Annotated in this window: 45 protein-coding genes and 1 pseudogene (1 of these 46 running past the window's edge); 25 read left to right on the top strand and 21 right to left on the bottom strand. The window is 72.4% G+C overall.

The window, feature by feature from the left end; genetic code table 11:
* Positions 1 to 922, bottom strand: partial view of an NAD-dependent epimerase/dehydratase family protein gene (locus ADL03_RS29480; protein ID WP_053736838.1) — the 5' portion only. The gene continues 71 nt to the left of window position 1, outside the view; only the first 922 of its 993 coding nucleotides appear in the window; the start codon lies at positions 920 to 922; the stop codon falls past the left edge of the window.
* On the bottom strand, positions 919 to 1,314 hold the full coding sequence (locus tag ADL03_RS29475) for a ChaB family protein (protein WP_053736837.1): 396 nt from the start codon (positions 1,312 to 1,314) through the stop codon (positions 919 to 921). Before ADL03_RS29475 ends, ADL03_RS29480 begins: the two co-directional genes overlap by 4 nt.
* 48 nt (positions 1,315 to 1,362) lie before the next feature.
* On the opposite strand from ADL03_RS29475, the gene ADL03_RS29470 reads away from it, so the two are divergent.
* Complete coding sequence (locus ADL03_RS29470; RefSeq protein ID WP_053736836.1) at positions 1,363 to 2,709, top strand: aldehyde dehydrogenase; 1,347 nt, start codon at positions 1,363 to 1,365, stop codon at positions 2,707 to 2,709.
* Here ADL03_RS29470 and ADL03_RS29465 read toward each other — a convergent pair.
* From ADL03_RS29465 to ADL03_RS29440, 6 genes are read right to left on the bottom strand one after another with little or no spacing between them, the layout of a single operon-like run.
* Positions 2,693 to 3,922: a UDP-glucose/GDP-mannose dehydrogenase family protein gene (locus ADL03_RS29465; protein ID WP_053736835.1), complete on the bottom strand. Its 1,230-nt coding sequence runs from the start codon at positions 3,920 to 3,922 to the stop codon at positions 2,693 to 2,695. The genes ADL03_RS29470 and ADL03_RS29465 overlap by 17 nt on opposite strands.
* Positions 3,874 to 5,220 carry a glycosyltransferase family 9 protein gene (locus tag ADL03_RS49860; RefSeq protein ID WP_231642398.1) on the bottom strand — a complete coding sequence of 449 codons (1,347 nt, stop codon included), beginning with the start codon at positions 5,218 to 5,220 and terminating at the stop codon, positions 3,874 to 3,876. Before ADL03_RS49860 ends, ADL03_RS29465 begins: the two co-directional genes overlap by 49 nt.
* A complete protein-coding gene (locus ADL03_RS29455) occupies positions 5,217 to 6,116 on the bottom strand; it encodes a glycosyltransferase family 2 protein (protein ID WP_053736833.1) in 900 nt (299 codons plus the stop codon). Before ADL03_RS29455 ends, ADL03_RS49860 begins: the two co-directional genes overlap by 4 nt.
* A complete protein-coding gene (locus ADL03_RS29450) occupies positions 6,113 to 7,708 on the bottom strand; it encodes a carbamoyltransferase C-terminal domain-containing protein (RefSeq protein ID WP_053736832.1) in 1,596 nt (531 codons plus the stop codon). The genes ADL03_RS29455 and ADL03_RS29450 overlap by 4 nt, the downstream gene beginning before the upstream one ends.
* 9 nt (positions 7,709 to 7,717) lie before the next feature.
* Positions 7,718 to 8,635 carry an NAD-dependent epimerase/dehydratase family protein gene (locus tag ADL03_RS29445; RefSeq protein WP_053736831.1) on the bottom strand — a complete coding sequence of 306 codons (918 nt, stop codon included), beginning with the start codon at positions 8,633 to 8,635 and terminating at the stop codon, positions 7,718 to 7,720.
* Positions 8,625 to 9,761: a zinc-dependent alcohol dehydrogenase gene (locus ADL03_RS29440; RefSeq protein WP_053736830.1), complete on the bottom strand. Its 1,137-nt coding sequence runs from the start codon at positions 9,759 to 9,761 to the stop codon at positions 8,625 to 8,627. Before ADL03_RS29440 ends, ADL03_RS29445 begins: the two co-directional genes overlap by 11 nt.
* A 152-nt stretch (positions 9,762 to 9,913) precedes the next feature.
* On the opposite strand from ADL03_RS29440, the gene ADL03_RS29435 reads away from it, so the two are divergent.
* Both ADL03_RS29435 and ADL03_RS29430 read left to right on the top strand, forming a co-directional pair.
* Positions 9,914 to 12,169, top strand: a complete 2,256-nt coding sequence (locus ADL03_RS29435; RefSeq protein ID WP_053736829.1) for a molybdopterin oxidoreductase family protein — start codon at positions 9,914 to 9,916, stop codon at positions 12,167 to 12,169.
* 2 nt (positions 12,170 to 12,171) lie between these two features.
* Entirely contained in the window at positions 12,172 to 12,633 is a 462-nt protein-coding gene (locus tag ADL03_RS29430) for a hypothetical protein (RefSeq protein ID WP_053736855.1), read from the top strand.
* A 1-nt stretch (position 12,634) separates the two neighbouring features.
* On the opposite strand, the gene ADL03_RS29425 is transcribed toward ADL03_RS29430, so the two are convergent.
* Together ADL03_RS29425 and ADL03_RS29420 are read right to left on the bottom strand one after the other, a co-directional pair.
* A complete protein-coding gene (locus ADL03_RS29425) occupies positions 12,635 to 15,250 on the bottom strand; it encodes an ATP-binding protein (RefSeq protein WP_053736828.1) in 2,616 nt (871 codons plus the stop codon).
* A gap of 19 nt (positions 15,251 to 15,269) precedes the next feature.
* Positions 15,270 to 15,761 (bottom strand): glycoside hydrolase domain-containing protein, encoded by a 492-nt coding sequence (locus tag ADL03_RS29420; RefSeq protein ID WP_082373578.1) that lies wholly within the window; start codon positions 15,759 to 15,761, stop codon positions 15,270 to 15,272.
* On the opposite strand from ADL03_RS29420, the pseudogene ADL03_RS45900 reads away from it, so the two are divergent.
* Together ADL03_RS45900 and ADL03_RS29415 are read left to right on the top strand one after the other, a co-directional pair.
* Positions 15,738 to 16,191: pseudogene (locus ADL03_RS45900) on the top strand (transposase); the annotation flags it as partial. The gene ADL03_RS29420 and the pseudogene ADL03_RS45900 overlap by 24 nt on opposite strands.
* Positions 16,192 to 16,204: 13 nt before the next feature.
* On the top strand, positions 16,205 to 16,744 hold the full coding sequence (locus ADL03_RS29415; protein WP_197288742.1) for a hypothetical protein: 540 nt from the start codon (positions 16,205 to 16,207) through the stop codon (positions 16,742 to 16,744).
* A 258-nt stretch (positions 16,745 to 17,002) separates the two neighbouring features.
* Here the strand turns inward: ADL03_RS29415 and ADL03_RS29410 are convergent, their stop codons facing one another.
* The 3 genes from ADL03_RS29410 to fusA form a co-directional block, all read right to left on the bottom strand.
* A complete protein-coding gene (locus ADL03_RS29410; RefSeq protein ID WP_053736826.1) occupies positions 17,003 to 17,599 on the bottom strand; it encodes a hypothetical protein in 597 nt (198 codons plus the stop codon).
* 90 nt (positions 17,600 to 17,689) lie between these two features.
* Positions 17,690 to 18,466: an endonuclease/exonuclease/phosphatase family protein gene (locus tag ADL03_RS29405; RefSeq protein WP_197288741.1), complete on the bottom strand. Its 777-nt coding sequence runs from the start codon at positions 18,464 to 18,466 to the stop codon at positions 17,690 to 17,692.
* Between the two features lie 52 nt (positions 18,467 to 18,518).
* Positions 18,519 to 20,477, bottom strand: coding sequence for an elongation factor G (gene fusA, locus ADL03_RS29400; RefSeq protein ID WP_053736824.1), 1,959 nt, complete (start codon positions 20,475 to 20,477; stop codon positions 18,519 to 18,521).
* Between the two features lie 328 nt (positions 20,478 to 20,805).
* On the opposite strand from fusA, the gene xylA reads away from it, so the two are divergent.
* The 3 genes from xylA to ADL03_RS29385 all read left to right on the top strand — a co-directional run bounded on the left by xylA (position 20,806) and on the right by ADL03_RS29385 (position 25,286).
* Positions 20,806 to 21,945 carry a xylose isomerase gene (gene xylA, locus ADL03_RS29395; protein ID WP_053736823.1) on the top strand — a complete coding sequence of 380 codons (1,140 nt, stop codon included), beginning with the start codon at positions 20,806 to 20,808 and terminating at the stop codon, positions 21,943 to 21,945.
* Position 21,946: 1 nt separating this feature from the next.
* Complete coding sequence (gene xylB, locus ADL03_RS29390) at positions 21,947 to 23,332, top strand: xylulokinase (RefSeq protein ID WP_053736822.1); 1,386 nt, start codon at positions 21,947 to 21,949, stop codon at positions 23,330 to 23,332.
* Between the two features lie 817 nt (positions 23,333 to 24,149).
* The gene (locus tag ADL03_RS29385; protein WP_053736821.1) at positions 24,150 to 25,286 is read left to right on the top strand and encodes an ROK family protein; all 1,137 of its coding nucleotides are present in this window, start codon (positions 24,150 to 24,152) and stop codon (positions 25,284 to 25,286) included.
* On the opposite strand, the gene ADL03_RS29380 is transcribed toward ADL03_RS29385, so the two are convergent.
* Positions 25,243 to 25,554, bottom strand: a complete 312-nt coding sequence (locus tag ADL03_RS29380; protein ID WP_053736853.1) for a DUF6223 family protein — start codon at positions 25,552 to 25,554, stop codon at positions 25,243 to 25,245. The genes ADL03_RS29385 and ADL03_RS29380 overlap by 44 nt on opposite strands.
* 155 nt (positions 25,555 to 25,709) lie before the next feature.
* Between ADL03_RS29380 and ADL03_RS29375 the strand changes: the two genes are divergently transcribed.
* Entirely contained in the window at positions 25,710 to 26,798 is a 1,089-nt protein-coding gene (locus ADL03_RS29375) for a sensor histidine kinase (RefSeq protein WP_053736820.1), read from the top strand.
* Entirely contained in the window at positions 26,795 to 27,448 is a 654-nt protein-coding gene (locus ADL03_RS29370; RefSeq protein WP_053736819.1) for a response regulator transcription factor, read from the top strand. The genes ADL03_RS29375 and ADL03_RS29370 overlap by 4 nt, the downstream gene beginning before the upstream one ends.
* 121 nt (positions 27,449 to 27,569) lie before the next feature.
* Here ADL03_RS29370 and ADL03_RS29365 read toward each other — a convergent pair whose 3' ends face one another.
* Both ADL03_RS29365 and ligA read right to left on the bottom strand, forming a co-directional pair.
* A complete protein-coding gene (locus tag ADL03_RS29365; protein ID WP_053736818.1) occupies positions 27,570 to 28,361 on the bottom strand; it encodes a GNAT family N-acetyltransferase in 792 nt (263 codons plus the stop codon).
* Positions 28,362 to 28,781: 420 nt separating this feature from the next.
* Positions 28,782 to 30,773 carry an NAD-dependent DNA ligase LigA gene (ligA, locus tag ADL03_RS29360; RefSeq protein ID WP_053736817.1) on the bottom strand — a complete coding sequence of 664 codons (1,992 nt, stop codon included), beginning with the start codon at positions 30,771 to 30,773 and terminating at the stop codon, positions 28,782 to 28,784.
* Positions 30,774 to 31,141: 368 nt separating this feature from the next.
* Here ligA and ADL03_RS29355 point away from each other — a divergent pair, with 368 nt between their 5' ends.
* On the top strand, positions 31,142 to 34,354 hold the full coding sequence (locus ADL03_RS29355; protein ID WP_053736816.1) for a tetratricopeptide repeat protein: 3,213 nt from the start codon (positions 31,142 to 31,144) through the stop codon (positions 34,352 to 34,354).
* Positions 34,355 to 34,358: 4 nt separating this feature from the next.
* Here the strand turns inward: ADL03_RS29355 and ADL03_RS29350 are convergent, their stop codons facing one another.
* Positions 34,359 to 34,589 carry a hypothetical protein gene (locus tag ADL03_RS29350; protein ID WP_053736815.1) on the bottom strand — a complete coding sequence of 77 codons (231 nt, stop codon included), beginning with the start codon at positions 34,587 to 34,589 and terminating at the stop codon, positions 34,359 to 34,361.
* Between the two features lie 227 nt (positions 34,590 to 34,816).
* Here ADL03_RS29350 and ADL03_RS29345 point away from each other — a divergent pair, with 227 nt between their 5' ends.
* Positions 34,817 to 38,353: a hypothetical protein gene (locus tag ADL03_RS29345; protein WP_053736814.1), complete on the top strand. Its 3,537-nt coding sequence runs from the start codon at positions 34,817 to 34,819 to the stop codon at positions 38,351 to 38,353.
* Between the two features lie 105 nt (positions 38,354 to 38,458).
* Here the strand turns inward: ADL03_RS29345 and ADL03_RS29340 are convergent, their stop codons facing one another.
* On the bottom strand, positions 38,459 to 39,232 hold the full coding sequence (locus tag ADL03_RS29340) for a class I SAM-dependent methyltransferase (RefSeq protein ID WP_197288740.1): 774 nt from the start codon (positions 39,230 to 39,232) through the stop codon (positions 38,459 to 38,461).
* Between the two features lie 196 nt (positions 39,233 to 39,428).
* Here ADL03_RS29340 and ADL03_RS29335 point away from each other — a divergent pair, with 196 nt between their 5' ends.
* Positions 39,429 to 40,280 carry an NAD(+)/NADH kinase gene (locus tag ADL03_RS29335; protein ID WP_053736813.1) on the top strand — a complete coding sequence of 284 codons (852 nt, stop codon included), beginning with the start codon at positions 39,429 to 39,431 and terminating at the stop codon, positions 40,278 to 40,280.
* A 175-nt stretch (positions 40,281 to 40,455) separates the two neighbouring features.
* On the opposite strand, the gene ADL03_RS29330 is transcribed toward ADL03_RS29335, so the two are convergent.
* Positions 40,456 to 40,998: an ABATE domain-containing protein gene (locus ADL03_RS29330; RefSeq protein WP_053736812.1), complete on the bottom strand. Its 543-nt coding sequence runs from the start codon at positions 40,996 to 40,998 to the stop codon at positions 40,456 to 40,458.
* Between the two features lie 71 nt (positions 40,999 to 41,069).
* On the opposite strand from ADL03_RS29330, the gene ADL03_RS29325 reads away from it, so the two are divergent.
* The 5 genes from ADL03_RS29325 (at position 41,070) to ADL03_RS29305 (ending at position 48,562) form a co-directional block, all read left to right on the top strand.
* Positions 41,070 to 41,531 carry a DUF664 domain-containing protein gene (locus ADL03_RS29325; RefSeq protein ID WP_053736811.1) on the top strand — a complete coding sequence of 154 codons (462 nt, stop codon included), beginning with the start codon at positions 41,070 to 41,072 and terminating at the stop codon, positions 41,529 to 41,531.
* On the top strand, positions 41,528 to 42,628 hold the full coding sequence (locus ADL03_RS29320) for a MalY/PatB family protein (RefSeq protein ID WP_053736810.1): 1,101 nt from the start codon (positions 41,528 to 41,530) through the stop codon (positions 42,626 to 42,628). Before ADL03_RS29325 ends, ADL03_RS29320 begins: the two co-directional genes overlap by 4 nt.
* Before the next feature lie 64 nt (positions 42,629 to 42,692).
* Positions 42,693 to 46,148, top strand: coding sequence for a hypothetical protein (locus ADL03_RS29315; protein ID WP_053736809.1), 3,456 nt, complete (start codon positions 42,693 to 42,695; stop codon positions 46,146 to 46,148).
* 227 nt (positions 46,149 to 46,375) lie between these two features.
* On the top strand, positions 46,376 to 47,089 hold the full coding sequence (locus ADL03_RS29310; protein ID WP_053736808.1) for an MgtC/SapB family protein: 714 nt from the start codon (positions 46,376 to 46,378) through the stop codon (positions 47,087 to 47,089).
* Between the two features lie 270 nt (positions 47,090 to 47,359).
* Positions 47,360 to 48,562 carry a hypothetical protein gene (locus ADL03_RS29305; protein ID WP_157529443.1) on the top strand — a complete coding sequence of 401 codons (1,203 nt, stop codon included), beginning with the start codon at positions 47,360 to 47,362 and terminating at the stop codon, positions 48,560 to 48,562.
* Between the two features lie 164 nt (positions 48,563 to 48,726).
* On the opposite strand, the gene ADL03_RS29300 is transcribed toward ADL03_RS29305, so the two are convergent.
* Complete coding sequence (locus ADL03_RS29300) at positions 48,727 to 49,302, bottom strand: TetR/AcrR family transcriptional regulator (RefSeq protein ID WP_053736806.1); 576 nt, start codon at positions 49,300 to 49,302, stop codon at positions 48,727 to 48,729.
* An 83-nt stretch (positions 49,303 to 49,385) separates the two neighbouring features.
* Here ADL03_RS29300 and ADL03_RS29295 point away from each other — a divergent pair, with 83 nt between their 5' ends.
* The 6 genes from ADL03_RS29295 (at position 49,386) to ADL03_RS29270 (ending at position 55,156) form a co-directional block, all read left to right on the top strand.
* Entirely contained in the window at positions 49,386 to 50,933 is a 1,548-nt protein-coding gene (locus ADL03_RS29295; protein ID WP_231642396.1) for an MDR family MFS transporter, read from the top strand.
* Between the two features lie 3 nt (positions 50,934 to 50,936).
* Positions 50,937 to 51,419 carry a universal stress protein gene (locus tag ADL03_RS29290; RefSeq protein WP_053736805.1) on the top strand — a complete coding sequence of 161 codons (483 nt, stop codon included), beginning with the start codon at positions 50,937 to 50,939 and terminating at the stop codon, positions 51,417 to 51,419.
* 36 nt (positions 51,420 to 51,455) lie between these two features.
* Positions 51,456 to 51,929, top strand: coding sequence for a GNAT family N-acetyltransferase (locus ADL03_RS50550; RefSeq protein ID WP_053736804.1), 474 nt, complete (start codon positions 51,456 to 51,458; stop codon positions 51,927 to 51,929).
* Between the two features lie 459 nt (positions 51,930 to 52,388).
* Positions 52,389 to 53,399: a GTP-binding protein gene (locus ADL03_RS29280; protein ID WP_053736803.1), complete on the top strand. Its 1,011-nt coding sequence runs from the start codon at positions 52,389 to 52,391 to the stop codon at positions 53,397 to 53,399.
* The gene (locus ADL03_RS29275) at positions 53,399 to 54,520 is read left to right on the top strand and encodes a GTP-binding protein (RefSeq protein WP_053736802.1); all 1,122 of its coding nucleotides are present in this window, start codon (positions 53,399 to 53,401) and stop codon (positions 54,518 to 54,520) included. The genes ADL03_RS29280 and ADL03_RS29275 overlap by 1 nt, the downstream gene beginning before the upstream one ends.
* 147 nt (positions 54,521 to 54,667) lie before the next feature.
* The gene (locus ADL03_RS29270; RefSeq protein ID WP_053736801.1) at positions 54,668 to 55,156 is read left to right on the top strand and encodes an NUDIX hydrolase; all 489 of its coding nucleotides are present in this window, start codon (positions 54,668 to 54,670) and stop codon (positions 55,154 to 55,156) included.
* Positions 55,157 to 55,225: 69 nt separating this feature from the next.
* On the opposite strand, the gene ADL03_RS29265 is transcribed toward ADL03_RS29270, so the two are convergent.
* A complete protein-coding gene (locus tag ADL03_RS29265; RefSeq protein ID WP_053736800.1) occupies positions 55,226 to 56,224 on the bottom strand; it encodes a helix-turn-helix domain-containing protein in 999 nt (332 codons plus the stop codon).
* Between the two features lie 130 nt (positions 56,225 to 56,354).
* Between ADL03_RS29265 and ADL03_RS29260 the strand changes: the two genes are divergently transcribed.
* On the top strand, positions 56,355 to 57,302 hold the full coding sequence (locus tag ADL03_RS29260) for an alpha/beta hydrolase (RefSeq protein WP_053736799.1): 948 nt from the start codon (positions 56,355 to 56,357) through the stop codon (positions 57,300 to 57,302).
* The last annotated feature ends 369 nt before the right edge of the window (positions 57,303 to 57,671 follow it).

The raw sequence follows: 57,671 nt of genomic DNA, 5'->3' as shown, positions 1-57,671 counted from the left end.
GCGAGTCGACCGCCGGCTCCCAGCCGAGCTCGTCACGCGCCCGCGACGCGTCGAGCAGCGGCGATGCCAGCGCCAGGTCCACCCAGCCGGGCGGGGTGGGTTGCAGGCGCAGCAGCCACGACACGTTCGCAAGGAGGCGCATCAGCCGTGCCGGCACGGGGACGTGCCGTCCGCCGAGGACGTCCGCGAGAACACGGGGAGTGACGACCGGCTCCGCCACGAGGTTCACCCCGCCGTGCGGTCGCTGCCGCAGAATGCGTGCCAGCCCGTCGGCCACGTCGTCGGCGTGGACGAACTGCAGCACCATGCCGGGCGGCAGCGGCAGCACCGGGATCCGGTGCCGGAACAGCCACCGCGGCACCAGGCTGCCGAGGAAGTAGTCGCGGATCTCGGACCCGGCGTCGGACTGCAGGATCAGGCCGGGCCGCGGCCGGGAGATCAGCAGCTGGGACTCGAACTGGCCCAGCAGGTGTTCCACCGCGGCCTTGTGCCTGCTGTAGAACGACGTGCGCACTCCCCTGACCGGCCACGACTCGTCGACGCGGCGGTCCTTCGGGCCCGGCGAGTACGCGCCGACCGACGACATGTGCACCAGGTGCCCGACGCCCGCCTCGACGGCGGCGGTGAACACGCGCGACGAGCCGGCGACGTTCGTGCGGTACAGCTCCCGTTCGTCGTGGGACGGCTGGATCAGCCACGCCAGGTGCACGACCGCGTCTGCGTTCTCGAACGCGGACGTGAGCACCTCCTCCGCGCCCGGCCGGCCGATGTCGACGGGGGTCCACCGCACGCCGCGGTAGGGCTCGGCGTTGCCGGGACGGCGGCGCGAGATGCCGTGCACCTCGATGTCGGGCTCCCGGGCGAGCCTGCGCAGCAGGGCGGTGCCGACGTTGCCGGTCGCGCCGGTGACGACGACCTTCACGAGCGGGCTCGTGCCGTCGCGCGGTTGTTCGCCTTGCCGATCGCCTCGACCAGCTCGTCCTTGGTCATCCGCGACCTGCCCTCGATCTCCAGCCGCTTCGCCACGTCGTAGAGGTGCTGTTTGCTCGCGTTCGCGTCCACGCCACCGGCTGTGTCGCCCTGGGCAGGGGTGCTGCGTTCGGCCTGCGCGTCGGACGGTCCCTTCTCGTCCTTGGCCTCCCAGTGGTCGCCGACCTTCTCGAAGCTGTGCTTGAGGGCGGAGAACGCGGTGCGGTGCGCGCGTTCGCCCTCGCCGTAGGTCTCCACCGCCGAGTCGTGCGCCTTGATCCACGTGCGCTGGGCCTTCTTCGACGAGCGGGCCACCGTGCTGGGCAGTTCCTCGCGTCCGGGCATGACTCTCCTCCCAGGTTTCTCCCTGCTCAGCTGGGCTACCCGGCTGACATGACCGCCATGCACGCCATCGACGTCCACAGCCCCCTCGACGACCAGCCCGTCGGCTGGCTGCCCGCAGCCGGCGAGGACGACGTGACCGCCGCGCTGGCCGCCGCGCGCACGGCTCAGGTGTCCTGGGCGGCCCTGCCGGCGGCCGAACGCGGTGCGGTGGTCGCCAGGGCGGCCGCCGAGCTGAAGGCGCGGGCGGACGACCTGGCGACGGTGATCGAGACCGAGACCGGGCGGCCGTTCGCCTCCGCGCGCGAGGGCGTGCTCGCGGGCGCGGGCACGCTGGCGCAGTACGCCGAGCTCGGCCCGCTGCACCGCGGCCGGTCGCTGCACGGCACCGCGGTCGACTTCATGATCCCCGAGCCGCGCGGCGTGGTGGTGGCGCTGACGCCGTGGAACGACCCGGTCGCCGTGGCGTGCGGCCTGCTCGGCGCGGCGCTGGTCACCGGCAACACCGTGGTGCACAAGCCCAGCGAACGCTGCCCGCACACCGGGCTGCTGCTCGACACGGTCCTGCGCCCGCTCTTCCCGTCCGGCGTGCTGCAGACGCTGGTCGGTGACGGCACGGTCGGCGCCGCGCTGGTGCGCGGTGACGTGGACGTCGTCGCGCACGTCGGCAGCACCGCGACCGGGCGGGCCATCGCGGCGTCGTCCAGCGCGAAGCTGTTGCTGGAGAACGGCGGCAACGACCCGTTGCTGATCGACGACGACGTCGACCCGAAGTGGGCGGCGGCGCAGGCGGCGCTCGGGGCGTTCGCGAACGCCGGGCAGATCTGCGTGTCGGTCGAGCGGATCTACGTGCACAAGTCGATCGCCGTGCCGTTCCTGGAGGAGCTGGTCCGCCTGGCGCGCGAGTGGAACGAGCAGCCGCAGCCGCTGGTCGACGTCCGGCACCGGGAGTTCGTGCACGCCCAGGTCGCCGACGCGGTCACGGCGGGGGCACGGGCGCTGGTCGGTGGCGAGATCCCGTCCGGCCGCGGCGCGTTCTACCCCGCGACCGTGCTGACCGACTGCACGGCCGCGATGCGGATCATGTGCGAGGAGACGTTCGGCCCGGTGGCGCCGGTGCAGCTCGTGCCGACCTTCGACGAGGGCCTGGCCCAGGCGTGCTCGGGCGACTACGGGCTCGCGGCCACCGTGCTGACCGGTTCGATGGAGCACGCGGCCCGCGCGTGGCGGGCATTGCCGGTCGGCACGGTGAAGGTCAACAACGTGTTCGGCGGCGCACCCGGTGGCGCCGCACAGCCGCGCGGCGCCTCGGGCAGCGGGTTCGGCTACGGACCCGAGCTGCTGGACGAGATGACCACCGTGAAGGTGGTGCACCTCGGGGTCAGCGGCCGGTCGTGACCAGCAGGAACCCGGCCTCGGTCACCTTGTCGCGCGGCAGCACGTTGCGGGTGTCGAGGATGCGCGGGATGGCCGTGTGCTGCGCGAGCTCCGGCCAGTCCAGCTCGGCGAACTCCGGCCACTCCGTCAGCACCACCAGCATGTCCACGTCCCGTGCCGCGGCGGCCGCGCTGTCCACGACGGTGATCCCGTCGAGGTCGGCGCTGACGCACGGGTCGTAGGCCGTGAGCAGAGCGCCCTCCCCCGCGAGCAGCGCGGCGACGGCGAGCGCCGGTGAGTCGCGCAGGTCGTTCGTGCCGGCCTTGAACGTGAGCCCCAGCAGCCCGATCCTGGTGCCGCGCAAGGACCCGGTCTCGGCCCTGATCCGGTCCACGACCCGGTGCGGCTGGTGGCGGTTCGTGGTGATCGCCGCCTCCAGCGTGGGAAAGCCGACCCCGGCCTCGCGCGCGGTGGCCAGCAGCGCCAGCGTGTCCTTGGGCAGGCACGACCCGCCCCAGCCCGGTCCCGGCTCCAGGCAGGACCCGCCGATCCGGTCGTCGAGCCGCATGCCCTCGGTGACGCCGTCGATGTCGGCGTCGAGCCGCTCGCACAGCTCCGCCAGGGTGTTGACGTAGGAGAGCTTCAACGCCAGGAAGCAGTTGCTCGCGTACTTCACCAGCTCGGCACTCGTGTTGTCGGTGATCACCACCGGCGCGTTCGTCGCCGCGTAGAGCGCCGCCACCTCCCGCGCGTGCCGCTCGTCCCGTGCGCCGACGACGATCCGTTGCGGCCGCAGGAAGTCCTCGACCGCGTGCCCCTCGCGCAGGAACTCCGGGTTGGACACGATGCCGGGGTACCGCGCGGCCGTCCCGACCGGCACGGTGGATTTCAGCACGAGCCGGCACCCGTCCGGCGCCTCACCGATGACCGCCTCCACCGCCGTGAGGTCGGCGGCACCGTCGGTACCGGTCGGCGTCGGCACGCAGACGAACGCGAAGTCCACATCGGACAGCGCCTCGCGGTTGCCGACGACGAACCGCAACCGTTCGCCGTTCTGCTCGACCAGCTCGCGCAGCCCCGGCTCGTGCAGCCAGACCTCGCCCGCGTTGAGCGCCGCGACCTTGGTCTGGTCGACGTCCGCGCACACGACCTCGTGGCCGAGGTGCGCGAAGCACGCCGCCGTGGTCAGACCGACGTAACCCGCGCCGACGACGCCGATTCGCTTGGCTCGCACAACACACCTCCAGCAGCGTCCAGGACCTCGTCCACGGTGATCCGCAGCAGGCCTGGGTCGGGTTCCGCGGCGAACGTGTCGCCGGTCCGGCCGTGCCACAGCACCCGGTGCGGCCCGTGCCGCGGCCCCCACAGGCGGGGTGACATCGGGCCGAACAGCAGCACCGACGGCGTGCCGTAGGCGGTGGCCACGTGCGCGACGCCGGTGTCGCCGCAGATGAGCAGGCGTGCGGTGGCGACGAGGTCCAGGAGCTGGGCCAGGCTGCCGGAGAACGGGTGGGGGGAGATCCCGCGGGCGAGGTCGAGCTCGCCGGGCCCGGCGGTGACGACGACGGACCGGCCGGACGCCGCGCGCCGGGTGTGGTCGGACGGACCGGCGTCGGATGGGCCCTTGCCGGGCAGACCGGCGGCTGGGCCACCGTTGGGCGCGGCGGCGGCAGGCGGGCCGTCGTGGGGCGAGGCAAAGCCAGCCGGGCCGCTGTGAGGTGAGGCAGCGCCAGCCGAGGCAGCGGTAGGCGCGGATGCGGCAGCCAGGCGCGCACCGCGCGGATCGGCTGTGGGCCGACCGCCGTCGGACGAGGCAGCCCCAGACGAGGCAGCGCCGGGCAGGCACGCGTCGCGCAGACCGGCCGCAGGCCGACCGCCCTCAGGCGAAGCAGCGCCAGCCAAGCCCGCATCGCGCAGATCGCCGCCGGACAAGCCGCTGTCAGCCGCGGCAACGCCAACCAGACCAGCGCCAGCCGACGCGCCGGCGACCATGCCCGCGTCACCCAGGCCCCCATCCGGTGCACCCGCGTCCGGCAAGGCCCCGATCAGCGCACGAGCCACCGCCGCGTACCGCTCCGCCGGCCACCGCCGCGCCCCCGTGCTCGCACCCGGATGGATCACCACCCGGTTCGTGCGCGGTCCCACGGCGGGCAGCCGCAGGTCGTCCGGGTCGCACGGGATGCCGTTGCGCTCCAGCAGCTCACACCACCGGACCACCTCGTGCTGGTCCTCCTGCCACACCTCGTGCGTGATCAACCGGCGCGGGTTCGTCGCCCGCAGCAGTTCGACGCTCTGCGGTCCGCGGCCGTGCAGGTTCACCGCGAGGTCGGGCCGTTCGAACGCGATCGGCGCCAGCTCGGCGGTCGGCAGCAGCCGGTCGACGGCGTCGATCCGGTCGACCGCGTCGGCCAGCCAGGCCGGTGCGGCGAGGGTGATCTCGGCGTCCGGGAAGGCCGCCCGCAGGCCGCGCAACGCCGGCACGGCGGTCAGCAGGTCGCCCAGGCCGAGCGCCCGCAGCACGAGCACCCTCATCGGCTCGCCCGCCGGAGCCGCAGCTCGCCGCGCAGCCGGTGCCAGCAGGCCGCCGGTGGGATGACCGCGCTGGTGACCACCATCTGCGTGATCTCGCGGGCGTCACGCGGGCCCGGTGCGATCCGTTGTGCCGCGAAGCGCGCGGTCAGTCCGGCCCACACCGCCGCCGACGCCAGTGCGGCACGGCGGTGGCCGGTCAGTCCGCAGAGGACCGCGGCCAGTGCGGCGCCGGTGGTCAGCGCGTGCTCGTGCAGCCGGCCGCGGCGGCCGCCGATGCGCGTGCGCCACCCCGGGCCGAGCAGGTGGCGCATCAGGGCGTCGTCGGCGTTGCCGCGTTGCTGCTGGACGCTGGTGAAGAAGGTCGCGGGCTTGACCGGGTGCGTCGTGACCCGTGCGCCGCGCACGATCCGATATCCGAGGTCCTGCACCCGCAACGCCAGCTCGGCGTCCTCGCGGTAGGCGCGGGGGAACCGTTCGTCGAAGCCGCCGGTGCGGTGCAGGACCGACCGGCGGTACGCCATGTCCGCGGTGATCCACAGGGCGTCGGCCAGACCGGCGGTGCCGCGTTCGGCGTCGGTCGGCGGGCGGTCGGCCGGCAGTGGCACGACGATCTTCGCCTGGGTGGCGGCGACGTCGTCCTCCAGGCCCTCCAGGTCCTTGGCCAGCTGGACCTTCCAGTCCGGTGGCAGCACGACGTCGTCGTCGACGAAGGCCACCCAGTCGCCACGGGCCGCGCGCCACCCGGCGTTGCGCGCGGCGGCCGGTCCCCTGCGGGTGTCGCTGTCGTCGACGACGATGACCTCGACCGGCTCCGGGCCCGGGCCGTTGTTCAGCACGTCGAGCAGGTCGTTGAGGGCGTCCCGGCCGACGGTGGGGATCACGACCGAGTAGCTCATCGGCGCACCACGAACGGTCCGATGGCGAGCAGGTCGACCGGCGACGAGCCGAAGCACTCCAGAGCGTCGCGCGGGCTGTCGACCATCGGGCGGCCCGCCGTGTTGAGGCTGGTGTTGACGACCACCGGAACGCCGGTGAGCGCCTCGAAGCCGCGCAGCATCCGTTCCAGCAGCGGGTCGCCGGACACGGTCTGGGCGCGCGCGGTGCCGTCGACGTGCACCACGGCCGGGATGCGATCGGTCCACTCCGGACGGACGTCGTGCACGAACAGCATGTAGGGGCTCGGGATCGGGCCGCGGGAGAACACCGTGGCCGCGCGGTCCAGCAGCACCATCGGTGCCACCGGGCGGAACTGCTCGCGGCCCTTGACGTCGTTGAGGCGGGTCAGGTTCTCGGCGAAGCACGGGTTGGCGAGCAGCGACCGCTGCCCCAGCGCCCGCGGGCCGTACTCGCTGCGGCCCTGGAACCAGGCCACGATCTTGTTGTCCGCCAACGCCTGCGCGACCTCGGCGGCGACATCGGCCGGCCGTTCGTAAGGCACGGCGGCGGTCTTCAGCACGGACTCGATCTCGGCGTCGGAGAAGCCGCGGCCCAGCGCCGCGGACGGCATGGGCGCGACCGTGTCGGTGCTGGCGTGCAGGGCGGCACCCAGCGCGGTGCCGGAGTCACCGGCGGCGGGCTGGACCCACACCTCGTCGAACGGTCCCTCGGCGAAGATCCGGGTGTTGGCCACGCAGTTCAGCGCGACGCCACCGGCCATGGCCAGCCGCCGTTCGCCGGTGTGCTCGTGCAGCCACGTGACGAGCTCCAGCAGCACCTCTTCGAGCCGGACCTGCACCGACGCGGCCAGCTCCGCGTGCTCCGAGGTCAGCTCGCCGTCGGCGGCCCGCTGCTTGGCCAGCGTGTTCCAGTCGAACGGCGTGATCTCGAAGCCGCCGTCGCGGACCACCACGTGCTCGCGCATCAGGTCGAGGTGCACCGGCTTGGCGTGCGAGGCCAGCGCCATCACCTTGTACTCGTCGCTGGAGCGCAGGAAGCCCAGGTGCTCGGTCAGGTCTTCGTAGAACAGCCCGAGCGAGTGCGGCAGCCGCTGCGCCGCCAGCGTGGTCAGCTCCTGGTCGACGTAGCGGCCCGCGAGGTGCGAGCCGCACTCGCCGCGCCCGTCGGCGACCAGCACGGCGCAGTTGCCCGCGAACGGCGCGGCGAGGCCGGTGGACGCCGCGTGGGCGACGTGGTGCGGCACGAACTGGACGATGTCCGGGTCCAGGCCGGGCAGGACGGACGCCAGGAACTGCGGCGCACGGCGTGCGTACTGCGTGCGCAGGTCCTCCCACGGCGCGTACTGGGCGTCGACCAGGTCCGGGTCGTAGGAGTAGGCGACGACGTCCAGGTCCGCCGCCGTCAGCCCGGCCTGCTCCAGGCACCAGCGGGCGGAGAGCTCGGGCTGTTCCCACGCCGAGAACGGCACCGGGCGCTTGCCGTGCTTGCGGCGGGAGAAGCGTTCTTCTTCCGCCGCCGCGACGGTCTCACCATCGATCACGAGAGCTGCGGCCGGGTCGTGGAACACGGCGTTGATACCGAGAACTCGCATGATGAGCGGCTACCCTGCGAACTCGCGGGCAAACGAGCGCAGTCCCTCTTCCAGCGGCACGTGGGGCTGCCAGCCGAGCACCCGTTGCGCCAGCGCGATGTCTGGGCGGCGGCGCCGCGGGTCGTCGGTCATCGCCTCGACGTGGCAGATCTCCGACGAGCTGCCGGTGACCTCGATCGTCTTGCGGGCGACGTCCAGCACGGTCACCTCGGCCGGGTTGCCGAGGTTGATCGGGCCGGACTGGTCGGTGCGGGCCATCGCGAGCAGCCCGCGCACGAGGTCCGAGACGTAGCACAGCGACCGGGTCTGCCGGCCGTCCCCGTGCACGGTCAGCGGTTCGCCCGCCAGCGCCTGCCGCAGGAACGTCGGGATCATGCGGCCGTCGTGTGCGCGCATCCGCGGCCCGTAGGTGTTGAAGATCCGCACGATGCCCGCGTTCACGCCGTGTTCCTGCCGGAACGCCATTGTCATCGCCTCGCCGAACCGCTTGGCCTCGTCGTAGACGCTGCGCGGGCCGATCGGGTTCACGTGCCCCCAGTACGACTCGCGCTGCGGGTGCTCCAGCGGGTCGCCGTAGACCTCGCTCGTGGACGCCACGACGACGCGGGCGTCCTTGCGGCGCGCCAGGTCCAGCGCGTGATAGGTGCCGAAACCCCCGGCGCGCAACGTGTCCACCGGCATGCGCAGGTAGTCGGCCGGCGAGGCGGGGCACGCCAGGTGCAGCACCAGGTCGACGGGGCCGAGCAGGTCGAGCGGCCGGGAGACGTCGGCCGTGACCACGCCGACGCCGTCCGGCACGTTGGCGCGCGAGCCGGTGCGGAAGTCGTCCACGCACACGACCTGGGCGCCCTCCTCCAGCAGCGCCTCGCACACGTGCGAGCCGAGGAAGCCCGCACCGCCGGTGACGACCACCCGTTCAGGCGACATCGAGAACCGTCTTCAGCCAGCCGTCCTCGCGCAGGTCGAACGACTTGTACGCCTCGATCGCGGAGCTGGGCTTCTCGTGCTGGGTGATGAACGCCGTGGGGTCGACGACGCCGGAGACGACGAGGTCGAGCAGCCGCGGCAGGTAGCGGCGGTGGTTGCAGTTGCCCATCCGCAGGGTGAGGTTCTTGTTCATCGCCTCGCCGATCGGGAACTGCTCGAACCCCGGTGGGTAGACGCCGATGATGCCGATCGAGCCGGCCTTCGCGACCATCTCGACCGCCCACTTCAGGGCCTGCTCCGGCGCGTCACCCGGCTTCCACTGCTCGCCGGACGGCTTGTCGTCGGGCTTCTCGGCGTCGACACCGACCGCCTCGATCACGCGGTCCGGCCCGATGCCGCCGGTCAGCTCCTTCACGACCTCGGTGGGGTCCTCGGAGTTGAAGTTCACCGTCTCGGCGTTCTGCTCGCGGGCCTTGGCGAGCCGCGACTCGATGCCGTCGACGACGATCACCCGGCCGGCGCCCAGCCGTTTCGCCGACGCGATCGCGAACTGGCCGACCACGCCCGCTCCCAGCACGAGCACGGTGTCACCGGAGCCGACCTCGGCCAGCCGGGCACCGAACCACGCCGTCGGGAAGATGTCGGAGAGCAGGATCGCCTGGTCGTCGCTCACCGCGTCGGGCACCCGCACCAGCGCCGTCATGGCGTGCGGGATCCGCGCGTACTCGGCCTGCAGGCCGTCGACGGGACCGGTCGACTTCGGACCGCCGAAGAAGCAGGTACCCGCCTCCGGTCCGTTCGGGTTGGCGGTGTCGCACTGGGCGAAGTACCCGGCACGGCAGTAGGAACAGGTGCCGCACCCGATCGTGGAGGTGACCACGACCCGGTCACCGGGCGTGAAGCCGCGGACCTGCGCGCCGACCTCCTCGACCACGCCGACCGCCTCGTGGCCGAGGACGGTGCCCTCGACCATGTCCGGCATCGTGCCCCTGACCATGTGCAGGTCGGTGCCGCAGATCGCGCTGCGGGTGATGCGGATGACCGCGTCGGTCGGCTCCTGGATGCGCGGATCAGTCACCTCGTCCAGCCGGATGTCGCCCACGCCGTGCCACACAACAGCCTTCATCAGCCCTCCTCCTTTCCTGGCTGGTTCCCTGGTCGCAGCGGGACAAACACCCGAGGGTGTGGGTTTGCCGCACACCGGGTCCGGGTACTTCACGCCCGGTTTGTCAGCGATGTCCGCTGTTTCGGCCGGTCAGGGCCGGGTACCGCTGTGTCGTGAACCGGATCGCCGACGTTTGGGGACCACGCACTCCGCACGGACGTGGGTCCGACTGGCCGGCCAGGGTCGACCTGGAGCTCGCGGACGGTGTCACCGAGTCCGATGTGGACCGCTGGGTCCCGTCGGCGTGCGTGCTGTGCAGCAACGGTTGCGGCTGCGACATCGCGGTCAAGGACGGCCGGATGGTCGGGGTGCGCGGCCGGGCCGACGACCCGGTGAACCGTGGCCGGCTCGGCCCCAAGGGGCTGTACGGCTCGTGGCAGGCCCACCGCACCGACCGCCTCACGCGACCACGGATCCGCCGCGGCGGTGAGCTGGTCGAGACCGACTGGGACACCGCGATGGGCGAGGTCGTGCGCCGCTCGCGGGAGCTGCTGGCCGAGTCCGGGCCGCTGTCGCACGGTTTCTACACCAGCGGGCAGCTGTTCCTGGAGGAGTACTACACGCTCGGCGTGATCGGGAAGGCCGGGATCGGCACGCCGCACATGGACGGCAACACCCGGCTGTGCACGGCGACGGCCGCGGCGGCGCTCAAGGAGACCTTCGGCTCGGACGGCCAGCCCGCCTGCCACGCCGACGTGGACCTGACCGACGCGCTGTTCCTGTTCGGGCACAACATGGCCGCCACGCAGACGGTGCTGTGGGCACGGGTGCTGGACCGGCTGGACGGCCCCGACCGGCCGCGGCTGGTCGTCGTGGACCCGCGCCGCACGCCGGTGGCGGAACGGGCGGACGTGCACCTGGCGCCGTTGCCCGGTACCAACCAGGCGCTGTTGAACGGCCTGGTGCGCGCGGTGATCGAGCACGACTGGGTCGACCACGACTACGTGGCCGCGCACACGCTCGGGTTCGAGGAGCTCAAGGCGACCGTCGAGCCCTACACCCCGGAGCACGTGGCGCGGATCTGCGGGATCTCCCCAGCCGACCTGCTCAGGGCCGCCGAGATCTTCGGCACGACCGGCCGCGTGCTGTCGACCGTGCTGCAGGGCTTCTACCAGTCGCACCAGGCCACCGCAGCGTCGTGCCAGGTCAACAACCTGCACCTGCTGCGCGGCCTGATCGGGCGGCCGGGCAGCGGCGTGCTGCAGATGAACGGCCAGCCGACCGCGCAGAACACCCGCGAGTGCGGCGCGAACGGCGACCTGCCCGGCTTCCGCAACTGGGACAACCCCGAGCACGTCGAGCAGCTCGCCCGGCTGTGGAACGTCGACCCGCTGGTCATCCCGCACTGGGCGCCGCCGACGCACGCGATGCAGATCTGGCGCTATGCCGAGCAGGGCTCCATCAGGTTCCTGTGGATCTCCGCGACGAACCCGGCGGTGTCGTTGCCGGAACTGGCGCGGATCAGGGACATCCTGCGCAGGGACGACCTGTTCGTGGTGGTGCAGGACGGTTTCCCGACCGAGACGACCGAGCTGGCCGACGTGGTGCTGCCCGCCGCGCTGTGGGGCGAGAAGCAGGGCACGTTCACCAACGCCACCCGTGTCGTGCACCTGTCGGAGCAGGCCGTGCAGCCACCCGGCGAGGCGCGCAGCGACCTGGACATCTTCCTGGACTACGCGCGACGCATGGACTTCCGCGACCGCGACGGGGCGCCGTTGATCAAGTGGAAGGACGCGGAGGGCGCGTTCGACGCGTGGCGCGAGTGCAGCCGCGGCCGCCCGTGCGACTACACCGAGCTGTCCTACGCGAAGCTGCGCGAGGGCGGAATCCCGTGGGGTGGCAAGGAACGGCTCTACGCCGACAGCCACTTCCCCACCGCGGCCGACCACTGCGAGGACTTCGGCCACGACCTGCTGACCGGCGCGTCCGTGACGCCCGTCGAGTACCGGGCGCGGCGGCCCGACGGCCGCGCGTTCCTCAAGGCGGTCGAGTACACCCCCGCGCCGGAGCAGCTCAGCGACGACTACCCGTTGCTGTGCACGACCGGGCGTTCGGTCTACCACTTCCACACCCGCACCAAGACGGGCCGGGCACCGAAGCTGCAGCAGGCCGCGCCCGACCCTTGGGTCGAAGTCTCTTCCGCCGACGCCGACGCCCTCGGCTTGGCCGAGGGGGACCTCGTGTGCGTGGAGTCCGAGCGTGGTGCGATCGAGGTTCCGGTCCGGATCGGACGGTGCCGTCCCGGCGTCGTGTTCGTGCCGTTCCACTACGGGTTCCAGGCCGCGAACGAGCTGACCCGCACCACCTGGGACCCGGTGTCCAAGCAGCCGGTGTTCAAGATCAGCGCCGTGCGGATCAGGAAGGTGTGACCATGCACCTGGCGACCTACCTCGGCCTGCTCCACTCCTCGCTGCGCACGCTGGCCGGCGCGTTCCGCGAGGTCGCTGCCGGGCACGGCGAGGAACCCGACGTGCGGCAGATGTGCGAGGTGCTGGCCGGTCGTGCCGACGGCCAGGCCGAGCACCTGGCGCCGGTCGTCGAACGCTACGGCGAGCACCGCGAGGACGAACCGGAACGCCTGCACGCGGCGGAGTTCACGGACACCCGCACGGGTGGTGTCGGCCTGTTGCGCGACCTGCAGGACCTCTACGCGCTGGCGTCGTTCACCGACATCACCTGGACCGTCGTGAACCAGGCGGCGCAGGCGTTGCGCGACCGCGAGCTGCTCGACGTGGTCAGCTCGTGCGAGCCGGAGACCCAGCGGCAGCTGGCGTGGCTGACGACGCGGATCAAGCAGGCCGCACCGCAGGCGCTCGTCGCGGCGAAGGAGTAGCTCACCAGAAGTCCGGCAGGGAGGCGCGCACCAGTTCCCGGCGGGTGGTCCGCCAGCGGGCCGCGGCGGCGTCGTCGCCGAGCTTGGTCTCCAGCACGATCACCGCGTCGACCGCGGCGAGCGGGTCGCTGCCGTTCAGCAGCAGCTCGCGCACGCCGTCGGCGAGCGGTCCCGGCCCGGTCACCAGCTCCACGGCCAGGTCGCAGCCGTCCGGGCTCAGGTCGACCAGCCACGCGAGGTGGTCGAGCGCCAAGGCGGGCTGCCCTGCGCGGACCGCCAGCGCCGCGAGCTCACGGCGGGCCCGCGGGTCGCACGGGTCGACCTCCAGGGCGTTCCGCGGCGACGACACCCGCACCTCGACGCCGGCGGCCAGTTCGGCGAGTCGTTCCGGCACGTCGTCCGGCTCGCCGCCGGTCCAGGCGATCGCCCGGTGCACCAGGTCGTCGGGCAACGGGCCGCCCACCGCGCCGGGTTCTCGCAGCAGCGACTGGTACAGCACGAAACCGGCGTCGCCCAGTGCTGCGGGCAGGTACGCCACCAGGTGCGGCATCCGCATCGCCACGATCACGTCGGAGAACAGACCCTGCAGGGTCTTGCCGCCGTCGACCTGCAACGCGCGGCCCTCCACCGCTGCGGCACGGGCCGCGTCCTCGTCACCGGACACCGCGAACACGGCGGCGGCCGCCCTGAGCACCAGGCCACGGCACGCCGCGCAGTGCGAGTGGGCCCGCTGCCACACCGCCAGGCCCTCCACGAGCAACCGGGCCGCCCCGGCGGTCTGCCCGGCGAGCACCAGCACCTCGGCGCACCGGACCAGTGCCTCGACCTGGTCGCCCGACGGCCGCACCCGCGGGTGCGGCACCGGCGGTCCGAAGAGGTCGGGCTCGGGCTTCTGGACCGCGGCGGCGAGCCGCCGCCGAGCCGCGTGCACCGCCGTCAGCCCGTGCTCCAACGCTCCCGCGAGGTCGCCGCGGTGCACCGCGATCGCGGACCGCACGAGCAGCACGGCGTGGTCCAGCGGGTCGTCGGTGATCTCGTCCAGCTCGCGCGCGGCCTGTTCGACCCGCCCGATCATCAGCAGGTGGTGGGCCAGCGACGGCCGCAGCCGGTCCGGCGTGATCTCCCCCGGTTCGGCCGCCAGCCCGGCGACGAGCGCGCTCAGGAGCTCCACGGCCTCGAAGTTGGCCCCGAGCACCAGCCGCACGGGCGCGTCGAGCTGTTCCTCGTACAGCTCGGCCGCCGCCTGCCACTCGCCGAGTCGCACCAGCGCGCGGCACAACGCCATCGCCTCTGCCCGGTCCGACACGTCCGCCGTGGCGTACCACCCGGCGTACCCGGCACCCCACGCGTCGATCCCGGTGAACCGGCCGCGCAACGTGGAGCTGAGCGAGCGCACCAGCCCGGTGGTCGCGCCGGGCGTGAGCTGGGCGGTCGCGGCGGATCCGGTCAGCGGGTGGCAGCCGAGCTCGTCACCGGTCGTCACGGCGAGCCCGGAGGCGACGACCTCCCGCACCGCCCGGTGGAACTCGTCGTCGGTCAGCCCGGCCGGGCCGGCCGCCCGCAGGGTCGGCAGGTCGGCCGAACCGCCCAGCACGGCCGTGGCGGCGAGCAGCAGGCACGCGGGCGCCGACAGCGCCGTGGCCGCGCGCACGAACAGCCGGTCGCGGATCTGCCGCGGCCCGGCACCCTCCGCGGCCAGATAACCCTCCTGGGCCAGCCACTGCGGCAGCGTCTGCCGGGGTCGCAACGACCGGTGGACCTGGCGGGCGAGCAGCTGCAACGCGAGCGGGTGACCACCGAGCACCGACGCCGCCATGGCCGCGTCGGCGGGCGTGAGCGGGCTGCCGACCCGGTCGAGCAACGCGCTGCCGTCACCGGGCGGCAGCGGGCCGACGACGTGGCTCGTCACACCGGCCCGCAGGGCGCCGCCGCTCGCGAAGTACTCGGCGGGCACGACCCGCGAGGTCGCCACGACCCTGCCCGCGGGCAGGTCGGTCAGCTGCTGGAAGAACCGCAGCGCGTCGTCGGAGGCGAAGCCGAGCTCGGTGTCGTGCCACAGCCCGTCGCCACCGCCACCGCCACCGCCACCGCCATCGCCGGCGTCGTCGACCGCGCCGAGCGGGCGCTGGTAGCAGCGCAGGCAGCGTTCGATCCCGTCGAGGAAGAGCAGGACCTCCTCCTCCGCCACGGCGTCGAGGACGGCGTCGACACCGGCGGTGTCCGGCAGGTCCAGGAACCGGGCCAGCTCCGGCAGCATCGCGGCGAAGCTGCCGACGCCGCGGCCGTCGTAGAACGAGTACCAGAACTGCCGTGCGCCGGTGCCGCGGTGGCGTTTCCACGCGTCCCAGGCCAGTGCGCTCTTGCCGATGCCGGGGACACCGATCAGCAGCAGCACTCCCCCGCCGGGCCCGGTGAGGAACTCGTCGACGGCGTGGCGCAGCTCCGCCCGCCCGACCACCTCGCCGGTCTCCAGCAGGAGGTACGGCCGGGCCGCCGCGGCGTGCGGGCCGGGTCGTGCGGGAGCGCCGATGGTGATGTCGCCGTGGACGGACCCGCCCACCTGCACGACGTTGCCGGCATCACCGGTGAACGAGTTCAGCTCTCTCGGTTCCCGCACAAGTCGCATTGGTACCAGGTCAGCGTGCCGTCACGACCAGTTTTCCGCCATGCCGCACGAACGACTCCGGCAGCCACGGCCGGTCGACCGCGCGGCCGTTCCAGCGCACCGCGTCGATGTGGACACCGGACGGCCGCGGCGCCACGACCGTGATGCCGCGCGAGGCGATGCGCGCCCGCGGGAACATCGGGCTGGACAGGTGCAGCTCGGCGCTGCTGGGCGTGCGCGGGTACAGGCCGAGCGCGGCGAAGACGTACCAGGCCGACATCGTGCCGAGGTCGTCGTTGCCGGGCAGGCCGGCCGGGCCGGTGCGGTAGACCAGCGAGGCCATGGCGCGCACGGTCTCCTGCGTCTTCTCCGGCCGGCCGAACTCGTTGTAGAGCCACGGGGTGTGGATGCCCGGCTCGTTGGTCGGGTCGTAGCGCAGCGGGTCACCGCCGGTGGCCCACGAGCCGTCGGCGCGGTGGAAGAACGCGTCGAGGCGTGCGGTCGCGGCGTCGGCACCGCCCATCGCGGCCGCGAGACCGGCGGCGTCGTGCACCACCTGATCACCGACGCGGGCGGCGTCCCACTGGCCGTCACATCCACCGGTGAGCACCGCCACGACGTCACCCAGCTGATCCCACTCATCGACGCCATCCCACCGATCCGCGGGATGGTCGGCGAACCACGTCGCCGACCGCGACTACGACCACGACAAGCACCGCCGCCTGGTCCGAGCCCGCGGCATCACACCCGTCATCGCCCGCCGCGGCGTCGACCACGGCTCCGGCCTGGGCACAGTCCGCTGGCCAGTCGAACGCACCTTCGCCTGGCTCACAGGCTTCCGACGACTCCGCGTGCGCACCGAACGACGAGCCGACGTCCATCAGGCCATGCTCGGTCTTGCCTGCTCGATCATCTGCCTGCGCAAACTCGTTCTGATCTTGGCCTGGTCCTGACAGGCTCTGCTCCGTGCTCAACATTCGGATGAACGAGGTGGCGATCGAAGCACTGGGGCAGGCAGGGCTGGTGTGCGCCGTGCCAGCGGCAGAGTTGGCACCAGAACTGCGTGAGTTGGTTGCCGAAGGCATCGTTCGTCACGGCTCGGCTCTGGCCTTCGCCCGGCATGCCGCCCGTGTTCCGGCGCCCCGCTCGGGCGGACCGGATCTGACCGCATGGGAGTGCGCCACGAGCAGCTTCCACCTGGATGACGTAGTGCCCGTCGAGGTTGGATCACTGGAGGACGAGCCTGTGATCAGTGAGGCGGACCAGGTGGTGATGTTGCGCCACGGGTTGGGCTTTGCCTTGGAGGTCGTGCGGCTCGTCCGCGCGCTGCCCGAGCCTGTCGCGGTGCGGTGCATTGTGGGAGCGAACAGCACGAACGGCACGTTCAGGTTCCATCGTGCTCGGCGGGGTGAGTCGTGGATGAGCCCCGACGTGGACGACTTCTTGGGTGACAAGCTGATCGTCGTCGACAGCGGGCCTGCGAGCATTGGCGGGACACCGTGGTGACGGCGGTGCGGGCAGCACGGTGTCGTTGCGGTAGGCCCGGCCGATCTGTTTCACCGCAGACACAGAACAGGAAACACTCAAACCCGGGACTGATCCCGTGTTCCGCGGCAGCCTGGAGGCCCGCGACGGGTCGACCGAGCCGGTGTCGTCCCGCACCGCCGCGCTCGTGGGTGCCGCCAGCGCGACGGTGATGGCCACGACCAGGACTGCTGGGAACGCTCTCACGTCGCGGGAACGTACCCGGTTCCGATCACGCTGTCAGTAGACGCACGGTGGCCGGTAGCCGTCGACCCGCAGGCCCTTGACCACCAGGTCGTTCGGCGTCTTCCCGACGAACACCAGCCCGCGGGCGTCGTCCAGCGCCTCGGACAGCGGGTAGGAGGGCGCACCGAGCTCGGGCAGGGTCGTCCACCGGTCGGGGTGGAAGCTGAAGAAGCGCGACACGACCTTGCCGTGCGTGGACGGGATCCTGGTGAGCCACTTGGCGCCACCGCTCCAGTCCGACGCGGGCCGCAGCTGGACGTAGAGGTCGTCGGTGGCGCTGTAGGTCATCAGGAACCCTCGGGAGCGCAACAGGTCCGCCTGGGCCTCGAACCGGTTGCCCAGCCAGAGCACCATGACGTGCCACTCGGGGTTCACAAACTTGATCTTCGCCGCGTACCGGTGGCGCCCCTCGGGGACGAGGATGCTGCCGGTCGCGGGCACGGTCGTGCCCTCGCCGCTGGCCAGCCACTGCTGGTAGCGGTCGATGGACGGGGTGGCGCACTCGTGGCTCGCCGGAGCGGCCGCCGCCGCTGCTCCGGAGCCGAGCGAGACCGCCACCAGCGCGGACGCGATCACTGTTTTCAGGCGCATACGGGCACCGTAGTGGTTCAGACCACTTGTCGGTCGAGCTGAGCCGTGTTCGACCCTGGAAGGCGGAGTGCCGCACCGCCTCGCCGGAGGTCAGCCGATCCGCAGCAGCGCCTGCACCGGCAGGTGGTCGGACGGGTACTGGCCGTTCTCGGCGTAGGTGTTGATCGCGGCGGCCTCGGTCGTGGCGCCGCGGGTCATGATCCAGTCGATCCGCGGACCGTCCGGAACCGGCGGCTGGTAGCCGTGCCACGTGCCGTGGGCGGGCGTGATGCGGTGACCGTTCCAGGTGTCGTCGAGACCGAGGGTCTTGTAGGTCGGCGAGCCGGCGGCGTCGTTGAAGTCGCCGGTGAGGACGACCGGCAGCGTCTGGGCGTTGATCCGGTCGCGGATCAGCTCGGCGCTGCGCAGGCGTGCGTTCTCCGACTCGTGGTCGAGGTGCGTGTTCACGACGACGAACTGCGCGCCGGTGCGGACGTCGGCGAACCGGACCCACGTGACGATCCGGACGACGGTGTTGCCCCACGACCGCGAGCCGATCACGTTCGGCGTGTCCGACAGCCAGTGGTGGTCGAACGCCAGCGGGTCGAGCCGGGTGGTGTCGAAGAAGATCGCGACGAACTCGTCGTGGCTGCCGCCCGCCCGGCCGACGCCGATCCAGTCGTACCGGTCGGGCAGGTCGTGCGCGACGTCCTTGACCTGCCCGTACAGGCCCTCCTGGGTGCCGAGGACCGTGGGCTGCTCCTCGCCCAGCAGCCGTGCCACGACAGGCCGTCTGGCGGCCCACGAGTTCGGTTCGGCGTTCGAGGCGTAACGCAGGTTGAACGACATGACGTGCAGCCGGTCGTGCGGAGCCGGTCCGATCAACATTCGATCGAGCATAGGCCCGCCCGCGCCGGTGCGCGGGCGGGCCCGTTCCCGCTCAGGCCGGGGCATAGCCGGTGGGGCGGCTGGTGAACGTGCCGCGGCCCTGCGTCCGGCTGCGCAACCTCGTCACGTAGCCGAACATCTCCGCCAGCGGCACGCTCGCCGTCACCACCGCCATGCCGGCCCTGGTCGTGGAGCCCAGGACGTGGCCGCGCCGGGACGCCAGGTCCCCGAACACGCCGCCGACGAACTCCTCCGGAGTGGTGACCGTGACCTCGGCGACCGGTTCGAGCTTGGTCATGACGCCCTGGCGCAGCGCGTCGCGGAGCCCGAGGCGGCCCGCCGTGCGGAAGGCCAGCTCGCTGGAGTCCTTGACGTGCGTGGACCCGTCGGTGAGCGTCACGCGCACGCCCACCACCGGGAACCCGAGCGGTCCCTCGGCCAGCGCGTCCCGGCAGCCCTGCTCGACCGCCCTGACGAACTCCTGCGGCACCCGGCCGCCGGTCACCGCCGAGCGGAACTCGAAGGTGTCGGCGGGTTCGGTGTCGAGGACGACGTGCGCGAACTGCCCGGCACCCCCGTCCTGCTTCACGTGCCGGTAGACGAACCCGGCCACACCCCGTTCGACCGTCTCGCGGTAGGCGACCTTCGGCCGTCCCGTCACGACCTCGACGCGGTGGGTCCGGCGCACCTTCTCCACCGCCACCTCCAGGTGCAGCTCACCGAGGCCGGCGAGCAGCAGCTGATCGGTCTCCCGGTCGGTCGTGACCTTCAGCGACGGGTCCTCCTCGGTGAGGTGGGCCAGCGCCCGGGTCAGCCGTTCGGTGTCGGCGGCGGACCTGGCCTCCACCGCCACCGAGACGACCGGGTCCTGCGTGACCGGCTCTTCGAGCACCAACGGGGCGTCGGGCGCGCACAGGGTCGCCCCGGTACGCGTGTACTTCAGCCCCACCAGGGCCACGATGTCACCGGCGGTCGCGGTGTCGATCGGCGTGTGCAGGTCGGCGTGGACCCGCAGGATCCGTGCGACGCGTTCGGTCCGTCCGTTCACGAGCACCGTGTCTCCCTTGTGGAGGGTGCCCGAGTAGACGCGCACGGAGGTCAGCCGGCCCGTCGCGGTCGAGTTCACCTTGAACGCCAGCGCGGCGAACGGTTCCTCCGGATCCGCTCGTCGTCGTTGCCCGTCCACGCCCTCGATCGGCCGTACGTCCACAGGGGACGGCAGGTAGGCCACGACCGCGTCCAGCAACGGTTCGATGCCGCGGTTCCTGTACGCGCTACCGCACAGCACGACCGTCGCCTTGTTCGCGTGGGTCAGATCGCGCAGGGCGTTTCTGAGCGTCTCGTCGGTGAGCTCGTTCTTCGTGCAGAACTCCTCCAGTGCACCGGGGTGCAGCTCGGCGACGGTTTCCTCCAGCTGCCGCCGGTGGGCGTGGGCTTCTTGCGGCACAGGGATTTCCTCGCACCGGTCGGTCCAGACGTACGCGCGCATCCCGACCAGGTCGACGACCCCGCGGAAGCCGTCCTCCCGGCCGATCGGCAGCTGGACGACCAGCGGTGTGGTGCCCAGGCGCGTCCTGATCGACTCGACGGCCGCGTCCAGGTCCGCGCCCGCCCGGTCGAGCTTGTTGACGAACGCGATCCGCGGCACGCCGTACCGGTCGGCCTGCCACCACACCGACTCGCTCTGCGGCTCCACCCCGGCGACCCCGTCGAACGCCACGACCGCCCCGTCGAGCACGCGCAGCGCCCGTTCGACCTCGTCGGCGAAGTCGACGTGCCCCGGTGTGTCGATCAGGTTGATCCGGTGGTCGTCCCACGTGCAGCTCACGGCCGCGGCGAAGATCGTGATGCCGCGGTCGCGCTCCTGCGGGTCGAAGTCGGTGACGGTCGTGCCGTCGTGCACCTCGCCACGCCGGTAGGTGGTGCCGGTGACGAACAGGACGCGTTCGGTCAGCGTCGTCTTGCCGGCGTCGACGTGGGCCAGGATGCCGATGTTGCGGATGGCGCGCATGGCGCGGTGCCTTTCGGGTGGTCTCGGTCGTGCGGTCGGCGCGATGCGGCCGACGAGACCCCGGGCGGCACGAAGAGTCACGTGCCGTGGAGGAGGGTCGTCGCGGACTACCGGTGCCCGGCGCGCAGCGGGCAGCCGGGGCGCGAAGACACAAGGATCACGTCATAGCGGGGAGCGGTGCGGATGCGCACGGCCGTACTCCCCTCGCTCGGTGATGGTGATCGTGAGTGTAAGAGCCGTGTCACGGGCGTGAAACCGAATATTGCGATCACGGCGTCGGCGTCGTACGGTCAGCACTAAGTTCAAGCTTTGAACGAAAGGGTGCATCATGAGCACGCCCACCCCGGCGGACAAGTTCTCCTTCGGCCTGTGGACCATCGGCTGGCCGGGCCGTGACCCGTTCGGCGAGGCCACCCGACCGGCACTGGACGTGGTCGAGGCGGTGCACAAGCTGGCCGAGCTCGGCGCGTGGGGCATGTCGTTCCACGACGACGACCTGTTCGACTCCAGCAACCGCGACCAGCAGGTCGGCCGGCTGCAGACCGCCCTGAAGGACACCGGGCTGACCATCCCGATGGTCACCACGAACCTCTTCACCCACCCGGTCTTCAAGGACGGCGGCTTCACCAGCAACGACCGCGGCGTGCGCCGGTACGCCCTGCACAAGGTGCTGCGCAACGTCGAGCTGGCCGCGGAGCTCGGCGCGCAGACGTACGTGCTGTGGGGCGGCCGTGAGGGCTCCGAGTACGACACCGCGAAGGACGTGCGGGCCGCGCTCGACCGCTACCGCGAGGCGCTGAACCTGCTGACGCAGTTCGTCACCGACCGCGGCTACGACATCAAGTTCGCGATCGAGCCGAAGCCGAACGAGCCCCGCGGCGACATCCTGCTGCCGACGGTCGGGCACGCGCTGGCGTTCATCACGTCGCTGGACAAGCCGGAGCTGGTCGGGCTCAACCCCGAGGTCGGGCACGAGCAGATGGCGGGCCTGAACTTCGTGCACGGCATCGCGCAGGCGCTGTGGCACGGCAAGCTGTTCCACATCGACCTCAACGGTCAGCGCAGCATCAAGTACGACCAGGACCTCGTGTTCGGCCACGGCGACCTGATGAACGCGTTCGCGCTGGTGGACCTGCTGGAGACGGCCGGCTACGAGGGCCCGCGGCACTTCGACTACAAGCCGTCGCGCACCGAGGACTTCACCGGCGTGTGGGACTCGGTCAAGGCGAACATGCGGACCTACCTGCTGCTCAAGGAGCGTGCGGCGGCGTTCCGCAGCGACCCGGAGGTGCAGGAGGCGCTGGCCAAGGCCGGTGTCCCCGAGCTGAGCCAGCCGACGCTGAACGACGGCGAGGGCTACGACGAGCTGCTGGCCGAGTCGTTCGACCCGGACAAGGCCGCCGAGCGCGGGTTCGGCTTCGTGCAGCTCAACCAGCTGGCGCTGGAGCACCTCATGGGAGCGCGCTGACATGACGCTCGTGGCGGGGGTCGACTCGTCGACGCAGTCGTGCAAGGTCGTGGTCAGGGACGTGGAGACCGGGCGCCTCGTGCGCGAGGGCCGGGCCGCGCACCCCGACGGCACGTCGGTGCACCCGTCGCACTGGTGGCGGGCGTACGAGGAGGCCGTGGCGCAGGCCGGCGGTCTCGACGACGTGGCCGCGCTGAGCGTCGCGGGGCAGCAGCACGGGATGGTGTGCCTCGACGAGGACGGCGAGGTCGTGCGGGACGCCTTGCTGTGGAACGACACCAGGTCCGCCGCCGCGGCAGCGGACCTGACCGCCGAGCTGGGTGCGCAGCAGTGGGCGGCGCGGATCGGGCTGGTCCCGGTCGCGTCGTTCACGATCACGAAACTGCGCTGGCTCGCCCAGCACGAACCGGCCAACGCCAAGCGCACCGCCGCCGTCTGCCTGCCGCACGACTGGCTGACGTGGCGGCTGCGCGGCACCGGCGACCTCGCCGACCTGGTCACCGACCGCTCGGACGCCTCGGGCACCGGCTACTTCGACTCGACGGCGAACGAGTACGTGACGGACCTCCTCGAACGCGGCTTCGGCCGCGCTGACGTGCACCTCCCCCGCGTCCTCGCCCCCGCCGAGTCGGTCGCGGCCGGCCACCTGCGCGTCGGCGCGGGCGCCGGTGACAACGCCGCGGCGATGCTCGGCGTGTCCGCGGGCAACGACGTCGTGGTCTCGCTGGGCACCTCCGGCGTGGTGACGGCGACGAGCGACGTGCGCGCGGAGGACCCGTCCGGAATCGTGGCGGGCTTCGCCGACGCCACCGGCCGCTACCTGCCCCTGGCGTGCACGCTGAACGCCGCCCGCGTGCTGGACGCGACCGCCCGGATGCTGGGCGTCGACCTGGCCCGCCTCTCCGAGCTCGCACTGTCCGCCCCGGCGGGCGCGGAGGGCCTGGTGCTGGTGCCGTACCTGGAGGGCGAACGCACGCCGAACCTCCCGGACGCGACCGGCGCGTTGCACGGCCTGACCCTCGCGAACGCCACCCCGGCGAACATCGCGCGGGCAGCCGTCGAGGGCATGCTGTGCGGCCTGGCCGTCGGACTCGACGCCCTGGCCGCCCAGGGCGCGGACGTGACCGGCGTACGACTCGTGGGCGGCGCGGCCGCGTCACCGGCAGTGCGGGAGATCGCGCCGACGGTGTTCGGCGTGCCCGTCACCGTGCCCGAACCGGGCGAGTACGTGGCCGACGGTGCGGCCCGGCAGGCGGCGTGGGTCCTGACGGGTGGCGAGCAGCCGCCCGAGTGGTCGCACGGCGAGGCCCATGTGTACGAGACGGCGGCGGTTGGCGGGGTTCGGGAGCGGTATGCCGATGCCGCGCAGAAGTACGTGAGCCGGTGACGCCCGCCATAGGTGGGTGGTTTGCGGTGCGCGCACGGACTTCCGTGCGCGCACGGACCACCGCATGCTTGGGAGCCTCTGTGAGCGCGGGTACGGCAACGCCCGCGAGGAGCGCGATGCGCGCAAGCACCGACTCCCACGCTAGAACTGCGGCACGCGCATACACCGCAACCCGCGCAAACGACCCAACGCGCGCAAGCACCGCCGCGCGCGCAAGCGGCCCTACGCGCGCAAGCAGTACAACGCCCGCACGCACCGCCGTGTGCGCAAACGGCCCAACGCGCGCAAGCATCGCCGTGCGCGCAAGCAGCCCTACGCGCGCACGCACCGGCACACGCGTAAGCACCGACATGCGCGCACGGGCTGACATGCGTGCAAACACCGAAGTCGGCGCGAGGCTCGCCGTGCGGGCACGCACCACCACACGCCTGGGAATCGCCTCGCGCGCAAGCCGCGCGGGCGCCGACTCGCGCGCAAGCTTCGCCACGCGCGCACGGGTTAGCGTGCGCGCAAGCACTGGGGTCGGCGCACAGACCGCCGTGCGCGCAAGCACTGGGGTCAGCGCGCAGACCGCCGTGCGCGCACGCACCGCCACTCGCCCAAGAACCTCTGTATGCGCGGGCACCGCAACGCCCACAAGCAGCCCAACGCGCGCAAGCACCGCCGCGCGCGCGAGCAGCGCAGTCCGTGTAAGCACCGCCGTGCACGCAATCGGCCCAACGCGCGCAAGCACCGCACCGCCCCCAAACACCGCCGTGCGCGCAAGCACCGGGATGCGCCCAAGCACCGTCGTGCGCGCGCAGCGATACTGGTGCCGATGACCACCGTCGACCACCTGCGGCAGGTACGCCTCGGCAACCTGCGGACCGTCCTGCTCGCACTCGTCGACAAACCGGGTTCGCGGGCCGATCTCGCGGCCCGCACCGGGCTCACCAAGGCGACGTTGTCGAACCTCACGGAACCGTTGCTGGCCAACGGTGTCCTGGTCGAGGAGCCCGCGACGCTGACCGGCGTGGGCCGGCCGTCCAAGCCGTTGCGCTTCCACCCGGCGGGTCCGGTGGCGATCGGTGTGGAGGTCAACGTCGAGCACCTCGCGGTCGAGGTGCTCGGGCTCGACGGCGACACCGTGCACCGGCACCGCGTCCACGCCGACAACCGCAGGGCCACCGCGAACGAGGTGCTCGGTCGAGTCGTGGGGCTGGTCGAGCAGTTCACCGGGGACCGGGCGGTGCTCGGTGTCGGGCTCGCGGTGCCCGGTGTCGTGCACGACGGCACCGTCGTGAGGGCGCCGAACCTGCCCAACCTCGTCGGCGAGGACCTGGCCGCCCAGCTCAGCAGTCGGCTGGGTCGCGAGGTCGAGCTCGACAACGAGGCGAACCTCGCCGCCCTCGCCCACCTGTGGCCGAAGCACCTGGCGGGTGAGGACTTCGTGCACGTCACCGCCGACGTCGGCATTGGCGCCGGTGTGGTGCTGGCGGGCGAGGTGTACCGCGGTGTCAGCGGGTTCGCGGGCGAGCTCGGGCACGTCGTGATCGAACGCGACGGGGTCGAGTGCACCTGCGGCAGCCGTGGGTGCGTGGAGCGGTACGCCGGGCTCGACGTCATGTTGCGCGACGCCGGGCGCACGCACCTCGACGACCTCGCGGAAGCCCTCCGGACCGATGAACGCGCACGGACTGCGGTCCGCGAGGCCGGGCGGGCGCTCGGTGTGGGGCTGGCGACGCTGATGAACCTCTTCGACGTGCCGACCGTCGTGCTCGGCGGCAGCTATGCCGTGCTGCACGAGCACCTCAGCGTCGCGATCCGGTCCGAAATGGACATCCGCGTGCTCGCCGGCGGCGAGCGGCACACCCGGCTGATCGCCTCCCCGCTCGGCGAGTTCGCGGTGGTGCGCGGCGCGGCGGGGCTGGTCACCCGGCGGACGGTCCAGCAGCCCGAACGCCTCTACGCCTGAGCAGGCCGACGACCACCGCGGCCAGGCCCACCACCAGCGACACGTAGCCGCCGACGATGCCGTAGCCGGTGCCCGGACCGCCCTTCGCGAACGCCACCACGAGCGCACCGACCACCGCGCCCGCCAGGCCCGCGCCCACCGCGATCAGCGTGAACCGGCGGCCGACGAGTGCGAGCACCACACCGGCCAGACCGAGTGCGCTGCCGACGAGCGACCACGTGCGGCCCGCCGTCATGCCGTAGGTGTCGGCGATTTGTGCCAGGACCATGTCTGCCTCCCCTTGGTTCGGAAGCCAGAGCATGGACGCGGCGGCCACCGCGCGTCGTCCTCCGCGCACAGACACCCGACTACCACGTCCGCAGTAGCCGAGAAGTCCTCCCGGTGCGGGATCTACCAGCGCGAACACCCGGCTAGGGTGCACCCATGACCAGGCGGTGGACGGACTGGGCGATCGCGGCCGGGGTGGCGGCGAGCCTCGTGGTCGCGGGCGTCGGCCGGCCGGTCGCGACCCTCGAACCGCTCGGCTACGCGTTGCTGGCCGCGAGCGGGCTCGCCCTCGTGGCACGCCGCAGCCACCCGCGCGCCGTCCTGGCCGCCACCGGCCTGACCGCGCTCGGCTACCAGGCAGCCGGGTTCGACGTGCCGGTGATCGCGTTCCTGTTCGCCGTCTACGCCACGATGCGCGCGGGCCACCACGTCGTCACGATCGCCGGGTCGGTGCTGATGGTGGCCGCACTCCCCCTGGCCGTGCTGCTGTCGCCGCGGGACCTGTCGACCGCCGAGGCGTTCGCGCAGGGCCGTGACGTGCTGCAGATCGCCTGGCTGGTCGCGGCCGCCGCGGCGGGGGAAGCGTTGCGGCAGGCGGAGAAACGCGCCGACGAGGCCGAACGCACCCGCGAGGAGACCGCGCTGCGCCGGGCCGGCGAGGAACGCCTCCACATCGCCCGCGAGCTGCACGACTCGCTCACCCACCAGATCTCGGTGATCAAGCTGCAGGCCGAGGTCGCCGTCCACCTCGCCCGGAAACGCGGCGAGGACGTGCCCGACGCCCTGGTCGCCATCCGCGACGCCAGCCGCGAGGCCACGCGCGAGCTCCGCGCCACGCTGGAGGCCCTGCGCGACGACACCGACTACCACGGCCTGGACGACGTCCCCGACCTCGTGCACCGCGCCAAGACCGCCGGGCTCGACGCCCGCCTGACCGTCGAGGGCCGCTGCGACGACCTCCCGGCCGCCGTCGACCGGACCGCGTACCGGATCGTGCAGGAGTCGCTGACGAACGTCGCCCGCCACGCCCAGGCCGCGACCGCCACCGTCCACATCGACCACCGCCCCGACGCGCTCGTCATCCGCGTCGACGACGATGGCACCGCCACCCCGAGCGGCATCCCTGGCGTTGGCCTGCAAGGAATGCGCGAACGCGTCACCGCGCTGGGCGGCCGCCTGGACGCCGCACCGCGCACCGGCGGCGGCTTCCGCGTCCACGCCGAGCTCCCGGTGGTGCAACCGTGATCCGCGTGCTGCTGGCCGACGACCAGCCACTCATCCGCAGCGGCTTCCGCGCGTTGTTGCAGGCGGAGGACGACATCACGGTCGTGGCGGAGGCCGCCGACGGCGCCGCGTGCGTCGAGCAGGCGCGCACCCACCTGCCGGACATCGCGCTGGTGGACGTCCAGATGCCCGAGGTCGACGGCATCGAAGCCACCCGCCGCATCGCGGCCGACCCCGCGCTCACCGGCGTGCACGTCGTCATCCTCACCAACTACGGCCTCGACGAGTACGTGTTCGAGGCACTGCGGGCCGGTGCGGCCGGGTTCCTGGTGAAGGACGTACAACCCGAGGACTTCCTGCACTCGGTCAGGGTGGCCGCACGCGGCGACGCCCTGCTCGCGCCGTCGATCACGCGCAGGCTGATCGACCGGTACGTCAACCAGCCGCAGCTCAACCCGCACGGCCTGCGCGACCTCACCACCCGCGAGCAGGAAGCCGTGCTGCTGGTCGCGCAGGGCCTGTCGAACGACGAGATAGCCGCGCGGATGGTGATCAGCCCGCTGACCGCCAAGACCCACGTCAACCGCGCGATGACGAAGCTGCACGCCCGCGACCGCGCGCAGCTCGTGGTGATCGCCTACGAGTCCGGTCTGGTCACACCGCGCCGGTGACGCGGGCGGAACCGTCCCAGGTGGAGCGGTCGCGTGCGACTTTTGCGGCCAAGCGCCTCGGCCGCGGACTCGGCCCGTTGACCGCACGGACTGCCGGACTGCGGCGGCCTGCTCCTGCCCGTCAGCTCTTCAGGGCGTAGAACCGCAACGGCGAGTTCGCCTCGAAACCGATGCGGGGGTAGACCGGTGCTCCGGCGGCCGTGGCGTGCAACGTGGCACGGGTGATCCCCGTCGCGCGCCACGCCTCGTACAACGCCTTGCGGGTCACCGTCTCGCCGTAGCCCCTGCGCTCCCACCCCGGTTCGGTGGCCACCAGCACCACGAACAGCCGCCCGGCCGTCTCCACCGCGCCCGCGCACGTCACCGGCACACCGTCGCGGAGGCCCAGGTACGCGTGCACGCCGCTCTTCCACAGCGCCGACCCGCCGATGCCGTCACGGCCGGCCTCGATCTCGAACCCGTACGCGCGTGAGTTGATGTCCGCATACGCCAGCAGCTGGTCGTCGGTCGTCACCCGCTCGAACGTCAGCTCCGGATGCGAGGGCTCCGGGATCGGCAGCAGGTCGCCCGCCATCCCGGTACCGGAAAACGCGTACTCCAGGCCGGCGCGGCTGGCCAGCTCGTCGAGGTCGGCACCCTCGGCGAGGTCCTCGAACACCCACAGGAACCCGGCCTTCTCCTTGGCGCGCATGACGTCCGCGGCCTCGGCGAAGCGCCGCGCGAGCAGGTCGGCGTCGACTCCGGGTTCGGTCAGCGTGACGCAGTTCCAGAACGGGAACCGGCAGTCCGCCCACCGGACCGCGACGCCGGGCAGGTCGCGCACGTCGGCGTTCGCGTCCCGATCCAGCACCATGGCACGCCACCCCGCGGTGAGCTGCTCCACCGACTCCAGCGCCTGCGCCAAATCCGCCACGTACCACTCCTCGGCAAGAGATGAGACCAAGATCTACATCCGGAGCCTAGAACCTGTCGTGCTCTGCGTGGCGGCAAATGAGCCGTTGCCGCCTACGGGACGGCGGGACGACGGGCAGCGGTGGCGGCTCAGTGCGTCGTGCCCGCGTCGACGTCGGGTGCCGAGCAGCACGAACCGTTGCGGCACACGACACCGCCGACGCCGGGCCAGGCCGTAGCGGGTCAGGACCCGGTGCACGGCCGAGGGCACCAGGCACAGGCGGCCCGGTTGGGTCACCGGTGCGTCAGCGTGAGTAATCGAGCGCCTCCTGGTCGCTGGCGTCGATGTTGCAATCCACACCGAACCCGGAGGCCTCCCTCATTTCATTCCAGAATCAGCCGACTGCGTGTGGGACGTTCGCGACCTCTCAGGGCACCGCCGCTAGGCGATGCCCGCCGCGATCAGCTTCGCCCAGATCTCGCCCTGGTCCACGACCTCCACGCCGAGCTTCTCCGCCTTCGTCAGCTTGCTCGCGCCGACGTCCGCGCCCGTGATGAGCAGGTCGGTGTTCGCCGAGACCGAGGAGGCGGCGGTGGCGCCGGCCTTCTCGCACATGCGCTGGAAGGTGGGGCGGGCGACCTTCTCGCCGGAGCGGGGGTCGGAGAGGGAGCCGGTGATGACGACGGACTTGCCTTCGAGCGGGGCGCCGGCGGCGACCACGGGTGGGAGGTCCTCGTCGCGGACGTCGAGGTTCACGCCGCGGGCGCGGAGGCGTTCGATCTCGGGGCGCAGGCGGGTGAGGTGGTGGGTGAGAGACTCGGCGACCTTGGCGCCGATGTCGTCCACCGCGACCAGGTCGTCGACGCCCGCGTCGGCGACCTCCTCCAGGGAGGCGAAGCCCGCGCGGCACAGGCGGGCGGCGGTGCCCTCCGACGCCATCGGGATGGCCAGGCCGATGAGGGCGCGGCGCAGGCCGACGGTGCGGCTGCGGTCGATCGACTCGATCATGCGGGTGGCGGAGACCTCGCCCACCCGGTCGAACTCCAGGAGGCGTTCCTTGGTGAGGGTGTAGAAGTCGGACGGGTTGACCAGGTCGCCGGTCTCGGCGAGGCGTTCGATCCACACCTGGCCGATGGCGTCGATGTCGGCGGCGGCGCGGGAGGACCAGTGGATGAGGCGGCGGACGGTCTGCGCGGGGCAGGCGGAGTTCGTGCAGAACAGCTCACGGCTGTTGCCCTGCTCGGTCAGCGGCTGTGAGCACGACGGGCACTCGGTCGGGGGCACGATCTCGCGTTCGTCGCCGGTGCGCTTCGAGGCGTCGAGCACGCCCGCCACGAACGGGATCACGTCGCCCGCGCGGCGGATCAGGACCGTGTCACCGATCTTGATGTTGCGGGCGCGGATGACCTCCTGGTTGGCCAGGGTCGCGCGGGTGACGGTCGTGCCGCCGACGAACACCGGCTCCAGCCAGGCGACGGGGGCGATCTTGCCGGTTTTGCCGACGTCCCAGACGACGTCGGCGAGCACCGTCGTCTTCTCCTCGGCCGCGAACTTGTAGGCGATCGCGCCGCGCGGTGAGCTGGACCGGGTACCGGCGGCGGCGAACGCGTCGCGGTCGGACAGGCGCAGCACCGCGCCGTCGAGGTCGTAGTCGAGCTCGTTGCGCTGCCGTTCGATCGACTCGATGACCTCCTGCGCCTCGGCGGCCGTCTTGCAGTGCCGCATCTCGGCGACGCTGAAGCCGAGCTTGCGCAGACCGGCGTCCAGATCGGAGTCGGCGCTCTCCGGCTCGGTCGTCAGGTCGAACGCGAAGAACTGCATGCGCCGGCCCTCGACGGCCTTGGGGTCCTTGGCTCGCAACGTGCCCGCGGCCGCGTTGCGCGGGTTGATCAACGGCTTGTCGGGGTTCTTCTTGTTGTAAGCGTCGAAAGTGGACCGGAGCATGACGCACTCACCGCGCACCTCGACCCGGCCCGGCGCGTCCACCCGGTCCGGCACGCCGTCGGTCAGCGCCCGCGTCAGGTACGTGACGTCGTCGCCCGTCGTGCCGTCGCCCCGCGTGACCGCGCGCGCCAGCCGCCCGTTCTCGTACACCAGCGCCAGCGACAGCCCGTCCAGCTTCGGCATCACCACCACCGGCTGACCGGGGAACCGGCCGAAGAACGCCTCGACCTGCTCGGGCTTGTTCGCCTTCTCCAGCGACAGCATGGGCCGCGAGTGGCGCACCGGCGCGTGCAGCACCGCGGGCGCGCCGACCGAGTCGAGCGGGTTGTCCTCCGGCGTCAGCTCGGGGTGTTCGGCCAGCAGCCCGCGGAACTCGTCCTCCAGCGCGTCGTACTCGGCGTCGGCCACCAGCGGCTCGCCCTGGTAGTACGCGTCGCGCAGCTCGAAGAGGCGGGCGGCGAGCTCCTGAATCCGGTCCCCAGCGTTCATGGGTGGGACGTTACTAAACGGCACCGACAAAAACGCCCCGCTCCTGGTGGAGGCCGGGTCGAGTCGTCGTCGAGCCGCCGTGGAACCACCCGGACGGCTGGTTCCACGGCGGTCGCGCTCCCACGGCGGCCGCCGGTGACCTCCACTGTGGACACCGGGTCGCACGCACCCGCCCGGCCGACCACACGCTTGTTCGAAATTGTCGAGACCAATCGTTTTCCGCCGACCGGCCGGAAAAGTGGACAAATGCTGGCCAGACCGTCAGGGACCTGCCCACACCGCTACGCTCTCCGCTTTCCCCAGCGTGCTCAGGAGCGGAACGGATGCGGGGCCACGAAAACCGGGAACGAGACGGTCTCGAATCTCACGTGCGCAATGACTTCACCGGGCTGACGACCGGGCCGGTGCTCCAGGTCGGGCACATTGGTGGAAACGTCAACTTCCATTCCCGGGCCCGCCGCCACGACCTGCGCCCGTTCAGCAGCCCCGCACCGCCCGATCCCGCTGAGCTGCGCAGACAACCCAGCCAACTGCTGCTCGCGGGCAACCAGGTCGTGCCGTTCACCGGCCGGGAGAACGAACTGGCCCGGCTCGAGGAGTGGCGCCGCGGCGAGGGCCGGATCAGCGCGATGCTGGTGCACGGACCGGGCGGGCAGGGCAAGACCAGGCTCGCCACCGAATTCGCCACGGAATCGATGTGGGCGGGCTACTCCGTCCTGGTCGCGCACCACGGCGGCGATTCTTCCTGCGCCTTTGACGCGCAGTTCACCGTCACCGAGCCGAACGCGGGAATTCTCGTCATAGTGGACTACGCGGAAAGGTGGCCGCGCAGCGACCTGCTGGCGTTGTTCGAGGACCCGCTGATCCACCAGGCCGGGCGCACGAGGGTGCTGCTGCTGGCCCGCTCGGGTGCGCGGTGGTGGGACCTGCTGCGGTACCCGCTGCTCAAGCGCGGCGTGGCGGCCGAGTCGGAGCGGCTGACCGACCTCGCCGCGGACGTGTCCGCGCGGCAGGCGGTGTTCGAGTCGGCACGGGACAGCTTCAGCACCGTGCTGGGCACCGACGCGCGTGACGCGGTACCGGCGGGGTCGCTGTCGGACCCCGCCTACCGGTCGGTGCTGACGATCCTGATGGCCGCGCTCGCCGCCGTGGACGCGTGCGACCGCAACCGGGTGCCGCCCGGCCACCCCGGCGCGCTGGCCTGCTACCTGCTGGACCGGGAGACCGACCACTGGGCCGGGATGCGCAGCGGCGGCACCGTCGGGTCGAGCACGGACGTGCTGGCGCGGGTGGTGTTCCTCGCGACGCTGACCGGCCCGATGTCCTACCGCGACGGCTGCGAGGTGCTCCTGGCGACCGGGATCGCGCGGTCGGTGGAGGAGGCCGACCGGCTGCTCGACGACCACCAGGCGTGCTACCCGCCCTCCGACGACGGCACCGTCCTGACCCCGCTCGCCCCTGACCGGCTGGGCGAGGACCTCGTCGCACGGTGCCTGAAGACCGACCCGCGCTGCCACGGCCTGGTGCGCGCGCTGCTGTCGACGCCCGCCCTGAGCCGGGTGATCACCGTGCTCGCCGAGACGGGCAAGCGGTGGCCGCACGTCGGCGAGCACCTCGACGCACTCGTGCGCGAGGACCCGTGCCGCGTGATCGCCGCAGGTGGCGGGGCGTTGATGGCGGTCGTCGACTCGGCGGGCACCGACCTGCTGGCCGCGATCGAGCCACGCCTGCCGGAACGGCACGTCGACCTCGACTTCCCGGCGGCACGGCTGACGCAGCGGCTGACCGAGCACCGCCTGGAGCAGACCCACCACCCGGCCGAACGGGCGCGGCTGCTCACCGTGCTGGCGCGCCGGCTGGCCAACGCGGGCGCGTTCGACGAGGCGCTGAAGGCGAGCGAGCCGGCAGTGCGGATCTACGAGGGGCTGGTGCACCGGCAGCCGGACAAGTACTCGCTCGTGCTGGCCGAGGCGCTGCACCACCTGGGCACCCACCTGTCCGGGGCCGGGCTGGGCCGGCGCGCGCTGGACGCGACCGGGCGCGCGGTGCGGTTGCGGCAGCGGCTCGCACCGCTGTCGGCGGAGCTCGCGTCGTCGTTGAACAACCTGGCGATGGACCTGTCCGCGCTCGGGCTGCGCGGCCGGGCGCTGGACGCGACCCGCTCGTGCGTGGCGATCCTGCACCGGCTCCCGCAGCCGCACGAACCGGCGCTCGCCGTCGCGTTGAACAACCTCGGCATGCACCTCGCGGGCGTCGGCCGCAGGCACGAGGCGCTGGACGCGGCCAGGCACTCGGTCGACCTGCACCGCAGGCTCGCCGCGGTGAACCCGGCCGTGTTCGACCCGGACCTGGCGGGCGCGCTGCACAACTTCGGCCTGCACAGCTCGCACGTCGGCGACTGGGTGGAAGCGCTGGAGGCCACCGAACAGGCCGTGGCCATCCGCAGGCGGCTCGCGATCACGAACCCGGCGTTGTTCGAACCCGGTCTCGCGCTGTCGCTGCGCGAGCTGGCCGCGATCTGCCTGGAGCTGGGCCGTCAGGCGGAAGGGCTGGAGTGGATCACGCAGGCCGTGGACCTGCACCGCAACCTCGCGACCGTGAACCCGGCGGTCTACGACGCCGAGCTGGCCACCTCGCTGCACAACCACGGCGTGCACCTGGCCCGCGCCGGTGACCACGTCCGCGCGCTGGGTGCCACCCGCAAGGCGGTCGTGATCAGGTCCAGCGTCCTGGAGACCCACCTGCACGCCTACGAGCTGCGCCTCAACACCGTGCTGACCCAGCTCGGCGTCGCACTGCCCGGCGCACCGCGGCCGTCGTCGGGCGGCGAGCTGCAACGGCGCGTGGACGCGATCTTCTCCTTCCCGCGGCCCGGCATCATGCAGTCCACGGACAACCTCGCCGCGCGCTCTGCCACCGCGCACCGCCTCACCACCGCCGTGTGCTCGGTCCACCCGCGCTGGTCGGACCACCTCACCCCGTCGGCCGCCGCGCTGGTGACCATGGAGGCCCTGCTGGCGCGGTCGCTGGGCAACCTCAGCTCCCGCCACGCCGACCTCGGCAAGCAGGCGGAGGCCCTCACCGCCGCCGAACAGGCCGCCGACACCTACCAGCGGCTCACCGCCCTCGACCACACCCACCGCACCGACTTCGCCACGAGCCTCGCCCTGCTGGGCACCCGCCTGGCCGAGTTCGGCCGCCGCGACCAGGCCCTCGCCGCCACCCGCTACGCCGTGACCAGCACGGGCACCGCGCGCACCCTCCCGGTCGCCGCCGCGCTGCACGCCTTCGCCTGGGTCCGCATGCTGTCCCGCCTGGAACTGGACGACGCCGTCCGCGCCGCCGAGGCGGCCGTCGGCATCTACCGCGAGGTCAACCGCACCTCGCCGGTGGCGGTGGCGGCCGAGCTGCGGCTCGCGCTGAAGACCTGTTCGGCGCTGTTGAGCCAGGTCGGGCGCGGTGAGGAGTCGCTGGCGATCGCACGGGAGCTGCGGGCTCCCGCCGTGGAGGTGACGCTGCGGACGCCACGGCTGACGGAGCTGGGGACGCTCAGCCGGCGGGCGTTGACCCAGAACTCCTGACCGGTCAGTCGCGCGGGCCGCGCAACGTCAGCACCACGCGCAGCACGTGCTCCACGGCGGCCGGGAACACCGCTCCGCGCAGCTCGTCGCGGTGGGCGAGGGTCTGACCGGCGAACTCCAGCATGCGGTCGGGACCCACCCGGCGGACCACGAGGGCGGCGACCTCCTCCAGGTCGAGGCCGGGGTGGTCGAGACGGGTCAGGGCGAACTCGATCATCAGTTCCTCGTCGGTCACCGCACGCCTCCTCCCGTCGAGGTCCACCCTAGTGGAGGACGGGCCGGTGCAACGTGACGAGCACGTGTCGAAAACCGGCGTCGGACCGAATGACCGTCCATTCCGGACCCTTTCGGCGCACGAGGACCGATCTGTCCGGAGTGGACTGTGAGACGATCACCCGGTTCCACGCCTGACCGCGTCCCGTCGGGGCTACCTTGCTCCTACGCGAGGGCAGGGGGAATCGGATGCCACGCAGGGAACGTCCGCTCGACGCGGGCGACAGCGCGGTGCTCGCGTTCGCGCGCGAGCTGAGAGCGTTGCGGGAACGCGCCGGCCGCCCGACCTACCGCGAGCTCAGCGCGCTGACGCACTACTCGGAGGCGGCGCTGTCGCAGGCGGCGGCCGGGCGCAGGTTGCCGACGTTGCAGGTCACGCTCGCGTACGTGCGGGCGTGCGGCGGGAACGAGGAGGACTGGCGCCGCCGCTGGCAGGAGATCTCCGCGGCGGAGGACCCCGGCCGCGCGGACGGCCAGAGCGCGCCCTACGCGGGGCTCGCGGCGTTCCGGCAGGAGGACGCCGACCGCTTCTTCGGCCGTGAACGCCTCGTCGACCAGCTGACCGAACGGGTGAAGGAGCAGCGCGTCGTCGTGGTCGTCGGCGCGTCGGGCGCGGGCAAGTCGTCGTTGCTGCGGGCCGGGCTGATGCCACGGCTGGACAACGCCGTGCTCTTCACGCCGGGTGCGCGTCCGCTGAACGAGTACCGCGGGCACGCCACCGGGGACGCCGTGCTCGTCGTCGACCAGTTCGAGGAGGTCTTCACGCTCTGCGACGACCGCGAGACGCGGCGCCGGTTCGTGGAGGAGATCACCGCGCACCGGGTCGTGCTGGGTGTGCGTGCGGACTTCTACGGCCACTGCACGGACTTCCCCGTGCTCGTCGAGGCGATGGGCGCCGGTCAGGTCACCGTGGGGCCGATGTCCACCGACGAGCTGCGTGCCGCGATCATCCAGCCCGCGCGGCGCAGCGGGTACGCCGTCGAGACCGCGCTGGTCGCCGAGCTGGTGGCCAACGGCGTCGACCAGGCGGGCGCGCTGCCGCTGCTGTCCCACGCGCTGCTGGAGACGTGGCACCGCCGCAAGGGCAACACGCTGACGCTGCAGGGTTTCCGCGCCGCCGGTGGGTTCGAGGGCGCGCTGAGCAGGACGGCCGAGTCGGTGTTCGGCGGACTGACCGAGCCGCTGCGGGAACGTGCGCGGTCGCTGTTCATCCGGCTGGTCGCGGTCGGTGACGGCACCGAGGACATCAAACGGCGGATCGCCCGCGCCGAGCTCGACGACGAACCGGACACGCGGCTGGTGCTGGAGGCGTTCACCGCACAACGGCTGATCACGCTCGACCGCGACCGGGTGGAGATCACCCACGAGGCGCTGATCCGCTGCTGGCCCCGGTTGCGCGAGTGGCTCGCGGCCGACCGCGACGGCCTGCGGGCCCACCGCGACCTCGCCGAGTCGGCCGGTGTGTGGGAGGCGCTCGACCGCGATCCCGGCGCGCTGCTGCGGGGTGCGCGGCTCGCGTCGTTCCGCTCGTGGCTCGACCGGCCGCCGCACCCGCTGACCAGCCGTGAACGCGCGTTCCTCACCGCGAGCCTCACCGCCGAGTCCGCCGAGCTCGCGAGCGCCAGGCGGGGCCGGCGAAGGCTCGGCCTGCTCACCGCGCTGCTGTCCGTGCTGCTCGTGGCCACGACCGCCGTCACGATCGCGGCGGTGAGCGCGGGCTCCGAGGCCACCCGGCAGCGCAACAGCGCGCTCTCGCAGAAGGTCGCCCAGGACGTGCAACGGCTGCGCGGCACCGACCCCGCGCTCGCCGCCCAGCTCGGGCTCGCCGCGTTCCGCCTCTGGCCCACCACCGAGGCCCGCAGCGCGCTGCTGAGCTCGTTCACACCGTCCTACGCCACCCGGCTCACCGGCCACACCGACGCCGTCAACGCCGTCGCGCACAGCCCCTCCCGGCAGCTCCTGGCCAGCGCGAGCCACGACCGCACGGTCAGGCTCGCCGACGTCGCGGACCCGCACCACCCGCGGGAGGTGCGCACGCTGACCGCCCACACCGACAACGTGGCGGACCTCGCGTTCACTTCCAACGGAAACCTGCTCGCCACGGCCTCGTGGGACCGCACGGCGCGTTTGTGGGACACGACCACCGGCACGGTCCTCGCCACGCTGACCGGCCACACCGACACCGTCAACGCGGTCGCGTTCAGCCAGGACGACCGCCTGCTCGCGACCGCCGCTTCCGACCGCACCGTGCGGTTGTGGGACCTCACCGACCCGCGCCGGCCGCGTGAGGTCGCCGTGCTGCCCCACAGCGCACCGGTCGTCGCACTGGCGATGAGCGGCACGCACCTGGTGGCCGGGGCGTGGGACGGGTCGGTGCTGCTGTGGGACCTGGCCACCCGGATTCCGCGCGCGCTGACCGGGCACGCCGGTGCGGTGCACGCGGCGGCGTTCAGCCCCGACGGCACCCAGGTCGCGACGGCGGGCCAGGACCGCGTCATCCGGCTGTGGCCCGCCGGCGGCGGCGAACCCCGCACGTTCACCGGGCACACGGACGCCGTGCGCGGGCTGGCGTTCGACCGGTCCGGCCGGCTCGCGAGCACCGGCGTGGACCGGACGGCCCGCGTCTGGGACCTGGCCCGTCCCGGCGACCCGCTCGTGCTGACCGGCCACACCGCCGCCGTCGTGGGCGCGGTGTTCGCGGACGGCACCCTGGCGACGGCGAGCGACGACCACACCGTCCGGCTGTGGGACCTGCCGATGTCGTTGAGCCACACCGACTCCGTGTACTCGGTCGCCGCCTCGGGCACGCTTGTCGCGTCCGGCGGCTACGACCGCACGGTGCGGCTGCTGGAGAACGGTCGGCCGGTCGCGGTGCTCACCGGACCGGCCGACGCGGTGAACTCCGTGGCGTTCTCCCCCGACCGCCGCACCCTCTACGCCGCGAGCGCCGACCACCGCGTGCACCGCTGGGACATCACCGAACCGGTACGCCCGGTGCCGTTGCCGCCGCTGGCCGGGCACTCCGAGGCCGTGAACGCCATGGCCGTCAGCCCGGACGGCAGCGTGCTCGCCACCGGCAGCACCGACCGGGCCATCGTCCTGTGGGACACCGCGACCGGCACGTCGCTGGGCACGCTGTCCGGTCACGCGGAATCGGTGCAGGCACTGGCCTTCAGCCCGGACGGCCGCACGCTCGCCAGCGGGGCCGGTGACTTCGGCGTGCGGATCTGGGACGTCGCCAGGCGCCAGGTCGTGACCCACCTGCCCGGTCAGTCGCACGTGGTGAAGTCCGTCGCGTTCAGCCCCGACGGCACCCTGCTCGCCACCGGCACGACCGACTTCGCCGTCCGGGTCTGGGACGTCGCGACCGGCACCCGCACGGCCGAGCTGACCGGGCACACCGACACCGTGCACGCCGTCGCGTTCTCCCCGGACGGCACGACGCTGGCCAGTGCGAGCGCCGACCACGACGTGCGGCTGTGGCGGCTGTCCGACCACACCCCGTTCGCGGTGCTGAGCGGACACGCCGAACGGGTGTACGGGCTGGCGTACGCCGACGCGCACACGCTGCTCAGCGCGAGCGGTGACCACACCGTGCGGGCCTGGGAGGCCGACGAACAGCACGCCGCGCAACGGGTGTGCGCCACCGCGTCGCCGCCGTTGACCCGGCAGGACTGGGAACGGCACTTTCCGGACGTCGAGCACATCCCGCCCTGCGGGACCTGACCGGCCGCCCACGCGCTGATGTCCGGCTTCCGCGCCGCATCACCGGTTCCTCGACGTACCCTGGTTGCAACCGCGCGGTCCGGCCACGGACTGAGAGCCCGTTGTCTACACCTTGCTCGCCACCACCATGTAGTTCTCGGCCTCGAGGTTGAACGTGCTCATTTCCGTCTGGAGTCCGACCCGGTGCAACTCGGCTTCGAGTTCTCCGTATCGGTAGGGCCAGCTCGACAGCAGTTCCGAGCGCGCAAGAACCGACCCAGCCGCATCCACTTGCGCAATCGCAATCTCGATGTGGTGCTCGTCCTCCCAGTTCGGCGCGATGTCCCAGCGGTAGACCACGACGGCATCGCGACCGTTCCGGCGGACGAGCCGGTCACTGATGTCCAGCCGGGAACCTCGGGCCCTCACGAGTTCCCAAGTGCGGGACGTGAGTACCAGGCGCCCGCCACGGCGCAGAAGCCGTGACATCGACTCCAGAGCAGCAACTCTGCCTCGCGAGCCCTCGGCGTGGTGCAGCGAGTTGCCGACGCAGAACACCATGTCGAAGGTGTCGTCATCGAAATGGCCGGGCAACTCTTGCCAGTCCGCCCGCGCTGTCCGGACGGATGCCCCGAACTCCTCGGACAACTCCGCAGTCCGACGAACCATCGCTTCGCTGGCGTCGGTTGCGACAACGCGCATGCCAAGACCGGCGAGGCCAACCGCCAACTGTCCCGTCCCACACGAACAATCGAGGACGTGAGCGTTCGACGGCACAAGACCGAGGACGTCATCGAACGACGCAGCGAACTCGGCCGGAGCCAGCTTTGCATCTGAGATGAGCCACTCGTACACCTCGGCAAGCGCGTCATAGCCGATCACAACCACTACCTCCGTCACGCGGCAGACTCGCGGTGGCCATCAGTACATCAGCGGAGCAAGTCGGTCACCAATGGTTTTCGCGAGGGCAACGCGTCCGCGCCGGGCGGCAGCGCTGCGCCCGGCACGTCCACCGGTTGTGGCGGGCCCGTTGCACGGTCGCCGCCGAACTTGGGCAGACTGGCGACCGTGACCCAACACGTGAGGACGCGCTGACGTGCACGCCGCAGGACTGGTGCTGCACCCGCAACGGGACTCCGCCGCCGCTGTCGAGGCCGTGCTCGGCTGGGCGGCCAAGCGCGGTGTCGAGATCCTCGGCATCGACGACGAGATCCAGCGCCTGCGGTGCGCCGCCACCCCGGTGTCGGCGCAGGAGCTGGGCCGGCGGGCCGACCTGGTGGTGAGCCTCGGCGGCGACGGCACGATGCTGCGCGCGATGCGGCTCTCGGACGGCGAGAAGGCGCCGGTGCTCGGCGTGAACCTGGGCAAGCTCGGGTTCCTCGCCGAGGTCGACGTGCCGGACCTGCCCGCGGCGCTCTCCGCCATCGACGCCCACGAGTTCACCGTCGAGCCGCGGCTGGCGGTCGACGCGACGTTCGGTGAGCACGAGGTGACGGCGTTCAACGACATCGCCGTCGTGCGCACGCCGGGCCAGGGCAGTGCGCGGGTGGCGGTGCGGGTGGCGCGACAGCCGTTCGTCAGCTACGCGGCGGACGCCGTGATCGTGGCGACGCCGACCGGGTCGACCGCGTACAGCTTCTCGGCCGGTGGCCCGATCACCAGCCCGTCGGTGGAGGCGTTGCTGGTCACGCCCGCCGCTCCGCACTCCGCGTACAGCCGTGGGGTGGTGCTGTCGGTGCACGACGAGGTGGATCTTGACCTGCTGCCGTCCAGCGGGCGCCTGGCCGTCGAGGTGGACGGTCAGGTCGCGGGCTACGTCGAGCCGGGTGACCGGGTGTCGTTGCGCGGACGGCCGGCCGCCGCGCGGGTGGTGCGGCTGGGGATGACGACGTTCTACCAGCGGGCCCGGCGCAAGCTCCAGCTCACGGACTCGGCCGAGCTCACGTGATGTCCCGGCCCGTGGCGGGAAGGTCACGACGGCGCACCGCCGAGCAGGTTGGGCAGGAGGTCGGCCGGGCAGCACCTCAAACCGGTGGAGGGGCTGCCGGCACAGGTGACGCTGGAGGTCTACGACCTCGACCGGGAGCAGTACCAGAAGGTCGTGCTCCAGTGGCGCGCCGCCACTAGACCTCCGCCCTGCGCCGTGCGCGGTACTGCGCGGCCTTGATCCGGTTGCCGCACTCCTCCATGTCGCACCACCGCCGGTTCCCGGTGCGCGAGCGGTCGATGAAGATCCGGGTGCACTCGTCGCGTCCGCACTCCCGGATCACCAGTTCGTCCTTGTGCGCCAGCAGGTCCGCGGCGGCACGGGCGATCTCGCCGCCCAGCGCCCGGGCGGTGCCGTGCCTGCGCATCCCGGCGGCCGTCAGCGTGAACGACGGCGCCGGCGCGTCCGCGTAGGAGTTCACCCGCCGCAGGTCGTCCTCCGGCCAGCCGCTGTCCGCGAGCGTGGCCTTCACCAGGCGGTACACCGACTCCCGCAGGTCGACCAGCGCGGTGAACTGCGCGGCGGTCACCTTCGGCTCCTCGGTCACCACACCGGCCGCCACCGCCCACGCGCCGACGTCCCGCGGCGTGGCCAGCAGCTCCTCGGAGTCGCCGTCCCGCCACTTCAGGGTGCCCAGGAAGTCCAGCGCCAGGTCGCCGCTGACGAACGCGAAACTCACGTAACCATCTTGACAGGTGACACGACCGGGCGGCAACCTGACCGTCACCAGCTAAGAAGGTGACGCCACTGATGATCACTGTTGAGCAGTACCTCCACTTCACCGGCCAGGCACTCGACGGCATGGCCGACACCGTGCGCGACCTCGGTGCCGACCGCGCGTGCCGGACACCCATTCCCGGCGTGAGCAGCCCGTACGCGTTGCTCACGCACTGCCTGGGCGTGATCGACTACTGGGCGGGTGAACTGGTCGCCGGCCGTCCGGCGCACCGCGACCGCGAGTCGGAGTTCACCGCGGCCGGCCCGGTCGAGCCGCTGCTCGCCCGTGTCGAACGGACGAAGGCGGCACTGGAACGGGACGTGCGGCAGGCCGACCTCCGCGCACCGCTGCGCGCCGAGCCCGACTCGACGTTCCTCGGTCCGGGCATCCCGCTCGACCAAGGCGCCGCGCTGCTGCACGTCTACGAGGAGCTGGCGCAGCACCACGGGCACGTGGACATGCTCCGCGCCGTGATCGAGCGGGGCACCGCATGAGCTTCGACCGCATCGACGAGACCCGGCTGCGGTCGGGCTCCGGCGTGAAGTGGGGCTCGCTGCCCACGGGCACGATCGGCGCGTGGGTCGCGGACATGGACTTCGGTCTCCCGCCCGCGGTGAAGGCGCGGCTGTGGCAGGAGGTCGAACGCGAGGACTTCGGCTACCCGCACTGGCCCTCCGGTGACCCGGTCGTGACCGCGTTCGAGCAGCGCATGCACACGCGCTACGGCTGGACGCCGTCCTCGGGTCACACCAGGGTGTTCAGCGACCTCATCCAGGTGCTGCAGGTCGTCATCGAGCACACCACCTCGCCCGGTGACGGCGTGGCGCTGCACGTGCCGACGTACCCGCCGTTCCTCGCGAGCATCGTGCGGGCGGGACGCCGCGTCGTGCCGATCCCCATGCGGCACACCGCCGAGGGCTGGCGGTTCGACGCGGAGGTGGTGCGCGGGCAGGGGTGCAGGCTGCTGGTGCTGGTCAACCCGCAGAACCCGACCGGCCGGGTCTTCACCCGCGACGAGCTCACCGGCCTGGCGGCGCTGGCCGAGGAGCTCGACCTCGTGGTGCTGTCCGACGAGATCCACGCCGACCTCACCCACCCCGGCCACCGGCACGTCCCGTTCGCCTCGCTGAGCGGGGAGACGGCCCGGCGCACGGTCACCGCGACCTCGGCCACCAAGGCGTTCAACATCGCGGCACTGCGGTGCGCGGTCGCGCACGTCGGCGTCCCGGCACTGCGCAAGGCGCTCGACGCGGCGCCGCTGGACTACTTCGGTACGCCGAACACGCTGGGGCGCGCGGCGACGGTGGCGGCGTGGCAGGACGGCGACAGCTGGCTCACCGAGCTGCTGCTGACGTTGCAGCGCAACCGCGACACCGTGACGCGGTGGGTGGGGCCCGGTCGCGGCTACCACCCGCCGGAGGCCACGTACCTGGCGTGGTTCGAGGGCACGGCCGGTGACGGGGTGAAGCTCAGCGAGGGGTGGGAGTTCAGCGCGGGCACGGACGTGGACACCTCGGCGTTCGTGCGGCTGAACTTCGCGACGAGCCACGACACGCTGACCGAGGTCCTGCGGCGGCTGGCACCCGCGTAACGGTGCGCGCGCCGGGCCCGATGTTCTCCGGCACGGCCAGTCGCGGCGGGAGGTCAGGGCTTCGATGTCGCCCGAGGTCAGCAACGTCTTCACCGGCAGTGCGAACACGGTAGCCCAGACGGGCCACGTGTACGGGGACGTCCACTTCCACGGCGGCTGGCAGGCACCACAGGACTTCACCGGCATGCTCGAGCCCCGCGAGGTCGAGCTGCTCGGGCGGGAGCGGGAGCTGCGGCGGCTGCGGGACTTCTGCCACGGGCCCGACCCGTACCTGTGGGTGCGGGCGAAGAGCTGGAGCGGCAAGTCGGCGCTGCTGAAGGAGTTCGCGCGCAGGGAGCACGAGGGTCTGTCGCTCGTCTGGTACTTCGCGCGGCGCGGTCACTCGAACGACCGGGCCGACTTCGTCCGGGTGGTGTGGCACCAGCTCGCGGCGTTGCTCGGTGAGGGCGTGCCGGCCGACACCCGGCTCGACCGGTACGGGTTCCGGGCGTTGCTGGCACGGGCGGCGGAGCTGTGCGAGGGCACGCTGGTCCTCCTCGTCGACGGACTGGACGAGGAGGCGGACGACGAGGACGGCGGCATCGTGCACCTGTTGCCGGCGCGGCCCCCCGCCGGGCTGCGGGTGGTCCTGTCGTCGCGCTGGCAGCGGCCGTTGCCGGAGCGGGTGCTGGTCGACGAGCCCGGCCACCCCCTGCTCTCGCCGGACGTCGTGTGGCCGCTGCCGCCGTCGGAGCACGCGACGGTGATGCGGTCGGCCGCGCACAAGGACCTCCGGGCGCTGACCCGCGGCACGAAGGTGGAGAAGAGCCTGCTCGGGTACGTGACGGCGGCGGCCCGCGGCTTGACCGTGCGAGACCTGGCGGAGCTGCTCGACGTGTTCGACGACGAGGTGGCGGCGGTGCTGGAGGGTTTGACCGGCCGCAGCTTCGCGCAGGCGCAGAGCCTGTGGCGCCCTGGGCACGTCCGCTACTTCCTCGACCACCCGAGCCTCCAGGAGGAGGCCGAGGAGAAGATCGGCGACCAGCGGCTGGCCAAGTTCACGCGCAAGCTGCGGAAGTGGGCCCGGAAGTGGCGCGACCGCGGCTGGCCCGTTGACACGCCCGAGTACCTGCTGCTCGACCACCCCGCGGAGGACCGGGTCCGGCTCGCGCTCGACCCGGCCCGGCACGTCCGGCTGCGCGCGCTCACCGGCGCGAACGTCCTCGCGCTCAAGGAGATCGCGGCAGCGCAGGAGGAGCTCGCCGACGGCCGCGACCTCGCCGCGCTGGCCAAGCTCGCGGTGCTGCGCGACGACCTCGACCGGCACACCGCCGTGATCCCGCCCGAGCTTCCCGTCGTCTGGGCCGGCCTGGGGCACCTGGCACGGGCGGAGAGCCTGATCGCGGAGCTGCCCGCCCGTGACCGGGTCAAGGCGTGCGCGGCGGTGCTGGCCCGGGCGGAGGACACCGCCGTGGCCGGCAAGTTCCGCGCGCTCGCGGAGAGCTCCCTGGAGCTCATCGACGTCCCGGAGGTCCGCGGGACCGCGCGGGCCGACCTGGCGCTCGCGCTCATCGCGGCCGGCGACCTCGACGCGGCGCAGTCGCTCGCCGAGCAGGCGGGACCCGAGTTCCAGACCGTGATCCACGAGGAGCTCATCGCCGCCGCCTGGGCGGTGGGCGACCGGGCACGGGCGGAGGCGGTCTGTGCCGCCGCCACGACGCTCAAGCGGAAGGTCCGGCTGGTCACCGCCGCGGCGGTCGAGCTGGCCGCGCGCGGCCGGTACGCCGAGGCCGCCGAGTTCGTGAACGCGCGGATCGAGGACAAGTACGCGCACGCCGAGGCGATGGCCGGGGTGGTGTGCGCCGTGGCCGACCGCGATCCCGACCAGGCGCTGGAGATCGTGCGCGGCAGCCGGAAGTCCGTGCGCTACCGCCAGGTCAAGGGCGATGTCGCGATCGCGGTCGCGTTGCACCGCCGCGGGAGGTCCGCGCAGGCACGTGCCCGGCTCGAGCTGGCGGAGACGCGCATCTCCGGCAAGATCCTGCCCACGTGGTACGACGGCGCCGTCAACGAGATCGTGCGCGGCTGGGTCGTGCTGGGTGACCCCGGCCGTGCCGTCCGGCTCGGGAGGTCCCTGCGCGGACCCGACACCCGCGGCCGCAACCTCGTGTCGCTCGTCGACCTCCTGGTGCGCGCGGGTTTCCACGGCCACGCGAGCGAGCTGGCCAGGACCGCCTGCGCCGACCTCGCCACCGTCGTGCCGCTGTCCCGCCGCACGGAGGGGCACCTGGAGCTGGTCAGGGCGGTCGCCCACCTCGGCGACCCCGGCCTCACCTCGGCCATCGCGTCCAAGGCCCGTGCCGCCGTGGCCGCCCTCCACCCCGCCACCCAGCCGGCCGCACTGGCCGCGATCGCACTGGCCCGTGACGCCACCTCCTCCCCTGACCGGCGCGCCGGGCTGGTGGCCGAGCTGCCGGACCAGGGCCAGCGCCGCACCGCCCTCATCGATCTCGCGCTCGAGCTGGCCGAGGCCGACGACCTCGCGGGCGCGTTGCGCGTGGTCGCCCGGGTGCCCGACCCGGCCGCCCAGGCCGAGGTGCTCACCGTGCTCGCCGCCGGCGTTCCCGAGCAGGCGCAGCGCCTGGCGGAGGCCGCGGAGGCCGCCGCCCGCGCCACCACCGACGGGAGCCGGTCCAAGGTGCGCGCCCAGGTGGCCCGCGCACTGCTGCGCATCGGCAGGCCCACCGAGGCGCTGGCCGTCGCCCGCCCGATCACCGACCCTTACCTGCACGCCACCACGCTGTCGGCGATCGCCGACGCCGTCGCTCCCGCCGAGGCCGAGCGGATCGCGTGCGAGATCACCTACCCCTACTACCGGGTGCGCGCGCTCGCCGCCGTCATGAGCGCCACCACCGACCCCCGGCACGCCGACGCGCTGCTGGCCGAGGCCCGGTGCGCGCTGCCCTCCGTGGACGCCGACTGGCAGCTGGCCGCGCACACGTTCCTGGCCGTGGCCACGGCCCGTGCGCTGGGGGTGCCGGCGGCGGACGAGCTGGTCGGCGCGGCGGAGAAGCTGGTGGAGGACGCGGCCGCGGGCCAGGCGAACGGGGTGCGCGAGCTCGCCACCGCCGTCGCGGGCTTCGGCCAGCACCACCGCGCCGCCCGCATCGCCCGCTGCATCCACGACGTCGCCCTGCGGTGCCGGGCGTTGAGCGAGGTCGCGGTCATCACGGCGGCCCAGGGCGAGGTCACCACCGCTGCCGAGTTCGCCGGTGCCGTGCGGGTGATGGCCATCGCGATCGGCGACGCGGAGGAACGCGCACGCGCGCTGACGGCGGCCGACGAGGCGGACGCCGCGTGCTCCGCTCCCGCGACCGCTCACCGCTCACCGCAGGCCGATCCGCCTCCGGCGCCCTCCCGCCAGGAGCTCGCCGGGCAGCTCACCGGCAGCACGTGGACCGGCGCCCTGCCCGCGCTCGCCGACGTGGACCCGGACGCGTTGTGCGAGCTCGCCGACGCGTTGCCCCGCCTGTACCGCTGACGGTCCCACCACACGGGCGCCCTCGGGACGCGGTACGCCCGGCGCCGCACGTGATCCACTGCCGGGAATCCCCGGTCACCAGCTCTGCGAAACGCGAATGATCGTCGCGCTCATCCCTTGGTGGCACATCGAGCGCACCGGGTGGCCGGTCCGAACGTCCACATCAGATACTCCCGTGTGGACCGCGGAGCGGGCGGATTCTGCCACACCCGAGGAAAGGCAGCACGATGACCACTGCGGAGATGCTGCTGCGACTCGGCACGGGCGTGGGCCTGGGTGCGCTGATCGGCATCGAACGCCAGTACCGCGCCCGAATGGCCGGTCTGCGCACCAACGCGCTGGTCGCGGCCGGCGCCACCCTGTTCGTGCTGCTGTCCGCGCACGGCTTCACCGGCGCCACCGCGGACCCCACCAGGGTCGCGGCCCAGATCGTGTCCGGCATCGGTTTCCTCGGCGGTGGCGTCATCCTGCGCGAGGGCCTGACCGTGCGCGGGCTGAACACCGCCGCCACGCTCTGGTGCTCCGCCGCGGTCGGCGCGCTGGCGGGCGCGGGCCTCTACCTCGAAGCCGTCGCGGGAGCCGTCGTCGTGGTGGCGGTGCACCTCGTGCTCCGGCCGCTGGGCCGGGTCGTGGACCGGCGCCCCGACACCGGCGACGAGTCACCGGCCACCTACACATTCCTCGCCGTCACCAGGGACGACGCCGAAGCGCACGTGCGCACGCTGCTCGTGCAGGCGTTGTCGCGCACCGACTTCGCGTTGCAGTCGGTCGAGAGCACCAACGCCGGCCACGCCGGACTGGTCGAGGTGAAGGCGGCGCTGAGCGCGGAACACCGCGACGACAAGCAGATGGAGTCCGCGGTGAGCCGGCTGTCGCTGGAGCCGTCGGTCACCAGCGTGCGCTGGCGCGTCCACGCTCCCAGCGAGCGCGACGAGGACTAGGACGGCTGGTGGCACCGGCGGTGACGCGGTCATCCGATCAAGCGTCCGCTGCCCGGGGCGGACTCCCTCTTTCAGGTGCTGCCGACATCAGCGCAGGCGTAACGGATGTCGCCCATCCAGCTAGTACGTGGCCAGCATGTTTTTCGGGCCCCAACGCGGCTACTCCGGATCGCGGAGTCACGGCGTCCGCGTGAACGTGAATCCGTTGTCACACAAGGACATGCGACCTGAATTCATGTTCGAAGAACTTGCCGTCAAGAAAGGAAGACCATGCGCGAGAAAGTCAAAGGCGGCCTCCTGGCCGCTGCCATGGCTGGTGGCCTCGTCCTGACGAGCGGAGCGACTGCGACTGCCGTTGTCGCCGGGCACCACCCGCACTGGACCGGCGGGGCGGGCCACCCGGTGGCCGAAGCCCTTCTCGGCCACCACGCCTCGGCGCTCGCCCTGGCTGGCCATGGCGCTCCCTCCGGTGAGGGTGGCAACGCGGTGAGCCACAACACCGCGACGTCCGGGGACTCGGGCGACTCGGTCGACTGGAACGACGACGACTGGAACGACAACGACAACGACTGGGACGACGACGACTCGGACGGCGGTCCCACCGGTGACACCGGTGACGCCATCAACGTCAGCTCCACCAACGGCGGCAACACCGGCCATGGCGGCAACGGCGGCGACGCCGACGCCACTTCCGAAAGCCACGTCGCGGTCTACGAAGACGACGACGATGACGATGACGACAAGGACGGTGCGCACCAGCAGGAGGGTGCGCACCAGCAGGACGGCGTGCACCACCAGGACGGTGCGCACCACCAGGACGGCGTGCACCACGGCTCGGACGCCACGGCTGTCGCCGTCGGCGGCAACGGCGCGCCCTCCGGTGAGGGCGGCAACGCGCTCAGCCACAACACCGCGACGTCCGGCGAGTCGGGCGACTCGGGTGACTCCGGCGACACGGGCCACAACTCGGCGATCGTGATGTGCGTGAAGGCCACCTGCCTGACCGGCCTGTGGTCCGGCCACTCCGGTGACACGTCCACCGGCAACACCGGCGACGCCGTGAACGTCAGCTCCACCAACGGCGGCAACACCGGCAACGGCGGCAACGGCGGCAACGCCGACGCGGACGCCAACACGAACGGTCACGGTCACGCCACGGCGGTCGCAGCGGCCGGACACGGCAAGCCTTCCGGTGAGGGCGGCAACGCGCTCAGCCACAACTCCGCGACGTCCGGCGAGTCGGGCGACTCCGGTGACTCCGGCGACACCGGCCACAACTCGGCGATCGTGATGTGCGTGCAGGCCGACTGCTCGACCGGCGTCTGGTCCGGCGCCTCGGGCGACACCGGCACCGGCAACACCGGCGACGCCGTGAACGAGAGCACCACCACCGGTGGCAACACCGGCCACGGCGGCAACGGCGGCAACGCCGACGCATGGGCGACCAGCTGGCACGAGGGGGACCACAACTGACTGATCACCGACTGAGCTGACCGCCCCGCGGGTGCGGGCGGGATCGGAGGACCGGTCCCGCCCGCACCCGCCGACCACTTTCCGGGGAATTTATTGCACAGCAACACTTCTAGGTGAACACGGTGGTTCTCCAGCGCCGGGGCGGGCCTGTTCGTCGAACGCGGCTAACCGCGGAGCTCACACCGGCCGAGCAGCCGGTCGACCAGGTCGGGCAGCCGTTCGTCGGCGCCTTCGAGCCACAGCGCGATGCCGGTGCGGACCACCGCGAGGAACGTCGCCGCCATCAGCCGTGCGAGCTCGGGGTCCGGTCCGCGCGCGACGAGCACAGCCGCGAGGTCGCGCTCCACCGCCACCTGGTCACCCGCCTGCCGCGCGAGCAGCGACGGGTGCCTGCGCAGCATCCGCAGCTGGGCCATCCACTCCACGTCGGGCACCGGCCGGGTGTCGTACAGCTCGGCGGTGGCGGCGCGCAGGGCCGGCCACGGCTGTTCGTCCGCCGGACGTGCGGCGACCAGCCCGACCAGCGCCCTGGCCCGTTCGCGCTCGGCCTCCAGGACCGCGTCCTCCTTGCCGGCGAAGTAGTTGGAGAAGGTGCGGCGGGAGACCCCCGCCTCGTCCGCGATGTCCTCGACCGTCACCCCATCCAGACCGCGTTCCATCGCCAGGCGCAGCGCCGCGGTGGCCAGCGACCGCCTGGTCACCGCCTTCTTCTGAGCGCGGAGCGTGGTGAGGGTCTCCATGCGCTCAGCGTAGCCCTGGAGTAAGTTGCCCATTGTGCAAATTTGCACGACGCGCAATAATTGAGGGGACGAAGGGACTCGGGGTGAAGACGGAGAAGAACGGCGCGATGGGGCACCGGCAGGTGCTCGAGTCGTTGTCCGGACTGCTGCTCGCGTTGTTCGTGGCCATGGTCAGCTCGACGGTGGTCTCCACCGCGCTGCCGCGGATCATCGGCTCGCTGAACGGCACGCAGACGCAGTACACGTGGGTGGTCACGGCCACCCTGCTCACCGCGACGGCCACGACCCCGATCTGGGGCAAGCTCGCCGACCTGTTCAACAAGAAGACGCTGGTCCAGGCCGCGATCGTGATCTTCGTGATCGGCTCGCTGCTGTCCGGCTTCGCCCAGGACACCGGCCAGCTGATCGCCGCGCGCGCGTTCCAGGGCCTCGGCGTCGGCGGTCTGCAGGCGCTGGTCCAGGTCGTGATCGCCGCGATCATCCCGCCCCGTGAGCGCGGCCGCTACAACGGCTACCTCGGCGCGGTCATGGCCGTCGCCACCGTCGGCGGACCGCTGCTGGGCGGCCTGATCGTCGACGTGTCGTGGCTCGGCTGGCGCTGGTGCTTCTGGGTCGCCGTGCCGATCGCCGCGCTCGCGTTCGTCGTCCTGCAGGCCACGCTGAAGCTGGAGACCGTCCGCAGGCAGAACGTCAAGATCGACTACCTCGGTGCGGTGCTGATCGCCGCCGGTGTCAGCGTCCTGCTGGTCTGGGTGTCGTTCGTGGGCAACTCGTTCGACTGGCTCTCCTGGCAGACCGCGGCCATGGTCGGCGCCGGTCTGGTGCTGCTCGGTGCCGCCGTGGCGGTGGAGCTGCGCGTGCCGGAACCGGTGGTGCCACTGCACATCGTCGTCCAGCGCACGCCCGCGCTGGCGATCATCGCGAGCCTCTCGGTCGGCATGGCCATGTTCGGCGGCGCGGTGTTCCTGGGCCAGTACTTCCAGATCGGCCGCGGCTACTCCCCCACGGAGGCCGGCCTGCTGACCATCCCGCTGATGGCGGGCGTGCTCGTCTCGTCGACCGTCTCCGGCCGCATGATCAGCCGCACCGGCAAGATCAAGCCCTACATCGTGTCCGGCACGATCATCCTGGTGTTCGGCTTCCTCGGCCTCGGTTTCGTCGACCACGCGACCGCGCTGTGGATCGTGGGCATCGCGATGGCCGTGGTGGGCATCGGCGTCGGCATGACGATGCAGAACCTCGTGCTGGCCGTGCAGAACAGCGTGCCCCTGCGCGAACTGGGCGCCGCGAGCGCCACGGTCACGTTCTTCCGCTCGCTGGGCGGCACCATCGGCGTCTCGGTGCTCGGCGCCGTGCTGGCCAACCGCGTCACCGCCGACCTGTCCGCCGCGCTGCACGTCCCCGCGGGCCAGTCGACCGGCGAGACCAGCGCGCTGAACCTCCAGGCCCTGCCGCCGCAGGTGCAGACCGTCGTGCACACCGTCTACGGCGACGCCACCGCCCACATCTTCCTGATCTCCGCGGCGGTGGCCGTGGTGGGCGTGGTCGCGGCACTGCTGCTCAAGCCGATCACCTTGCGCACCACGATCGACCTCGAGAAGAAGGACACCGACTCCGCCGTGGTGAGGTGACCCGTGGACCCCTCCCCCAACGCCTTCGACGCCACCAAGGACGACTTCGGCCCCCACCCGGCGCCGTCCGCCCGCACCATCCTCGTCGGCGTGGACGGCTCCGACACGGCCATGCGGGCCGCTGCCTTCGCCTTCGGCACGGCCCGCCGCCAAGGCGCCCGCCTGGTCGTCACGTTCGTCGCCAGCCACTCCTCCCTGGCCGCGCTGAGCCCCGCCGTCGCGTCGGTCTTCGAACACGAGGCCACCGCGAACCTGCACGCCGAACTGCGCGCGCAGATGCAGGCGGCCGCGGAGGAACTGGACGTGCCGGTGACGTTCGTGAAGACCTTCGGCGACCCGTACACCACCCTGCGCGACGCCGCGGACCGCTGCCAGGCCGACATGGTGGTCGTCGGCGCCTCCCAACAGGCAGGCCACCGGTTCGCCGGCTCGGTGGCGACGAAGCTGATCCGCTCGGGCCACTGGCCGGTCCTGGTCGTGCCCTGACGTTTTTTGTCGGTGCTCGTCGCTACCGTGATTCCCATGCCTGAAGTGACGTTGCGAGAGATCGAAGAGTCCGATCTGGACACGCTGTTCGAGTTCATGCGTGACCCCGAATCGGTACACATGGCCGCCTTCACCGCCGCGGACCCCGACGACCGCGCGGCGTTCGACGCCCACATGCGCAAGGTGCTGTCCACACCGGACGTCACGAACCGCGCCGTCCTCGCCGACGGCCGGTTCGTGGGCACCATCGCGAGTTTCGTGGTGGAGGGCGACACGGAGGTCACGTACTGGATCGACCGCAGCGCCTGGGGACAGGGGGTGGCCAGCCGGGCTTTGGCGCTGTTACTGGAGATCGTGCCCGTCCGGCCGGTGTACGGGCGGGCGGCCAGTGACAACGCCGCGTCGCTGCGGGTGCTGCGGAAGGCCGGGTTCGAGGTGGTGGGGACCGACGTGGGGTATGCGAACGGGCGGAAGGGGGAGGTCGAGGAGACGATCCTGCGGCTGGGCTGACTCGGGGTTGGGCTGACTCCGGGCGAGCCGACTCCGCGGCGGGTTGACTCGGGGCCGGTTGGCTCCAGGTAGGCCGACTTCAGGCAGGTCGTCTCAGAGCGCCTGGGTCGTTCAGATGCGTGCGTTGCCAGGGACGCATTGCCTGCGGGCGCGGGCTGACCGGTGCTGCTGGCACGTGCGGCTTGGGCGCCGTCGCCGGATGCGGAACACGGCCGACAGCCAGCCCATCCTCACCCGCCGCACCCTCGATCTCGCTCCCACCGGCCGCACCCCGTAGACCGCACCCGACCGCCCACGCCTAACCAACCGCATCCCGACGTGCGGCAGCACCTATCGCGCAGCGGCACCCATCACTCCACCCCGACAACCCGGAGGAGGCCCGCCCTCGTCATCCGTCCACTCCCCGTCATCTCCCCACCCTGCCGCTAACGATAATCATTGTCATGTACCCTCTCCTTCATGGCAGCGAGGGTCGTAATGGTCGCCGGGTTCACGCAGCACGACGTCGCGGACGAGCTGTGGCGGGCGGCGCCGGAGTCGGTGCTGGTGCGGCACGACCTCACCGGCCTCGCCGAAGGCGTGGTGCGCAGGTGGGTCGACGGCAGGTTGACGGTGCTGGAGCTGGCGCACGGGTGTGTGTCGTGCACGTTGCGGCTCGACCTGGTGCCGTTGCTCGAAGGGCTGGACGCGCGGGTGGTCCTGCACCTCGACCCGATGCTGGAGCCCGAGGCCGTGTGCTTCGCGCTCAGCGGGACCGGGGTGCGGGTCGAGGCAGTGGTCACGGTGGTGGACCCGGCGACGTGGCTCGCCGACGCGACCGGTGGTGACACGCTGGCCGAGCGCGGGATGGGTGCGGCGGCCGAGGACGAGCGGACGGTGGCGCAGGTCGTCGTGGGGCAGGCGGAGTTCGCGGACGCGTTGGTGCTGACGAACGATCCCGACCCGGTGACGGCCGCGGTGCTGGACCGGCTCAACCCGGCGGCGCCGCGGCAGGTGCTCGACGGGCTGGACGCGGGTGCGTTGCTCGGCGCCGTTCCCGACGACGCGCGGCGGGGTGGGTTCGACGACGGGTTCGGGTCGTTGCTCTACGGGGCGCCGCCGCTCACGCCGGCGCACGGGGTGTCGGTGGTGCGGTTCACCGGCGTGCGGCCGTTCCACCCGATGCGGCTGCACCACGCGGTCGACGTGCTGCTCGACGGGGTGGTGCGCACGCGCGGGCGGGTGTGGGTGGTGAGCCAGCCGGATGAGGCGTTGTGGCTGGAGTCGGCGGGAGGTGGGTTGCGGGTCGGCAACCTCGGGCCGTGGCCGGGGGCGCGGGAGCAGGAGCTCGTGGTGATCACGACGAAGGACCCCGCGCAGATCACCGCGGCGCTCGACAACGCGGTGGTGACGGACGAAGAACTGGCGTTGGCGGCGGAGCTCGACTTCGTGGACCCGTTCGCCGAGTGGCACGAGGAGTCGGAGATCTGATGCGCACACCCGTGACGGTGCTGTCGGGGTTCCTCGGCGCCGGCAAGACGACGCTGCTCAACCACGTGCTCGCCAACCGCGAGGGGCGGCGGGTGGCGGTGGTCGTGAACGACATGAGCGAGGTCAACATCGACGCCGCGCTCGTGGCCGGGCAGGGCACGCTGGACCGCACGACCGAGCGGCTGGTCGAGCTCACGAACGGCTGCATCTGCTGCACGCTGCGGGAGGACCTGCTGGAGAGCGTCGGCGAGCTGGCGCGGTCGCGGCGGTTCGACACGATCCTCATCGAGTCCACCGGGATCTCCGAGCCGATGCCGGTGGCCGCGACGTTCGAGTGGACGTTCGACGACGGCACCAGCCTCTCCGACCACGCGCGCCTCGACACGATGGTCACCCTCGTGGACGCGGCCGGGTTCCTGCGCGAGCTCACGCGGGGCGACCGCCTCGCCGAACGCGAGCTGGCCGCCGCCGAGGAGGACGAGCGCACGATCTCGGACCTGCTGGTGGACCAGGCCGAGTTCGCGGACCTGCTCGTGGTCAACAAGACCGACCTGGTCACCGCCGACGAGCTCGCGGTCCTCGACGCGGTGCTGCGCCGCCTCAACCCCACCGCGCGCCTGCTGCACACCCGCCACGGCGTCGTGAACCTGGCCGAGGTGTTCGACACCGGCCGCTACGACCCGGTCACCGCCGCCCAGTCCCCCGGCTGGGCACTGGAGCTGGCCGGCACCCACACCCCGGAGACCGAGGAGTACGGCATCCGGTCGGTCACCTACCGCTCCGACCGGCCGTTCCACCCCGGCCGGTTGCTCGCCGCACTCGCCGACTGGGAGGGAGTGTTGCGCAGCAAGGGTTTCTGCCACCTCGCCAGTCGCCCCGACGTGCTCGCCGTGTGGTCGCAGGCCGGGCCCAACCTGACGCTGGAACCCGGCCAGCTGCTCGACGGCGAGGCACCGCGGCAGGAGCTGGTGTTCATCGGCGTGGACCTCGACCCCGGCGAACCACGCCGCCGCCTCGACCCCGCGCTGCTCACCGATGACGAGCTGGCCGACCCCTCCCGCTGGCCCGCGTTCGACGACCCGCTGCCGCCGTGGAGCACCGAGGACCTCCACATGCATTGAGCGCCAACAGTTCTGTCGCGTTCGTGGGACACGTGCACCAGCGGCGTGGCCGGGTGCACCGCAGCCTTCCCGAGGCCGCGTTCGCGGGCGTGCTGCGGCCTGGCCAGGGGGTCCTGGCGGGAATCGCCGGGGTGGGACGATCGTCCGGTGGAGCCGGAGATCGTGGTGGATCCGGGGGTGCGCCTTCCGGGCGTGGCGCCGGGTCAGGTGTGGGTGGTCGGCGCGGTGGTCCTCGACGTGGAGGGGCGCGCGTTCGTCCAGTTCCGCAGTGCCCGGCGGCGATTGTTCCCCTGCACCTGGGACGTCGTGGGCGGTCATGTCGAGCACGGCGAGACCGTGGTGCAGGCGTTGCGCCGGGAGATCGCCGAGGAGACGGGGTGGGTGTTGCGCCGGGTGGTCCGCGACCTGGGCACCAGCACGTGGGAGGCGGGCGACGGGATCGTCCGGCACGCGGCCGATTTCGTGGTGGAGGTCGAAGGCGACCTGAGTCGGCCCGAGCTGGAGTGGGAGAAGCACCCACGCTTCGCCTGGGTCGGTGCCGATGGGTTGTCACTGCTGATGGAGAACCGGGCGCCCGGCGACACGGCGGTCCACGACGTCGTGGCACGCGCCCTGGGACGACCCGGCTGGTCATGACCGCTGGCCTTCCCGGCAACCGGAGGCTTTCCCGGCAACGCCTCACCGGCCAGGCGCTGCGGGCGGCGTTCAGGCGTTGTCCCGCAACCGCCGCAGCAGCAACGCGAGGTGCAACCGGAACCGCCCGCCCGCCGAGTCGACCTCGAACCCGAGCACCGACTCGGCGCGGGCCAGGCGTGCGGTCATGGTGCTGTGGTGGCGGTGCAGCACCACGGCGGCCTTGCGCACGGAACCATTGGCGCACAACGCGTCCAGTGCCGCGACCGTGTCCGCGCCATGCGGTTCGGCGGCGAGCCGGTCGAGTGCGCGGACGTCGTCGAGCGCGGCGATGTCCGCCTGGTCGATCCGCTCGGCCACCAGCGCGAGGCCGCCGAGCCGTTCCCACCACACCACCGGCTCGACGTCCGCGGTGTAGCGCAACGCCTGCGCCGCGGCCTGCCACGACCGGTCCGCCTCGATCGCGGGCACCAGCGGCCCGACGCCGATGCGCACTCCCGGCACGTCCGGCACGTCCACCGTCAGCACCGCACGGACGTTTCCGAGCACCACCGACCGGCCCGGTACGTCCGCGGTCGTGGCCAGCACCCGCAGCCTGCTCGTCGCGCTGATGCCGAGCAGGTGCAGTGCGCGGGACCGTTCCGCCGCGCCGACACCCCCGGACAGCACCAGTTCCACCAGCGCCGGATCACCCAGCTCCGGCAACGGCACGCTCGAGTGGTTCAACAGCACGGCGGCGGCGATCGCGAACCGTTCCAGCAGCATGTCGTCCAACGGCACGGGCGCACCGGCGCGGGCCACCCACACCTCGGCGCCGCCCTCCAACACCCGCACCGCTGCCCGCGCGGGCACGGGTCCCGCCGTCACCGCCGAGCCGGGCGCGGCGCGCAACGACACGCCCTGCCCGGGAGCGCACAGGCCGACCGGGCAGCCGGCGAGCTCGGCGGTGGTGCGCACCAGGGTGTCCAGGCCCGCGCGGTCGGTGATCAGGCGGTCGAAGAACCCGATCACCCGCACGGCGTTCTCGGCATCGGCGTCCAACCCGGACAACCGCAGCAGCAGGCCCTTCATCCCGTCACGATAGCCCCGCCGGACGGCACGGCGGCCGGACCAGCGGGCCCGCCAACCGGCTGCCTCCGCGTCCCGATTCCGCGCCACCTGTCGGATGCCGGGGTCCGCGCCGCGCGACGATGATCGGTGCATGAGCTACGCCATCGACCCGGAGCTGCTCCCCTGGCTCGACATGCTGCCCATCGGCCCGATCACCGACCACGAGAAGCTGCTCGCCACGCGTGCCGGGCAGAGCGACCTCCTCAGCGCCATCCCGCCGTACGAACCGGTCAACCCGGTCGACGTCCGCGACACCACGGTCCCCGGCCCCGCCGACGCACCGGACGTGCCGGTGCGGATCTACACCCCGGCCGGCGCCGAACACCCCGCGCCCGGCCTGCTGTACATCCACGGCGGCGGCTTCATCATGGGCGACCTGGAGATGTTCCACTCCCCCGTGCTGCGCATGGCCGACGAGCTGGGCGTGGTCATCGTGTCGGTGGACTACCGGCTGGCGCCGGAGCACCCGTTCCCGGCCGGCGTCGAGGACTGCTACGCGGCACTGGTGTGGACCGCCGCCAAGGCCGACGAGCTGGGCATCGACCCCGACCGCATCGGCGTGGCCGGCGAGAGCGCGGGCGGCGGGCTCGCGGCCGGCGTCGCGCTGCTCGCCCGCGACCGGGGCGGACCGCGGCTGTGCTTCCAGCTGCTCGGCATCCCCGAGCTCGACGACCGCCTCGACACCGAGTCGATGCGCGACTACGTCGACACCCCGCTGTGGAACCGGCCCAACGCGATCTTCAGCTGGGCCAGCTACCTCGGCGGCGCCACGGACGTGTCGCCCTACGCGGCACCCGCGCGGGCCACCGACCTGTCCGGGCTGCCGCCGGCGTTCGTGACCGTCTGCCAGTTCGACCCGCTGCGCGACGAGGGCATCGAGTACGCCCGCCGGCTCTCGCACGCGGGCGTGCAGGCCGAGCTGCGGCTGTATCCGGGGACGTTCCACGGGTCGAGCCTCGTCGAGAACGCCGCGGTGTCCCGGCGGATGTTCGCCGACGAGATCGAGGCACTGCGCCGGGGGCTGCGGATCACCGGATAGCGGGCTCACCAGGCGGAGCGGGTTGTCGGAGTGCAGGCGGGCGGAGGGTGGGGCGGCGCGCACGCGGCGGGCGGGAGTGAGCGGCGCGCGGAAGCGAGCGGCTCGCGGAAGCGAGCGGCGCGCGGAAGCGAGCGGCGCGCGGAAGCGAGCGGCGCGCGGAAGCGAGCGGCGCGCGGAAGCGAGCGGCGCGCGGGAATGAACGGCGCGCGGGAATGAGCGGCGCGCGCGGCGTGCGGTACACACGCCGCGTGCGGTGCGCGCGACGTGCGGTGCGCGCTCGGCGTGTGCGCCATGGGCGGTAGGCACGCGCGGCGGGCATGCGCGGCGGGCGGGAGTGAACGGCGAGCGCAGGCGTGCGGCGGGCGCGGG

It is taken from the genome of Nocardia sp. NRRL S-836, assembly GCF_001279525.1.
In the GTDB taxonomy this organism is placed as follows: domain Bacteria; phylum Actinomycetota; class Actinomycetes; order Mycobacteriales; family Pseudonocardiaceae; genus Lentzea.
This window is presented reverse-complemented; position numbering and strand designations above follow the sequence as displayed.

Excerpts from the sequence above, each read along its gene's own strand:
- ADL03_RS29475 (WP_053736837.1), bottom strand. The coding sequence starts at position 1,314 with ATGCCCGGACGCGAGGAACTGCCCAGCACGGTGGCCCGCTCGTCGAAG.
- ADL03_RS29470 (WP_053736836.1), top strand. The coding sequence starts at position 1,363 with ATGACCGCCATGCACGCCATCGACGTCCACAGCCCCCTCGACGACCAG.
- ADL03_RS49860 (WP_231642398.1), bottom strand. The coding sequence starts at position 5,220 with ATGAGGGTGCTCGTGCTGCGGGCGCTCGGCCTGGGCGACCTGCTGACC.
- ADL03_RS29455 (WP_053736833.1), bottom strand. The coding sequence starts at position 6,116 with ATGAGCTACTCGGTCGTGATCCCCACCGTCGGCCGGGACGCCCTCAAC.
- ADL03_RS29450 (WP_053736832.1), bottom strand. The coding sequence starts at position 7,708 with ATGCGAGTTCTCGGTATCAACGCCGTGTTCCACGACCCGGCCGCAGCT.
- ADL03_RS29445 (WP_053736831.1), bottom strand. The coding sequence starts at position 8,635 with ATGTCGCCTGAACGGGTGGTCGTCACCGGCGGTGCGGGCTTCCTCGGC.
- ADL03_RS29440 (WP_053736830.1), bottom strand. The coding sequence starts at position 9,761 with ATGAAGGCTGTTGTGTGGCACGGCGTGGGCGACATCCGGCTGGACGAG.
- ADL03_RS29430 (WP_053736855.1), top strand. The coding sequence starts at position 12,172 with ATGCACCTGGCGACCTACCTCGGCCTGCTCCACTCCTCGCTGCGCACG.
- ADL03_RS29420 (WP_082373578.1), bottom strand. The coding sequence starts at position 15,761 with ATGGGCGGTGCCGACGCCGCGACCGCACGCCTCGACGCGTTCTTCCAC.
- ADL03_RS29410 (WP_053736826.1), bottom strand. The coding sequence starts at position 17,599 with ATGCGCCTGAAAACAGTGATCGCGTCCGCGCTGGTGGCGGTCTCGCTC.
- ADL03_RS29405 (WP_197288741.1), bottom strand. The coding sequence starts at position 18,466 with ATGTTGATCGGACCGGCTCCGCACGACCGGCTGCACGTCATGTCGTTC.
- fusA (WP_053736824.1), bottom strand. The coding sequence starts at position 20,477 with ATGCGCGCCATCCGCAACATCGGCATCCTGGCCCACGTCGACGCCGGC.
- xylA (WP_053736823.1), top strand. The coding sequence starts at position 20,806 with ATGAGCACGCCCACCCCGGCGGACAAGTTCTCCTTCGGCCTGTGGACC.
- xylB (WP_053736822.1), top strand. The coding sequence starts at position 21,947 with ATGACGCTCGTGGCGGGGGTCGACTCGTCGACGCAGTCGTGCAAGGTC.
- ADL03_RS29385 (WP_053736821.1), top strand. The coding sequence starts at position 24,150 with ATGACCACCGTCGACCACCTGCGGCAGGTACGCCTCGGCAACCTGCGG.
- ADL03_RS29380 (WP_053736853.1), bottom strand. The coding sequence starts at position 25,554 with ATGGTCCTGGCACAAATCGCCGACACCTACGGCATGACGGCGGGCCGC.
- ADL03_RS29375 (WP_053736820.1), top strand. The coding sequence starts at position 25,710 with ATGACCAGGCGGTGGACGGACTGGGCGATCGCGGCCGGGGTGGCGGCG.
- ligA (WP_053736817.1), bottom strand. The coding sequence starts at position 30,773 with ATGAACGCTGGGGACCGGATTCAGGAGCTCGCCGCCCGCCTCTTCGAG.
- ADL03_RS29345 (WP_053736814.1), top strand. The coding sequence starts at position 34,817 with ATGCCACGCAGGGAACGTCCGCTCGACGCGGGCGACAGCGCGGTGCTC.
- ADL03_RS29325 (WP_053736811.1), top strand. The coding sequence starts at position 41,070 with ATGATCACTGTTGAGCAGTACCTCCACTTCACCGGCCAGGCACTCGAC.
- ADL03_RS29320 (WP_053736810.1), top strand. The coding sequence starts at position 41,528 with ATGAGCTTCGACCGCATCGACGAGACCCGGCTGCGGTCGGGCTCCGGC.
- ADL03_RS29315 (WP_053736809.1), top strand. The coding sequence starts at position 42,693 with ATGTCGCCCGAGGTCAGCAACGTCTTCACCGGCAGTGCGAACACGGTA.
- ADL03_RS29310 (WP_053736808.1), top strand. The coding sequence starts at position 46,376 with ATGACCACTGCGGAGATGCTGCTGCGACTCGGCACGGGCGTGGGCCTG.
- ADL03_RS29305 (WP_157529443.1), top strand. The coding sequence starts at position 47,360 with ATGCGCGAGAAAGTCAAAGGCGGCCTCCTGGCCGCTGCCATGGCTGGT.
- ADL03_RS29300 (WP_053736806.1), bottom strand. The coding sequence starts at position 49,302 with ATGGAGACCCTCACCACGCTCCGCGCTCAGAAGAAGGCGGTGACCAGG.
- ADL03_RS50550 (WP_053736804.1), top strand. The coding sequence starts at position 51,456 with ATGCCTGAAGTGACGTTGCGAGAGATCGAAGAGTCCGATCTGGACACG.
- ADL03_RS29280 (WP_053736803.1), top strand. The coding sequence starts at position 52,389 with ATGGCAGCGAGGGTCGTAATGGTCGCCGGGTTCACGCAGCACGACGTC.
- ADL03_RS29275 (WP_053736802.1), top strand. The coding sequence starts at position 53,399 with ATGCGCACACCCGTGACGGTGCTGTCGGGGTTCCTCGGCGCCGGCAAG.
- ADL03_RS29265 (WP_053736800.1), bottom strand. The coding sequence starts at position 56,224 with ATGAAGGGCCTGCTGCTGCGGTTGTCCGGGTTGGACGCCGATGCCGAG.
- ADL03_RS29260 (WP_053736799.1), top strand. The coding sequence starts at position 56,355 with ATGAGCTACGCCATCGACCCGGAGCTGCTCCCCTGGCTCGACATGCTG.